This window comes from Pseudomonas benzopyrenica (genome assembly GCF_036884265.1).
Lineage (GTDB): Bacteria > Pseudomonadota > Gammaproteobacteria > Pseudomonadales > Pseudomonadaceae > Chryseomonas > Chryseomonas benzopyrenica.
In genome coordinates, this window is the sequence record NZ_CP145723.1 from 109,184 (window position 1) to 165,931 (window position 56,748).

The 56,748-nt window shown below is 61.4% G+C and carries 51 protein-coding genes and 1 tRNA gene (2 of these 52 only partly in view); 30 read left to right on the plus strand and 22 right to left on the minus strand.

From position 1 onward, the window contains the following. Positions 1-709, plus strand: partial view of a phosphatase PAP2 family protein gene (locus V6W80_RS00550; protein ID WP_338545598.1) — the 3' portion only. The gene continues 83 nt to the left of window position 1, outside the view; the window shows 709 of its 792 coding nt (coding positions 84-792); the start codon falls outside the window, past its left edge; the stop codon is at positions 707-709. Between the two features lie 6 nt (positions 710-715). Here V6W80_RS00550 and V6W80_RS00555 read toward each other — a convergent pair whose 3' ends face one another. The 6 genes from V6W80_RS00555 to choX form a co-directional block, all read right to left on the minus strand. Next, positions 716-967 carry a hypothetical protein gene (locus V6W80_RS00555; protein WP_017641580.1) on the minus strand — a complete coding sequence of 84 codons (252 nt, stop codon included), beginning with the start codon at positions 965-967 and terminating at the stop codon, positions 716-718. Between the two features lie 267 nt (positions 968-1,234). Beyond that, entirely contained in the window at positions 1,235-2,224 is a 990-nt protein-coding gene (locus tag V6W80_RS00560; protein WP_338545599.1) for an alpha/beta hydrolase, read from the minus strand. Further along, entirely contained in the window at positions 2,221-2,691 is a 471-nt protein-coding gene (locus V6W80_RS00565) for a thioesterase family protein (protein WP_187980676.1), read from the minus strand. The genes V6W80_RS00560 and V6W80_RS00565 overlap by 4 nt, the downstream gene beginning before the upstream one ends. A gap of 8 nt (positions 2,692-2,699) precedes the next feature. Further along, the gene (locus V6W80_RS00570; RefSeq protein WP_338545600.1) at positions 2,700-3,644 is read right to left on the minus strand and encodes an L-carnitine dehydrogenase; all 945 of its coding nucleotides are present in this window, start codon (positions 3,642-3,644) and stop codon (positions 2,700-2,702) included. Next, positions 3,641-4,528 (minus strand): 3-keto-5-aminohexanoate cleavage protein, encoded by an 888-nt coding sequence (locus V6W80_RS00575; protein WP_338545601.1) that lies wholly within the window; start codon positions 4,526-4,528, stop codon positions 3,641-3,643. Before V6W80_RS00575 ends, V6W80_RS00570 begins: the two co-directional genes overlap by 4 nt. A 19-nt stretch (positions 4,529-4,547) precedes the next feature. Further along, entirely contained in the window at positions 4,548-5,483 is a 936-nt protein-coding gene (choX, locus tag V6W80_RS00580) for a choline ABC transporter substrate-binding protein (protein WP_338545602.1), read from the minus strand. Positions 5,484-5,638: 155 nt separating this feature from the next. Here choX and V6W80_RS00585 point away from each other — a divergent pair, with 155 nt between their 5' ends. The 9 genes from V6W80_RS00585 to V6W80_RS00625 all read left to right on the plus strand — a co-directional run bounded on the left by V6W80_RS00585 (position 5,639) and on the right by V6W80_RS00625 (position 15,833). Continuing rightward, entirely contained in the window at positions 5,639-6,622 is a 984-nt protein-coding gene (locus tag V6W80_RS00585) for a GlxA family transcriptional regulator (RefSeq protein WP_338545603.1), read from the plus strand. 130 nt (positions 6,623-6,752) lie between these two features. Further along, complete coding sequence (locus V6W80_RS00590) at positions 6,753-7,730, plus strand: dipeptidase (protein WP_257704860.1); 978 nt, start codon at positions 6,753-6,755, stop codon at positions 7,728-7,730. A 188-nt stretch (positions 7,731-7,918) separates the two neighbouring features. Further along, positions 7,919-8,449 carry a DUF5943 domain-containing protein gene (locus tag V6W80_RS00595; protein ID WP_007160248.1) on the plus strand — a complete coding sequence of 177 codons (531 nt, stop codon included), beginning with the start codon at positions 7,919-7,921 and terminating at the stop codon, positions 8,447-8,449. Between the two features lie 105 nt (positions 8,450-8,554). After that, positions 8,555-10,615, plus strand: coding sequence for a dimethylglycine demethylation protein DgcA (gene dgcA, locus V6W80_RS00600; protein WP_208693424.1), 2,061 nt, complete (start codon positions 8,555-8,557; stop codon positions 10,613-10,615). Positions 10,616-10,780: 165 nt separating this feature from the next. Then, the gene (dgcB, locus tag V6W80_RS00605; RefSeq protein ID WP_338545604.1) at positions 10,781-12,772 is read left to right on the plus strand and encodes a dimethylglycine demethylation protein DgcB; all 1,992 of its coding nucleotides are present in this window, start codon (positions 10,781-10,783) and stop codon (positions 12,770-12,772) included. A 175-nt stretch (positions 12,773-12,947) separates the two neighbouring features. After that, positions 12,948-14,183 carry an FAD-binding protein gene (locus tag V6W80_RS00610; RefSeq protein ID WP_184289147.1) on the plus strand — a complete coding sequence of 412 codons (1,236 nt, stop codon included), beginning with the start codon at positions 12,948-12,950 and terminating at the stop codon, positions 14,181-14,183. Further along, positions 14,173-14,973, plus strand: coding sequence for an electron transfer flavoprotein subunit beta (locus V6W80_RS00615; RefSeq protein ID WP_414204670.1), 801 nt, complete (start codon positions 14,173-14,175; stop codon positions 14,971-14,973). Before V6W80_RS00610 ends, V6W80_RS00615 begins: the two co-directional genes overlap by 11 nt. Positions 14,974-15,162: 189 nt before the next feature. Beyond that, positions 15,163-15,417 (plus strand): FitA-like ribbon-helix-helix domain-containing protein, encoded by a 255-nt coding sequence (locus V6W80_RS00620; RefSeq protein WP_338545605.1) that lies wholly within the window; start codon positions 15,163-15,165, stop codon positions 15,415-15,417. After that, complete coding sequence (locus V6W80_RS00625) at positions 15,414-15,833, plus strand: type II toxin-antitoxin system VapC family toxin (protein ID WP_338545606.1); 420 nt, start codon at positions 15,414-15,416, stop codon at positions 15,831-15,833. Before V6W80_RS00620 ends, V6W80_RS00625 begins: the two co-directional genes overlap by 4 nt. A gap of 187 nt (positions 15,834-16,020) precedes the next feature. Here the strand turns inward: V6W80_RS00625 and polA are convergent, their stop codons facing one another. Beyond that, positions 16,021-18,768: a DNA polymerase I gene (gene polA, locus V6W80_RS00630; RefSeq protein WP_338545607.1), complete on the minus strand. Its 2,748-nt coding sequence runs from the start codon at positions 18,766-18,768 to the stop codon at positions 16,021-16,023. Between the two features lie 111 nt (positions 18,769-18,879). On the opposite strand from polA, the gene V6W80_RS00635 reads away from it, so the two are divergent. Both V6W80_RS00635 and V6W80_RS00640 read left to right on the plus strand, forming a co-directional pair. Further along, positions 18,880-19,170 (plus strand): DUF2782 domain-containing protein, encoded by a 291-nt coding sequence (locus V6W80_RS00635; protein ID WP_064309119.1) that lies wholly within the window; start codon positions 18,880-18,882, stop codon positions 19,168-19,170. Positions 19,171-19,232: 62 nt separating this feature from the next. Next, positions 19,233-20,186: a homoserine kinase gene (locus V6W80_RS00640; protein ID WP_338545608.1), complete on the plus strand. Its 954-nt coding sequence runs from the start codon at positions 19,233-19,235 to the stop codon at positions 20,184-20,186. A 31-nt stretch (positions 20,187-20,217) separates the two neighbouring features. Here V6W80_RS00640 and V6W80_RS00645 read toward each other — a convergent pair whose 3' ends face one another. The 10 genes from V6W80_RS00645 to V6W80_RS00690 all read right to left on the minus strand — a co-directional run bounded on the left by V6W80_RS00645 (position 20,218) and on the right by V6W80_RS00690 (position 28,968). Continuing rightward, a complete protein-coding gene (locus V6W80_RS00645; RefSeq protein ID WP_257704853.1) occupies positions 20,218-20,547 on the minus strand; it encodes a hypothetical protein in 330 nt (109 codons plus the stop codon). Then, complete coding sequence (locus tag V6W80_RS00650; protein WP_257704852.1) at positions 20,547-21,467, minus strand: hypothetical protein; 921 nt, start codon at positions 21,465-21,467, stop codon at positions 20,547-20,549. Before V6W80_RS00650 ends, V6W80_RS00645 begins: the two co-directional genes overlap by 1 nt. Before the next feature lie 23 nt (positions 21,468-21,490). Next, positions 21,491-21,937 carry a curli fiber surface-exposed nucleator CsgB gene (locus V6W80_RS00655; protein WP_338545609.1) on the minus strand — a complete coding sequence of 149 codons (447 nt, stop codon included), beginning with the start codon at positions 21,935-21,937 and terminating at the stop codon, positions 21,491-21,493. Positions 21,938-22,044: 107 nt separating this feature from the next. Next, positions 22,045-22,884 carry a CsgG/HfaB family protein gene (locus tag V6W80_RS00660; RefSeq protein WP_017641598.1) on the minus strand — a complete coding sequence of 280 codons (840 nt, stop codon included), beginning with the start codon at positions 22,882-22,884 and terminating at the stop codon, positions 22,045-22,047. A 15-nt stretch (positions 22,885-22,899) separates the two neighbouring features. Beyond that, the gene (locus tag V6W80_RS00665; RefSeq protein ID WP_017641599.1) at positions 22,900-23,307 is read right to left on the minus strand and encodes a curli assembly protein CsgF; all 408 of its coding nucleotides are present in this window, start codon (positions 23,305-23,307) and stop codon (positions 22,900-22,902) included. After that, positions 23,304-23,687, minus strand: a complete 384-nt coding sequence (gene csgE / locus V6W80_RS00670) for a curli production assembly/transport protein CsgE (protein ID WP_017641600.1) — start codon at positions 23,685-23,687, stop codon at positions 23,304-23,306. Before csgE ends, V6W80_RS00665 begins: the two co-directional genes overlap by 4 nt. Continuing rightward, positions 23,684-24,304, minus strand: coding sequence for a helix-turn-helix transcriptional regulator (locus V6W80_RS00675; protein WP_256204541.1), 621 nt, complete (start codon positions 24,302-24,304; stop codon positions 23,684-23,686). The genes csgE and V6W80_RS00675 overlap by 4 nt, the downstream gene beginning before the upstream one ends. A gap of 227 nt (positions 24,305-24,531) precedes the next feature. Beyond that, positions 24,532-25,542 (minus strand): SIS domain-containing protein, encoded by a 1,011-nt coding sequence (locus V6W80_RS00680; protein ID WP_257706608.1) that lies wholly within the window; start codon positions 25,540-25,542, stop codon positions 24,532-24,534. A 142-nt stretch (positions 25,543-25,684) separates the two neighbouring features. Then, a complete protein-coding gene (locus V6W80_RS00685) occupies positions 25,685-27,121 on the minus strand; it encodes a sigma 54-interacting transcriptional regulator (RefSeq protein ID WP_184289123.1) in 1,437 nt (478 codons plus the stop codon). A gap of 32 nt (positions 27,122-27,153) precedes the next feature. Continuing rightward, on the minus strand, positions 27,154-28,968 hold the full coding sequence (locus V6W80_RS00690) for a sensor histidine kinase (RefSeq protein ID WP_017641604.1): 1,815 nt from the start codon (positions 28,966-28,968) through the stop codon (positions 27,154-27,156). Between the two features lie 196 nt (positions 28,969-29,164). Here V6W80_RS00690 and V6W80_RS00695 point away from each other — a divergent pair, with 196 nt between their 5' ends. The 4 genes from V6W80_RS00695 to V6W80_RS00710 all read left to right on the plus strand — a co-directional run bounded on the left by V6W80_RS00695 (position 29,165) and on the right by V6W80_RS00710 (position 31,642). After that, positions 29,165-29,365 (plus strand): hypothetical protein, encoded by a 201-nt coding sequence (locus V6W80_RS00695; protein ID WP_017641605.1) that lies wholly within the window; start codon positions 29,165-29,167, stop codon positions 29,363-29,365. Between the two features lie 71 nt (positions 29,366-29,436). Next, positions 29,437-29,685: a hypothetical protein gene (locus V6W80_RS00700; RefSeq protein ID WP_160922213.1), complete on the plus strand. Its 249-nt coding sequence runs from the start codon at positions 29,437-29,439 to the stop codon at positions 29,683-29,685. A gap of 108 nt (positions 29,686-29,793) precedes the next feature. Then, positions 29,794-31,125 (plus strand): 2-oxoadipate dioxygenase/decarboxylase HglS, encoded by a 1,332-nt coding sequence (gene hglS, locus V6W80_RS00705; protein ID WP_338545610.1) that lies wholly within the window; start codon positions 29,794-29,796, stop codon positions 31,123-31,125. A 61-nt stretch (positions 31,126-31,186) separates the two neighbouring features. Further along, positions 31,187-31,642 carry an Lrp/AsnC family transcriptional regulator gene (locus tag V6W80_RS00710; RefSeq protein WP_338545611.1) on the plus strand — a complete coding sequence of 152 codons (456 nt, stop codon included), beginning with the start codon at positions 31,187-31,189 and terminating at the stop codon, positions 31,640-31,642. Here V6W80_RS00710 and V6W80_RS00715 read toward each other — a convergent pair. Next, entirely contained in the window at positions 31,631-33,376 is a 1,746-nt protein-coding gene (locus V6W80_RS00715) for a cellulase family glycosylhydrolase (RefSeq protein WP_338545612.1), read from the minus strand. The genes V6W80_RS00710 and V6W80_RS00715 overlap by 12 nt on opposite strands. A gap of 423 nt (positions 33,377-33,799) precedes the next feature. Here V6W80_RS00715 and V6W80_RS00720 point away from each other — a divergent pair, with 423 nt between their 5' ends. The 11 genes from V6W80_RS00720 (at position 33,800) to V6W80_RS00770 (ending at position 50,277) form a co-directional block, all read left to right on the plus strand. Continuing rightward, complete coding sequence (locus tag V6W80_RS00720) at positions 33,800-35,515, plus strand: type I secretion system permease/ATPase (protein WP_338545613.1); 1,716 nt, start codon at positions 33,800-33,802, stop codon at positions 35,513-35,515. Between the two features lie 10 nt (positions 35,516-35,525). Further along, entirely contained in the window at positions 35,526-36,887 is a 1,362-nt protein-coding gene (locus V6W80_RS00725; protein ID WP_338545614.1) for an HlyD family type I secretion periplasmic adaptor subunit, read from the plus strand. A gap of 3 nt (positions 36,888-36,890) precedes the next feature. Further along, positions 36,891-38,294 carry a TolC family outer membrane protein gene (locus tag V6W80_RS00730; RefSeq protein ID WP_338545615.1) on the plus strand — a complete coding sequence of 468 codons (1,404 nt, stop codon included), beginning with the start codon at positions 36,891-36,893 and terminating at the stop codon, positions 38,292-38,294. A 231-nt stretch (positions 38,295-38,525) separates the two neighbouring features. After that, a complete protein-coding gene (gene gmd, locus V6W80_RS00735) occupies positions 38,526-39,566 on the plus strand; it encodes a GDP-mannose 4,6-dehydratase (RefSeq protein ID WP_338545616.1) in 1,041 nt (346 codons plus the stop codon). Further along, positions 39,566-40,468: a GDP-mannose 4,6-dehydratase gene (locus tag V6W80_RS00740; protein ID WP_338545617.1), complete on the plus strand. Its 903-nt coding sequence runs from the start codon at positions 39,566-39,568 to the stop codon at positions 40,466-40,468. The genes gmd and V6W80_RS00740 overlap by 1 nt, the downstream gene beginning before the upstream one ends. Positions 40,469-40,473: 5 nt before the next feature. Then, positions 40,474-41,280, plus strand: coding sequence for an ABC transporter permease (locus V6W80_RS00745; RefSeq protein ID WP_338545618.1), 807 nt, complete (start codon positions 40,474-40,476; stop codon positions 41,278-41,280). Next, positions 41,277-42,506: an ABC transporter ATP-binding protein gene (locus V6W80_RS00750; RefSeq protein WP_338545619.1), complete on the plus strand. Its 1,230-nt coding sequence runs from the start codon at positions 41,277-41,279 to the stop codon at positions 42,504-42,506. The genes V6W80_RS00745 and V6W80_RS00750 overlap by 4 nt, the downstream gene beginning before the upstream one ends. A gap of 272 nt (positions 42,507-42,778) precedes the next feature. Then, the gene (locus tag V6W80_RS00755; RefSeq protein WP_338545620.1) at positions 42,779-45,754 is read left to right on the plus strand and encodes a glycosyltransferase; all 2,976 of its coding nucleotides are present in this window, start codon (positions 42,779-42,781) and stop codon (positions 45,752-45,754) included. Continuing rightward, positions 45,738-46,847 (plus strand): class I SAM-dependent methyltransferase, encoded by a 1,110-nt coding sequence (locus V6W80_RS00760; protein ID WP_338545621.1) that lies wholly within the window; start codon positions 45,738-45,740, stop codon positions 46,845-46,847. The genes V6W80_RS00755 and V6W80_RS00760 overlap by 17 nt, the downstream gene beginning before the upstream one ends. 1 nt (position 46,848) lies before the next feature. Continuing rightward, entirely contained in the window at positions 46,849-47,820 is a 972-nt protein-coding gene (locus V6W80_RS00765) for an acyltransferase family protein (protein ID WP_338545622.1), read from the plus strand. Positions 47,821-48,117: 297 nt separating this feature from the next. Then, positions 48,118-50,277 carry a DUF4214 domain-containing protein gene (locus tag V6W80_RS00770; protein ID WP_338545623.1) on the plus strand — a complete coding sequence of 720 codons (2,160 nt, stop codon included), beginning with the start codon at positions 48,118-48,120 and terminating at the stop codon, positions 50,275-50,277. A 124-nt stretch (positions 50,278-50,401) separates the two neighbouring features. On the opposite strand, the gene V6W80_RS00775 is transcribed toward V6W80_RS00770, so the two are convergent. Next, the gene (locus V6W80_RS00775; protein WP_338545624.1) at positions 50,402-51,943 is read right to left on the minus strand and encodes a DUF4214 domain-containing protein; all 1,542 of its coding nucleotides are present in this window, start codon (positions 51,941-51,943) and stop codon (positions 50,402-50,404) included. Positions 51,944-52,152: 209 nt separating this feature from the next. On the opposite strand from V6W80_RS00775, the gene V6W80_RS00780 reads away from it, so the two are divergent. Together V6W80_RS00780 and V6W80_RS00785 are read left to right on the plus strand one after the other, a co-directional pair. After that, entirely contained in the window at positions 52,153-53,274 is a 1,122-nt protein-coding gene (locus tag V6W80_RS00780; protein WP_338545625.1) for a glycosyltransferase, read from the plus strand. Between the two features lie 81 nt (positions 53,275-53,355). Further along, on the plus strand, positions 53,356-54,108 hold the full coding sequence (locus V6W80_RS00785) for a hypothetical protein (protein ID WP_338545626.1): 753 nt from the start codon (positions 53,356-53,358) through the stop codon (positions 54,106-54,108). A gap of 92 nt (positions 54,109-54,200) precedes the next feature. Here V6W80_RS00785 and V6W80_RS00790 read toward each other — a convergent pair. Continuing rightward, positions 54,201-54,276 (minus strand) — tRNA-Thr (locus tag V6W80_RS00790). Positions 54,277-54,394: 118 nt separating this feature from the next. On the opposite strand from V6W80_RS00790, the gene V6W80_RS00795 reads away from it, so the two are divergent. Further along, positions 54,395-54,742: a hypothetical protein gene (locus tag V6W80_RS00795; protein ID WP_257704828.1), complete on the plus strand. Its 348-nt coding sequence runs from the start codon at positions 54,395-54,397 to the stop codon at positions 54,740-54,742. A gap of 141 nt (positions 54,743-54,883) precedes the next feature. On the opposite strand, the gene betA is transcribed toward V6W80_RS00795, so the two are convergent. Together betA and betB are read right to left on the minus strand one after the other, a co-directional pair. Further along, positions 54,884-56,626 (minus strand): choline dehydrogenase, encoded by a 1,743-nt coding sequence (gene betA, locus V6W80_RS00800; RefSeq protein WP_338545627.1) that lies wholly within the window; start codon positions 56,624-56,626, stop codon positions 54,884-54,886. 90 nt (positions 56,627-56,716) lie between these two features. Further along, positions 56,717-56,748: the final stretch of a betaine-aldehyde dehydrogenase gene (betB, locus tag V6W80_RS00805; protein WP_338545628.1), read on the minus strand. The gene runs 1,441 nt beyond the window's last position; 32 of the gene's 1,473 nt are visible here — the last part of the coding sequence; its start codon lies off the right edge, out of view; its stop codon occupies positions 56,717-56,719.

The window sequence follows — 56,748 nt, forward strand, 5'->3', positions numbered from 1 at the left end:
CTGGCTCATTCCCACCGTTCGTACCCAGTTGCTGACTTTCGATGCCGGGCTGTTCCATGTTCTCAATACCCCTCTGGCGCATTCCACCGCCTGGCTCTATCTCTGGACCTTCTTCAGCCTGCGACCGGTGGATGCCCTGGTTGGCCTGGTGCTGCTGGCCTTGCTGGTTCGCGGCGGCTGGGCCTATCCGACCCATCAGGTACGGCCGGCGCTGGCGACCTTCATCGGCCTGCTGGTGATCCTGCTGATCGTGCGAACCCTGCTGACCAAGGGCATCGAAGCCTGGGGCCTGCAGCATTCCAGCCCGTCCGACGTGCTCCCGGGCGCCTATCTGCTCAGCGATCGCTTTCCCGGGCTGGAGCATGGTTGGGAATTGAAGGACAGGTCCGGCGCCAGCTTTCCCGGCGACCACGCCTCGGTGCTGCTGCTCTGGGCGCTGTTCATGGCGCACTTCACCCGCGGCGGACGCCGCCTGGTGGTGGCCGCGCTGGCGGTGCTGTTCATGCTGCCGCGCCTGGTGGCTGGCGCCCACTGGGGTTCGGATGACTACATCGGCGGCCTGGCGCTGGCCCTGGGCGTCATCAGCCTGGGCCTGCATACCCCGCTTGCAGCGGGGCTCGCCCACAGGGGTGAACGTCTGCTGACGCCACCCCTGCGTGGCCTGGGACGGCTACCGGTGCTGGGCCGCCTGAGTCTGCTGCGACCCTAGGATGCGTTAGGCGCGCGCCTGAGCCAGGGCCGGCAGCAATTGCTGGTCGATGGCCTGGCGTACCGCCGGCAGCAGCGCCGCGCTGCCGGACAGCAACTCCTGGATCAGTTGGCGCAGGGCCTGGGCGCGTTCCTGGTTGAGGCCCGTCACCGCCTGGCGGCAGGCCTCGTCCGCGGTTGCCGCGGGCGTCACGTTGAAACCCAGCGCACGCAGGCGGTCGCGGAAGTCGTCCTGGTCGATCAAGTCGGCGATCATCATGGCAGTGCCCTCTCAGGTGGAATGCCTGGATTCTCCCATTGGCGTCGCAGACGGCAAGCCAGGCTGGCGTCGCCGCATAGCCCGATGTCGTTTTTGGAAAGCGCCTCGCCGGCCAGCCAGGCAATGTAGGTTTATTACGACGCCCTGCCTGGACAATCTGCCGCAGGGTCAAAACCGACGTTCGCCGTTAGAATGCGCCCTATCCACGATATTTTGCGGTTGTTCGCCTCCAGAGCCGAGCAATCCACGGTTACACACTGAGGCCCATCAGGGCGTTTGAACCTCTTCCGTCTCCAGCGGTTGAGGTTTTTTTTTGTCTTTTGACAGGTTGGCCGCGGGTACCAAGCCCAGTTCGCCGCCGAGAAAGCGCTCCAGGGCACAGCGCAGGGCTTCGGCGCGCTTGCCCTGGGCGCGCAGTGCACCGTGCAGCAGGCCGGCGCCCTCCCATAGCCGACAGGAGTTACCCGCCGCGCGCAGGGCGGCAGCATAGGCGCGGCCGTGGTCAGCCAGAGGATCGCGCCGCGCCACGGCGACCAGGGCGGGCGCCAGCCCGCTGAAATCGCCAGCCTGCAGCGGCAAGGCGAGGGGATCCCGGCGATCTTCCGGGCGGGGCAGATAGGCATCCAGACAAGCCCGCCAGTCGGTCGCGCTCAGCAGCGGTGCCTGGGCCTGATGGCGCTCGCTGGGCAGCCCCCGATCCGTCAGCGCGGGATAGATCAGTGCCTGGGCCCGCGGCTGGGCGCGACACTGTTGGCGCAGCGCCAGGCACAGGGCCGCGGCGAGAGTGCCGCCAGCACTGTCGCCGGCCACCGCCAGCCGGCGCTCGTCCAACCCCAGTGCCGGGGCCTGGCGTTGCAGCCAGTCCCAGGCCTGCCGGGCATCGTCCAGGGCGGCAGGATAGGGATGCTCCGGCGCCAGGCGATAGTCCACCAGCAGCACCGCCAGCCCCAGTCGCCGCGCCAGGCGCGCCGCGAGAAAGCCGTGGGAATCCAGATCGCCGAGCATCCAGCCGCCGCCGTGCAGATAGAGCAGGGCGGGGTGGTTGGCGTGGGTGCCTGGCGGTGCCACCAGCCGCAGCGGTACCCCACCGGCGCGGTGATCGCTGACCGCCAAGCCCTGGTAATCCGCCGGTGCCAGGGTGGCGCAAAGTCGCGCATAGGCTTGGCGCTGTGCGGTGATGTCCGCATCCTGGGTGGCGAAGGTCTGGCTGGCCGAGACGAAGGCGGCCATGTCCGCCGACAGCGGCGGCGCCTTCATGGGCGGGGCGGGGGCAGGCCGATGACCCGTCCGACATGCTCCGGCCAGGGCTCGTCCCGCTGCGCCGCCAGCCGGGTCGCCAGCCAGTCGTGCACCCGTGGCGCGAAGGGCGCGGAGCGGGGCCCGTCCAGATGAACGTGCAGCAGCAGTTGCTCGGAGGCGGCCAGCAGGTCGGCCTGGCCCTGGTGATGGAGGCCGAAGTGCAGGTGCAGCCGCTTAGCGTCCAGCGCCAGGAATCTCACCCGCACCTCCAGCTGGGCGTCCGCCTTCACCTCATGGAGAAAGTTGAGGTGGCATTCCAGGGTGAACAGCGAGTGCCCGCTGGCGGCGCGGCCGGCGGCGTCCAGGCCCATGGCGTCCATCAGGGCGTCGCTGGCGTGGCTGAAGATCAGCAGGTAGTAGGCGTCGCGCAGGTGGCCGTTGTAGTCGACCCACTCGGGTGCGACCGCGGTGCGATGGATGATCATGGCCGCTCCTAGTCCCGAATCCCGTGGCGCGTCTTGCAGTCGGCGATGGCCGCCTGCACCGCCAGCAGGCAGTCGTCGCGATAGCGCTCCAGCGCCGCCAGTTCCAGGTCGCCCTGCTGGGCCTGGGTACCCTCGACCACGGCGTCGATCAGGCCGTCGGTCAGCTCAGGGGCTTCCAGATAGGTCCAGGGCAGCTTCAGCGCCGGGCCGAATTGCTGCATGAAGTGGCGCATGCCCGCTGGGCCGCCGGCCAGGGTGTAGGTCAGGAAGGTGCCCATGAACGACCAGCGCAGCCCGGCGCCGTAGCGAATGGCGTCGTCGATCTCGCCGGTGCTGGCGACCCCGTCGTTGACCAGGTGCAGGGCCTCGCGCCACAGGGCTTCGAGCAGGCGATCGGCGATGAAACCGGGCACCTCCTTGCGCACCCGCAACGGTCGCATGCCCAACTCGCGATAGAAGGCCTCGGCGCGCGCCAGGTTGGCCGCCGAGGTATGGCTGCCACCCACCACCTCCACCAGTGGCAGGAGATAGACCGGATTGAACGGATGGCCTACCAGGCAGCGCTCGGGGTGCAGCGCCTCGGCATAGAAGTCGCTGGGCAGCAGGCCCGAGGTGCTGGAGCAGATCAGGGCGTCGGGCCGTGCCGCGCGACTGACCTGGGCATGCAGTTCGCGCTTGAGTTCCAGGCGTTCGGGGGCGCTTTCCTGGATGACGTCGGCGCTGGCGACCGCGGCGTCCAGATCGGTATGGAAACTCAGGCGCTCCAGGCTGGCGCCGGCTGCCAGGCCCTGGGCCTCCAGCGCCGGCCAGGCATTGGCCAGGCGGGTGCGCAGGGCGGCCTCGGCGCCGGGCGCCGGGTCCCAGGCGCGCACCGTAAGGCCGCGGGCCAGGGCGCGGGCGATCCAGCCGGCACCGATCACGCCGGTGCCGAGGGCGGCGAAGACGGCGCTCATCGGGCACCTCCCAGCTGCATCCGGTCCCGCCCTTCGGCGGGGCTCAGGGCGCGCCCGCCCAGCCGTTCAATGATCTGGATGACCCGCTCCACCAGGCTGCCGTTGGTGGCGTGGACGCCCCGGTCCAGCCAGAGATTGTCTTCCAGGCCGACACGGACGTTGCCGCCCAGCAGCATGGCCTGGGCGGCCATGGGCATCTGCATCCGGCCGATGCCGAAGCCGGCCCAGCAGGCGCCCGCCGGCAGGTTGTCGACCATGGCCTTCATGGTGGTGGTGTCGGCCGGGGCGCCCCAGGGAATGCCCAGGCACAGCTGGAACAGCGGATCCTTCAGCAGCCCCTCCTTGAGCAGCTGCTTGGCGAACCAGAGGTGACCGGTGTCGAAGATCTCCAGCTCGGCCTTCACCCCCAGTTCGGTGATGCGCCTGGCCCCGGCGCGCAGTTGCGCGGGGGTGGAGACATAGATGAAGTCGCCATCGCCGAAGTTGAGGGTGCCGCAATCCAGGGTGCAGATGTCCGGACGCAATTCCTCGACATGCAACAGGCGGGTGAGGGGACCGACCAGGTCCGAGCCGGGCCCGAAGTCGGTGGGCGTCTCGCCCGGCCCGATCTCCAGGTCGCCGCCCATGCCGGCGGTGAGGTTGATGACGATCTCGCCGTCCGCCTCGCGGATGCGCTCGACCACCTCGCGATAGAGGGCCACGTCGCGGCTGGGCTTGCCGGTGGCGGGGTCGCGCACATGGGCGTGCACCACGGTGGCGCCGGCGCGAGCCGCTTCCAGGGCAGCCGCGGCGATCTCCGCCGGGGTAACGGGGACATGGGGATTGCGGCCTACGGTATCACCGGCCCCGGTCAGGGCGCAGGTGACGATGACATCGGTGTTCATGGGGTCTGTCCTTGGGCGATCAGAGCTGGAGAGCAGCGGCGGGCTGGCCAGCGCGGGTGGTCACGCCCTGGAGGAAGGCGTCGAGGCGTTGCGGGTTGTTCTTGAGCCAGGCACGCGCAGCGTCCTTGGGTGCGGTGCGTTCCAGGATGGGGGCCATCACGGCGCTGACCTCGGCACTGTCCATGTGCAGATTGGCGAGCAGGCGCTGGACGTTGGGGCAGCGCTGTGGATAGTCGGCGGTGGTCACCACCGAGACCGTGGCCTGGCCTTCGTTGGGGCCGAAGACGTCTTCGCTGCCGGTCAGGTAGCGCATCTTGATCTGCAGATTCATGGGGTGCGGCTTCCAGCCGAAGAACACGATCCACTCCTTGCGCTTCTCGGCCCGGCGCACGGCGGTGAGCATGCCCGCCTCACTGGACTCCACCAGCTGGAAGTCCTTGAGGCCGAAGCGGTCGGTCTTGATCATCTCGGCGGTGCCACGGTTGGCGCCGCTGCCCGGCTCGATGCCGTAGATCTTGCCGCCGAGCCTGTCCTTGAAGCGGGCGATGTCGGCAAAGGTCTTCAGGCCCCCCTCGTAGACGTATTCAGGTACCGCGAAGGTGGACTGGGCATCGGCCAGCAGCGGCGGGGTCAGCACCTTGACCTGGCCCTTGTCGACGAAGGGCTGCACCACCGGCTGCATGGTCGGCTGCCAGTAGCCGAGGAACACGTCCAGATTCTTGTCGCCCATGGCCGCCATGATGATCTGCTGGGAGGCGGTGGTCGGCTTCACGCCGTAGCCGAGGCCTTCGAGCATGACCTCGGCCAGGGCACTGGTGGCGACCACGTCGGTCCAGCCGACGATGCCCATCCGTACGGTCTGGCAGCTGTCGGGATCGGCGGCGCGGGCGCTGCCGAGGGTGGCGGCCAGCAGGCCGCAGGCGAGGAGGGTGGCGCGAAAGGTCTTGTTGGGCATGACGAACTCCCTGGGGCGGCGGGCGGGGATGACTGCCGGTTGCCTTCTACCCTAGGCGCCTCGCCTGCCAGGCATGCGCAGCCCGACGACCGGAATTTGCACCCTGGCGACCTTCTTGCTTGCACAAGCCAATCGTTACCGGGGACGCCCCACCCATGCCGCAGTCCTTTGCCTTTCTCCTGCTGCCCGGCTTTTCCGCCCTGGGCTTCATCGCCACCCTGGAGCCCCTGCGGGTGGCCAATCGCTTCCGTCCGGGCAGCTATGACTGGCGCATCCTCGGACGTGACGGGGCGGCGGTGACTGCCAGCAACGGCATGTCGGTCAATGTCGACGGCGGCCCGGACGCCTTGGAAGCGGGCACCACCCTGTTCGTGGTGGCCGGTTTCGAGCCCCTGGCCCATTACGACGAAGGCCTCACCCGCTGGCTGCGCCAGGTCGCCCGCCACGGCCATCCCCTGGGCGGCATCGACACCGGTGCCATGGTGCTGGCCCGCGCTGGGCTGCTGGAAGGCCACCGGGTCACCCTGCACTGGGAGGCGGTGGCGGCCTTTCGCGAAGCCTGGCCGCAGCTTGAGGTAACCGGCGAGCTGTTCGAGATCGACCGCGGCCGCATCACCTGCGCCGGCGGCACGGCCAGCCTCGATCTGCTGCTAGAGCTGATCGGCCGCAGCCACGGCAGCGAGCTGGCGGTGCAGGTCTCCGAGCAATTCGTGCTCGGGCGCATCCGCCCGCCGCGCGAGCACCAGCGGCTGCAGGTGGCGCAGCGCTACGGCATCGCCAATCGCAAGCTGATCCGGGTGGTGGAGCGGATGGAGCGCCACACCGAGACGCCCCTGGGCACCCTGGAGCTGGCCGCCGGCATCCAGGTGACCCGCCGCCAGCTGGAGCGGCTGTTCCGCCTCCATCTGCAGACGACGCCCTCCACCTTCTATCTGCAGCTGCGCCTGGACCAGGCGCGCCAGCTGCTGCAGCAGGGCGAGGCCAGCGTGCTGGACGTGGCCCTGGCCTGCGGTTTCGAATCCGCGTCCTATTTCTCCCGCTGCTACCGCCAGCGCTTCGGCCTGAGTCCACGGGAGGATCGGCCTCGCCGCGAGGGCCGGCTGTCGGCGGGCGAGCTCGCCGCGGTCGCTGACCGGTAGCGCGACCCTGGCCTGACGCTTCTGGTGATACCCCTGTCGTTTTTGCATCCGGTCGGCCAGGACCCCGGGGCTATGCTGGCCTCGAATCGCCGGCACCCGTTCCGGCGCGAGACCAACGCCGGAGCCTGTCATGAATGCCACCGAACTCCACGCCGACAGCATCGTCATCGACGGGCTGATCATCGCCAAGTGGAACCGCGAACTCTTCGAAGACATGCGCAAGGGTGGCCTGACCGCCGCCAACTGCACCGTCTCGGTATGGGAGGGCTTCCAGGCGACGGTCAACAACATCGCGGCGAGCCAGAAGCTGATCCGCGAGTGCAGCGACCTGGTGGTCCAGGTGCGCACCACCGCCGAGATCCGCCAGGCCAAGGCCCAAGGCAAGACCGGCATCCTGTTCGGCTTCCAGAACGCCCATGCCTTCGAAGACCAGCTCGGCTACGTCGAGATCTTCAAGCAGCTCGGCGTGGGCATCGTGCAGATGTGCTACAACACCCAGAACCTGGTGGGCACCGGTTGCTACGAGCGTGACGGCGGCCTGTCCGGCTTCGGTCGCGAGATCGTCGCCGAGATGAACCGCGTCGGCATCATGTGCGACCTCTCCCACGTCGGCTCCAAGACCAGCGAGGAAGTCATCCTCGAATCCAAGAAGCCGGTCTGCTACTCCCACTGCCTGCCGTCGGGTCTGAAAGAGCATCCGCGCAACAAGTCGGACGCGGAACTCAAGTTCATCGCCGACCACGGCGGCTTCGTCGGTGTGACCATGTTCGCCCCCTTCCTGGCCAAGGGCATCGACTCGACCATCGACGACTACGCCGAAGCCATCGAGTACGTGATGAACCTGGTGGGCGAAGACGCCATCGGCATCGGCACCGACTTCACCCAGGGTCACGGCCATGACTTCTTCGAGTGGCTGACCCACGACAAGGGCTATGCCCGTCGCCTGACCAACTTCGGCAAGATCGTCAACCCGCTGGGCATCCGCACCGTGGGCGAATTCCCCAACCTGACCGAGACCCTGCTCAAGCGCGGCATGCCCGAGCGCACCGTGCGCAAGGTCATGGGCGAGAACTGGATGCGCATCCTCGGCGAAGTCTGGGGCGAGTAGTGAATACCTCTGGAGCCTACTGCGCACACCGCTAGCGGCGTCGCGTCCTCGCGCCAGGTTCGCCGTACCTCGGTACTGCTCTCACCTGGCGCTGCGGGGCTCCTTGCCAGCGGCGCGTTCGCTACGGCTCCACGGGCATTCACCCACACCTTTTTTTAGATACGTATTAGCGAATCGGAGCTCCACACATGGCCAGCCACGCCCCCGAAATGCCCATCCAGGTCGACGACGAAACCGGCGTCTGGACCACCGACGCCCTGCCGATGCTGTACGTACCTCGGCACTTCTTCGTCAACAACCACATGGGTATCGAAGAAGTCCTGGGCGCCGACAAGTACGCCGAAATCCTCTACAAGGCCGGCTACAAGTCGGCCTGGCACTGGTGTGAAAAGGAAGCCGAGTGCCATGGCATCCACGGCGCCGCGGTGTTCGAGCACTACATGAAGCGCCTGTCGCAGCGCGGCTGGGGCCTGTTCGAGACCCAGAAGCTCGACCTGGACACCGGCTACGCCGAGGTCAAGCTCAAGCACTCCGCCTTCGTCTACGTCTACGGCAAGGTCAATCGCAAGGTGGACTACATGTTCACCGGCTGGTTCTCCGGCGCCATCGACCAGATCCTGGCCGCCAAGGGCAGTGCCATCCGCACCGTCACCGTCCAGGAATACAGCGGCTCCGAAGAAGGTCACGACGACGGCCTGTTCGTCACCCGGCCGAAATAACGTCCCGCCCCCGGGTGGCCAGCGACCCGCTCGCCGCCGCCCCAGCGACACCCAAGAGCAAGAGCGCGGCTCAAGACCGCGCACCAGCCGATCGAGGAGAAGGTCATGGCCTTCGAAGCAATGTTCCAGCCGATCCAGATCGGCAAGCTCACCATCCGCAACCGCGTACTCTCCACGGCCCATGCCGAGGTCTACGCCACCGACGGCGGCATGACCACCGAGCGCTACGTCAAGTATTACGAAGAGAAGGCCAAGGGCGGCATCGGCCTGGCCATCTGCGGGGGTTCCTCGGTGGTCGCCATCGACAGCCCGCAGCACTGGTGGAGTTCGGTCAACCTCTCCACCGACCGCATCATTCCGCACTTCCAGAATCTGGCCGACGCCATGCACAAGCACGGCGCCAAGATCATGATCCAGATCACCCACATGGGGCGTCGTTCGCGCTGGGACGGCGGCCACTGGCCGACCCTGATGTCGCCGTCGGGCATCCGCGAGCCAGTGCACCGCGCCACCTGCAAGACCATCGAGCCGGAAGAGATCTGGCGGGTGATCGGCAACTTCGCCCAGGCCGCGCGCCGGGCCAAGGCCGGTGGCCTGGACGGCGTCGAGCTGTCCGCCGTGCACCAGCACATGATCGACCAGTTCTGGTCGCCGCGGGTCAACAAGCGCACCGACGAATGGGGTGGCAGCTTCGAGAACCGCATGAGATTCGGCATGGAAGTGCTGAAAGCCGTGCGCGCCGAGGTCGGTGACGACTTCTGCGTCGGCATGCGCATCACCGGCGACGAATTCCACCCGGACGGTCTGTCCCACGACGACATGAAGCAGATCGCCAAGTACTACAGCGACACCGGCATGCTCGACTTCATCGGTGTGGTCGGCTCGGGTTGCGACACCCACAACACCCTGGCCAACGTCATTCCCAACATGACCTATCCGCCGGAGCCCTTCCTGCACCTGGCGGCGGGCATCAAGGAAGTGGTCAACGTGCCGGTGCTGCACGCCCAGAACATCAAGGACCCGAACCAGGCCACCCGCATCCTGGAGGGCGGCTACGTCGACATGGTCGGCATGACCCGCGCCCACATCGCCGATCCGCACCTGATCACCAAGATCAAGATGGGCCAGATCGACCAGATCCGTCAGTGCGTCGGCGCCAACTACTGCATCGACCGCCAGTACAACGGCCTGGACGTGCTGTGCATCCAGAACGCCGCCACCAGCCGCGAATACATGGGCCTGCCTCACATCATCGAGAAGTCCACCGGACCCAAGCGCAAGGTGGTCATCGTCGGCGGCGGTCCGGCCGGCATGGAGGCCGCGCGCGTCTCCGCCGAGCGCGGCCATGACGTCACCCTGTTCGAGAAGCAGGAGCAGCTCGGCGGCCAGATCACCCTGGCCTCGCGCGCCCCGCAACGCGACCAGATCGCCGGCATCACCCGCTGGTACCAGCTGGAGCTGACGCGCCTGGGCATCGACCTGCGCCTGGGCACCGCTGCCGATCCGGCGACCATCCTCGACCTGCGGCCGGACATCGTCATCCTGGCCAACGGCGGTCACCCCTTCCTGGAGCAGGTCGATCACTGGCATGCCGCCGAGGGCCTGGTCGTCAGCAGCTGGGACATCCTCTCGGGCAAGGTCGAGCCGGGCAAGAACGTGCTGGTGTACGACACCATCTGCGAATTCACCGGCATGTCGGTGGCCGACTACCTGGCCGACAAGGGCGCCCAGGTGGAAATCGTCACCGACGACATCAAGCCGGGCGTGGCCATTGGCGGGACCACCTTCCCGACCTACTACCGCAGCCTCTATCCCAAGGAAGTGATCATGACCGGCGACCTGATGCTGGAAAAGGTCTACGCCGAGGGCGACAAGAAGATCGCGGTACTGGAGAACGAATACACCGGCGCCCGCGAGGAGCGCGTGGTCGACCAGGTCGTCATCGAGAACGGCGTACGGCCGGACGAGGGGCTCTACTACGCCCTCAAGGAAGACTCGCGCAACAAGGGCCAGATGGACATCGAGGCGCTGTTCGCCATCGAGCCGCAGCCTGCGCTCGGCGAGACCGGCAACGGCTACCTGCTCTACCGGATCGGCGACTGCGTGGCCCAGCGCAACACCCACGCCGCCATCTACGACGCCCTACGCCTGTGCAAGGACTTCTAAGACGGCCTAATCGCTGCTCGGAAATTCGCGGCCATGGGCCGCTCCTACAGGCTCCGAACGTCCCTCGTAGGAGCGGCCCATGGCCGCGATAGCTCACCTTCTGCGGCCCCCGGCGCTTCGCTACCCCGGCCGCGCCTGCGGGGCCCGCCCTGTGAGGATAGATCGATGTTAAACACCATCCTCCCCATCCTGCTCTTCGCCGCCCTGGCCCTCACCGTGATCGGCGCCGTGCGGCGTTTTAGTCTCTGGCGGCAAGGGCGTCCGGCCGAGGTCGACTGGCTCGGCGGGCTGTTGAAGATGCCGCGGCGCTACCTGGTGGATCTGCACCACGTGGTCGACCGCGACAAGTACATCTCCAAGACCCACGTGGCCACCGCGGGCGGCTTCGTCCTGGCGGCGCTGCTGGCCATCCTGGTGCACGGCTTCGGCCTGCACAGCCGCATCCTCGGCTGGGCGCTGCTGGCGGCCACCGCCTGCATGTTCACTGGCGCCCTGTTCGTCGCCAAGCGCCGTCGCGATCCGCCGGCGCGGCTGTCCAAGGGCCCCTGGATGCGTCTGCCCAAGAGCCTGCTGGCCTTTGCCGCAAGCTTCTTCATCGCCACCCTGCCGGTCGCCGGTATCCTGCCGGAAGGCTTTGGCGGCTGGATTCTGGCCGCGGTCCTGGCGGTCGGCGTGGCCTGGGGCGTATCCGAGCTGTTCCTCGGCATGACCTGGGGCGGCCCCATCAAGCACGCCTTCGCCGGTGCCCTGCACCTGGCCTGGCACCGCCGCGCCGAACGCTTCAGCACCCCGCACAACGCCAGCGCCGCGCGCTCCAGCGGCCTCAAGGCCCTGAACCTGCACGATCCCAAGGCGCCGCTGGGTGTGGAAAAGCCCGCCGACTTCACCTGGAACCAGCTGCTCGGCTTCGACGCCTGCGTCCAGTGCGGCCGTTGCGAATCCATGTGCCCGGCCTTCGCCGCTGGCCAGCCGCTCAACCCCAAGAAGCTGATCCAGGACATGGTGGTCGGCCTCAAGGGTGGCAGCGATGCCCATTACTTCGGCTCGCCCTATCCGGGCAAGCCGGTTGGCGAACACGCGGGTGGTCCGCACCTGCCCATCGTCGCGCGTCAGGGCAAGGCCCTGGTGGATGCCGAGACCCTCTGGTCCTGCACCACCTGCCGTGCCTGCGTCGAGGAATGCCCGATGATGATCGAGCACGTCGATGCCATCGTCGACATGCGCCGGCACCTGACCCTGGAGCGCGGCGAGACGCCGAACAAGGGCGCCGAGGTGCTGGAGAATCTCATCGCCACCGACAACCCCGGCGGCTTCGCCCCCGGTGGTCGCCTGAACTGGGCCGCCGACCTGGACCTGCCGCTGATGAAGGACAAGGGCCAGGCCGAGGTGCTGTTCTGGGTCGGCGACGGCGCCTTCGACATGCGCAACCAGCGCACCCTGCGCGCCTTCGTCAAGGTGCTCAAGGCGGCCAAGGTGGACTTCGCCGTGCTCGGCCTGGAAGAACGCGACAGCGGCGACGTGGCCCGCCGTCTGGGTGACGAGGCCACCTTCCAGCAACTGGCCAAGCGCAACATCGAGACCCTGAGCCAGTATCGCTTCCAGACCATCGTCTCCTGCGATCCCCACAGCTTCCACATGCTCAAGAACGAATACGGCGATCTGGGTGGCCACTACCAGGTGCAGCACCACAGCACCTTCATCGAGACCCTGCTCAGCCGTGGCTCCCTGCATCTCGGGCAGCATGCCCTGGCCGAGCAGGGCGCCACCATCACCTATCACGATCCCTGCTACCTGGGCCGCTACAACGGCGAGTACGAGGCGCCGCGCGCGGTGCTCAAAGCGCTGGGCATCGCGGTCAAGGAGATGGAGCGTTCCGGCTTCCGTTCGCGTTGCTGCGGCGGCGGCGGCGGCGCGCCCATCACCGACATCCCCGGCAAGCAGCGGATTCCCGACATGCGCATGGCCGACATCAAGGAAACCGGCGCCGAGTTGGTGGCCGTGGGCTGTCCTCAGTGCACCCTGATGCTGGAAGGCGTGGTCGCCCCGCGTCCGGAGATCAAGGACATCGCCGAGCTGGTGGCCGAAGCCATCGTCGAGGCACCGGTGGACAGCAAGCCGGCCGCCGCGCGGCGGCCGGTGGCGGAGGCCTTGTCGTGAGTGCGGTGTGTGGCCCCCTCACCCTAGCCCTCTCCCCGTGGGGAGAGGGGATGATCAGGTGTGCCAGACAAGTCCCGGTGTTCACCGCTTTTACCCCCTCTCCCTTCAGGGGAGAGGGCTGGGGTGAGGGGCCCACCGCGCACCTAACCTGCCATTTTCAAACGGAGCGCCCAGCATGAGCATCATCCGTCGCGATCCGCGCCGCGAGTGGATCGCGCGCAACCGTCTGCATCCCCTGCACGCGAGCATCGCCAGCAGCGCCGATGCCGAAGCCCGCTGGATGGGCCCCAACGGCCTGGTCCGCAAGAATCCCCACGCCGCTGCCGCTGGCTTCGTTGGTCCCCAGGGCGTCAAGCGCATCGACCGCAGTGGCGCCCAGCAGGGCGGCGGCCGTCGTGGCGCCGCCCAGGCCGTGGAAGAACAGCTGCCCCTGCACCGGATCGCCGAGCCGGCCTTCTACATCGCCGTGGTGCCGGATCTGGTCAGTGGTCGCCTGACCGCCCACGACCGCGACCTGCTGGGCCTGGCCCGGCAGCTGGCCGGCGCCGAGGGCGCGGTGCTGGCGGTGGTCTTTGGTGAGGTCAAGGAAACCGCCTTCGACACCGCCGGGGTGGATCGCCTGCTGCATCTGGAAGGCGAGCAATTCCAGGGCTATGCCCCCGAACAGCGGGTACTCGCGCTGCGCGCGGTCAACAACGAACTGCAGCCGCGCCACTGGCTGCTGCCCGACAGCCGCAGTGGTGGCGGTGAATTGGGTCGGCGCCTCGGCGCTGCCCTGCACGAACGCCCCGCCACCCGTGTCTGGCAGGTCAAGGACGGCTTGGTCACCGGCCGCGCCGGTGCCGGTCGCCAGGATCTGCAGCAGCCGCTGCCGCGCCTGGTCCTGGCCCTGCCGGAGTGTGCGGAGCCGGTCGGCGAGACCCGCCACGAAGTACTGCCCGTGCAGCTGGAAGGCAATATTGCCCGCCACCTGCCACGCATCGAGGATCTCGGCCCGGTCGCCGTGGATCCCATGCAGATTCCCCTGGGCGAAGCCGAATTCATTCTTTCCGGTGGTAACGGCATCCGCGACTGGGAGCTGTTCCATAGCACCGCCGCGCTGCTGGGTGCCACCGAAGGCGCCTCGCGGGTGGCGGTGGACGACGGCCACATGCCGCGCAACCGCCAGGTGGGTGCCACCGGCACCTGGGTCACCGCGCGGGTCTATCTGGCCGTGGGCATCTCCGGCGCCGTGCAGCACCTGCAGGGCATCGCCAGTTGCGACAAGGTCATCGCCATCAATACCAATCCGGGCTGCGACATGGTCAAGCGTGCCGATCTGTCGGTGATCGGCAACGGTGACGCCATCCTGGCCGCCCTGGCGCGGCTGGTCGAACAACAGCGGGCAGGGGAGTTGCAGGATGTCGCCTGAGCAGAAGCTGCCGTCGCTGGACGGCGTCAAGGTCGTGGCCCTGGTGTCCGTTGGCGCCCATCCCACCTCCGGGCGGGCCCGGCGGGCGGAACAGGATGCCCGCGCAGTGGAACTCGGCCTGCGCCTGGTGGGTGACAAGCTGCGCGTGCTGCACGCCGGCGATCCCGCCGAAGAGGCCCTGCGCGGCTATCTGGGCATGGGCGTGCCGGCCCTGCACGTACTGGAACAACCGGCGGGTGCCGATGCCCTGCCAGCCCTCGGTGAGACCCTACGCGAGGTCGGTGCCGGCCTGGTACTGACCGGTAGCCAGGCGGAGACGGGCGAGGGCTCGGGTTTGCTTCCCTATCTGCTGGCCGAGACCCTCGGCTGGCCGCTGGTGGTCGGCCTCGCTGCGGTGGAAGCCGTGGAAGGTGGCCAGGCCACGGTGCTCCAGGCCCTGCCACGGGGTCAGCGGCGGCGGCTGCGGGTACGGCTGCCCTTTGTCGCCAGCGTCGACAGCGCCGCTCCCGCGCCGCGACAAAGCGCCTTCGGCCCGGCCCGGCGTGGCGAGCTGCAGGTGGAAACCACCGAGGTGGTGCAGGACAGTCTGTTCGAAAACGGCGAATTGCAACCGGCCAAGGCGCGCCCCAAGCGCCTCAAGGTGATCAAGGCCAAGACCGCCGCCGACCGCTTCAAGGCCGCCACGGCCAAGGCCTCCGGCGATGGCGGCCAGGTCCTCAAGGACCTGACCCCGGAAGCGGCAGCGGCCGCCATCTTCAAGGTATTGCGCGAAGAAGGCGTGGTGCGCTAAGGCTTCAGCACACTCCGAAACCACCCCCTCTCCCTCCGGGAGAGGGCTGGGGTGAGGGCACTCTTGGCGACCAGTTTCCCGGTAGAAAAGGCTAGGTCGTTTGGCACGCTAAGCTGCTGACGACCTTGCCCTCGGGCAGACGGCGAGCTAGCATGAGTGCTATGCAGGCAAATTCTTGGAGTGCATGCAATGGCTCAATTGACCATCCGCGGACTACCGGAAGAAGTCGATCGCGCGCTTCGCGCTCAGGCGGCTCGGCACGGGCGGAGCATGGAGGCCGAGGTCAGACTCATCCTTCGCCAAGCCTTGATTTTGCCAACCGAGACGCCAATGGGAGAGGCCATGGCCGCTATCTGGCGCCAATCCGGGATCACTGACGAAGAGCAGGCTTTCCTCGAGGGTACGCGTGATCGTCGCGCCCATGAGCCGATGTCATTCGAATGATTCTGCTCGATACCAACGTCGTCTCCGAGACGATGAGGCCAACTCCGTCGCCCCAGGTCATCGCGTGGTTGGATCGCCAGGCGCCAGCGACGCTGTACCTGTCGACGATCACCGTTGCCGAATTGCAATATGGTATCGCCTGCCTGCCCGATAGCCGTCGGCGCGACCTGTTGCAGCAAGGGATAGACGTCTTGATCCAGCTCTATGAGGGCCGGATTCTGAGTTTCGATCTGGCTGCTGCCCGCCTCTATGCCAACTTGGCCGCGCAAGCTCGCCAGCGTGGTCTTGACTTTCCCTTGCCTGATTCCTACATAGGCGCGATTGCAGCGGTCAGCAAATTCAAGGTCGCCACTCGCGACGAAGCGCCTTACCTCGCCGCGGGTCTCAGCATCGTCAATCCCTGGAACGCGGCATAACGCCTCGCTGTTGAAGGCAAGTGACAGTAAGCCATAAGCGTCTCGCAGCGAGACCCAGGGCGTCGAGGCTCAGGAGTCCAGTCGGACAGTGGAAAAGGCTACGCCGTTTTCCACGCGACCGAGGATGGCAGAACCCGTAGGTTGGGCTGAGCCTGCGAAGCCCAACGATCCCAACCTCCGGCGCCCGTCAGTGTGCCTCGTCCCAGTTACCACCCACCCCCGACTCCACCAGCAGCGGCACGTCCAGCTCGCCGGCGCCGCTCATCAGCGGTAGCAGGCCTTCGCGCAGACGCTCCACCTGGTCCTCACGCACCTCCAGCACCAATTCGTCGTGTACCTGCAGGATCACCCGGGCATCCAGCTCCGGGGTCGACTGCAGCCAGCCATCCACGGCGATCATGGCGCGTTTGATGATGTCCGCCGCGGTGCCCTGCATGGGCGCGTTGATCGCCGCCCGTTCGGCCGCGCGACGCAGGCCCTGGTTCTTGGAATGGATGTCCGGCAGGTACAGCCGGCGCCCATAGAGGGTCTCCACGTAGCCCTGGTCCACCACCTGGGCGCGGGTGCGCTCCATGTAGGCCAGCACGCCCGGATAGCGCTGGAAATAGCGATCGATATAGGCCTGGGCCTCGGCGCGGCCGACGCCGATCTGCTTGGCCAGGCCGAAGGCGCTCATGCCGTAGATCAGGCCGAAGTTGATGGCCTTGGCGCGGCGACGATCCTCGTTGCTGACCTCTTCCAGGGGCACGCCCATCACCTCGGCGGCGGTGGCGCGGTGCACGTCCAGGTCGTTCTGGAAGGCGTGCAGCAGCCCTTCGTCCTGGGCCAGGTGGGCCATGATGCGCAGCTCGATCTGCGAATAGTCCGCTGCCAGCAGGCGATAGCCCTGGGGCGCGATGAAGGCCTGGCGGATGCGCCGGCCCTCGGCGGTGCGGATCGGAATGTTCTGCAGATTCGGATCGCTGGAAGACAGCCGCCCGGTCGCCGTCACCGCCTGGTGATAACTGGTGTGAATGCGCCCGGTGCGCGGATTGATCTGCTGCGGCAGCTTGTCGGTGTAGGTGCTCTTGAGCTTGCTCATCTGCCGGTACTGCATCAGCACCTTGGGCAGCGGAAAGTCCTGGTCGGCCAGTTCCTGCAACACTGCCTCGGCGGTAGAAGGTTGGCCGGAGGCGGTCTTGCTGACCACCGGCAGGCCCAGCTTGACGAAGAGGATCTCGCCCAGCTGCTTGGGCGAACCCAGGTTGAATTCCTGGCCGGCCAGCTCATAGGCTTCCTTTTCCAGGGCGATCATCTTCTCGCCCAGCTCGCGGCTCTGCACCCCGAGCAGCGCCGAATCCACCAGGGCGCCGTTGCGCTCGATGCGCGCCAGTGCCGGCACCAGCGGCATCTCGATGTCGCGCAGGACCCCAGCCAGGCCCGGTACGGCTTCCAGCTTGGGCCAGAGCGTCTCGTGCAGGCGCAGGGTGACGTCGGCATCCTCGGCGGCATAGGGCCCGGCCTGCTCGATGGCGATCTGGTCGAAGGTCAGCTGCTTGGCGCCCTTGCCGGCGATGTCCTCGAAGCGGATGGTGCTGTGGCCCAGGTACTTGAGTGCCAGGCTGTCCATGTCGTGGCGGGTGGCGGTGGCATCCAGCACATAGGATTCGAGCATGGTGTCGAAGGCGATGCCCTGGATGCCGATGTCGTAGCGCGTCAGCACATTGAGGTCGTACTTGCCGTGCTGCATGACCTTGAGCTTCTTGGGGTCCTCCAGCAGCGGCTTGAGCGCCGCCAGCACCGGCTCCAGCGCGAGCTGGGTCGGCGCGCCCATGTAGCTGTGGGCCAGGGGCACATAGGCGGCCTGGCCCGGTGCCACGGCGAAGGACAGCCCTACCAGCTCGGCGCGCTGGGCGTCGATGCTGGTGGTCTCGGTGTCGAAGGCGAAGCAATCGGCGGCCTGCAGACGCGCCAGCCAGGCGTCGAAGTCGGCCTGCTCCAGCACGGTGTCGTACTGGGTTTCCACCTGGGTGGTGGCGGCATCCTCGGCCAGCGGCAGGGGCGCGCCCTGGCGCTTGGTGTCGCGGATCAGCTCATCCAGCCAGGACTTGAATTCTAGCTCCTGGTAGAGCGCCATCAAGGCTTCCACATGGGGCTCGCCCACTTTGAGCTCGTCGAAGGTCAGCTCCAGCGGCACGTCCAGCTTGATGGTGGCCAGCTGGTAGGACAGGTAGGCCTGCTCGCGATGCTGGTCCAACTTGGCGGCCAGCGACTTGGCGCCGCGCAGGGGCAGGGCGGCCACGGCGTCTAGGTTGGCGTAGAGGGTATCCAGGCCACCACCGATGCCATTGAGCAGGCCAGCGGCGGTCTTTTCGCCCACCCCCGGCACCCCGGGGATGTTGTCGATCTTGTCGCCCATCAGCGCCAGGTAGTCGATGATCAGCTCGGGTCCCACGCCGAACTTGGTCCTGACCCCTTCCACGTCCAGCACGCTGCCGCTCATGGTGTTGACCAGGGTGACGTAGGGGCAGACCAGCTGGGCCATGTCCTTGTCGCCGGTGGAGATCACCACCGGGCGCTCGGCGCTGGCGCAATGACGGGCGAGGGTGCCGATGACGTCGTCGGCTTCCACCCCTTCGATGGCCAGCAGCGGCAGGCCCAGGGCGCGGATGCAGGCGTGCAGCGGCTCGACCTGGCCGCGCAGGTCGTCGGGCATGGCCGGGCGCTGGGCCTTGTAGTCGGCGAAGAGTTCGTCGCGGAAGGTCGGCCCCTTGGCGTCGAAGACCACCGCGAAGAGGCTGTCCGGATACTGGCGGCGCAACGAGAGCAGCATGTTGAGCACGCCCTTCACCGCGCCGGTCGGCTTGCCGGTGGACGTCATCAGCGGCGGCAGGGCGTGGAAGGCGCGATAGAGATAGGAGGAACCGTCCACCAGGACGAGAGGGGCGTGGCTCATGGTCTGGACCTTTGTCGTGGCGTGTGCGGCGTCTGTCCGGCCAGTCTCGACGACAACTGGGCCGGGTTCTAGAATCGACCACTCGCTCCGTTCAAAAGGTCAAAGGTTACCATGGGTGCTCGTCGCTTCCTCTTCGCCGCGTTGCTGCTGGCCCCGCTGGTGCAGGCTGCGGAACCACTGCCGCCGGGGGAAAAGCCCCTGCCTGACGAGATCAAGGTGATCCGCTACCAGGCCGGCGACCAGACCATCGAGGAGACGAGCATCCGCGGCGTACTGCAGTCCACCCGGGTCATCCCCAAGCACGGCGCACCCTACGAGCTGGTGCCCGCCGATGGCAGCAGCACCGCCGCCAACGACAAGCCGACCCTGCACGTCCCCAGCTGGCGACTGTTCAGCTGGTAGGCGCAGGGCGCCTGGACCGGTAAACTGCGCGCCGCTCGCACATTCCTCCGCCAGGCCCCGTCATGTCCGTCTTCACGCCCCTCGATCGTCCTACCCTCGAAGCCTTTCTCGCGCCCTATGGCCTGGGCCGACTGCGGGATTTCCGGGGCATCGCCGAGGGCTCGGAAAACACTAATTACTTCATCAGCCTGGAAGGCGGCGAATTCGTCCTGACCCTGGTGGAGCGCGGTCCGGTGGCGGAGATGCCGTTCTTCATCGAGCTGCTCGACGTCCTCCACGACGCCGACCTGCCGGTGCCCTATGCGGTGCGCACCCAGGATGGCCAGGCCCTGCGCCAGCTGGCCGGCAAGCCGGCGCTGCTGCAGCCGCGCCTGGCCGGTCGCCACGAGCGTGCGCCCAATCCCCATCACTGCAGCGAAGTCGGCCATTTGCTGGGGCATCTGCACCGGGCAACTGCCGGCGAGCGGTGTATCGAGCGTGCCAGTGATCGTGGCCTGACTTGGATGCTGGCCGAAGGCGAGCGCCTGGCGCCAAGCCTGGACGCCACGGCCCGGCCGCTGCTGGAGCGCACCCTGGCGGAGATCCGCGAGCTGCTGGCCGAGCAGCCGCCGTTGCCCGAGGCCAACCTGCACGGCGATCTGTTCCGCGACAACGTGATGTTCGATGGTCCGCAGCTGTCTGGCGTCATCGACTTCTACAACGCCAGTTCCGGCTGGATGCTCTATGACCTCGCCATCACGGTAAACGATTGGTGCTCCACCGAAGAAGGTGCGCTGGACCTGCCGCGCGCCTGGGCGCTGCTGGCGGCCTATGCCGCTGACCGCCATTTCACGCCGCGTGAAGCCGAATTGTGGCCGGTTCTTCTGCGCGTCGCCTGCGTGCGCTTCTGGCTGTCACGACTGATCGCCGCCCAGGCCTTCGCCGGGCAAGACGTGCTGATTCATGACCCGGCCGAATTCCAGCAGCGCCTGGCGGCGCGCCAGCAGACCCCGCTGGAATTGCCGCTGACCCTGTAGCCACGGTTCCACGTGGAACCTCTGCGCTGAGCTACAGCTGCAACCGCCGCTCGATGGCGGGCTGCGGCTGTCCCTGCCGCTGCCAGCTCAGCCTTGCTTCGATCAGACTGCCGGGCGCGGCGCCCAGGCGCGTGGTGACCGGGCAGCCGTCACCCCTGGCCTCGCCGGCCTGACGGGTGCGGGCGACACCACCCGGCCCATGCAATTCGATGATGAGTTCGTAGCTCAGAGACGTGTCTTCGCTGGTAAAGCACAGCTGTACCTGAGCGCCCGCCGGTTGCGGCTGCACCTCCAGGCGGGCGCTGGCCGCGGCGCCGCCCGCCAGGGGCAGGAGGGCCGCGAGCAGCCAGGCGGCACGCATCACCGCTGGTTGATGGTGGCGCTGTTGCCGAAGCCGCTCTGCGAGATCTGCGCGCTGTCGTTGAAGCCGTTGAAGTTGGCCGAGGTCTGCAGGATGCTCGCGCGGTTGCTGTCGCCGACCTGGCTGACGCTGGCCGTGCTGATGGCGCTGGTGACGTCGAGCCGCGCCTCGTTGCCATTGCCGCTCTGGACGATGCTGGTCTGGTTGCTGTCACCCTGGACGGTGACGCTGGCCAGGTTGTCGTCGCCGGTGGAGCTACCGCTGAAGCGATTGCCGCGACCGGCCTGGTCGACGTTCAGGGTGTTGCGATTGCCGTCCTGGGTGAAGCTCAATTCGTTGAACTTGCCGGAGGAGAGCACCGTGGCGACATTGGCTTGGCCACGCTGGGTCAGCTCCACGGTGTCGACCGAGTAGCCCTGCTGGGTCAGCTCGATGCGGTTATCGGTGCCGGACTGATTGAGGGTAGCGGTAACGGCATCGCCGCTCTGGTCGACCCGCACCTGGTTGTTGTCACCGTTCTGCTCCAGGGTCAGTTGGGCGCTGGAGGCCGACTGGACCAGGGTGCCGCTGTTGCTGCCCACGGAGGTGAGGGTGGCCTGGTTGCCGAAGCCGTCCTGGGCCAGGCTATGGACGCTGCTGCCGCCTTCCTGGCGCAGGCTCGCCACGTTGCCCTGGGCGTAGCCGTAGATGTCGCCGCCCTGGGTGATGGTGGCGCTGCTGGCGCCGGTCTGGACCACGCTGATCGCGTTGCCTTCGCCCTGCAGCTGATAGAGCGCCGCGCTGTTGCCGGCGCCGCTCTGGTCCAGGGTGATGGTACCGCTGTTGCCATTCTGCTGGACGGTGGCGATGCTGTTCTGGGCAAGGGCGTTGGCGGCCACGAGGGCCAGCGTCAGGGCGGCCAGGGGCCTGAGTAGAAACATCTGTCTGATCTCCATGAGTGCCATCAGCGGTACTGACGTACCACCGTGTTCTGGTTGCTTCCGTACTGGACGATGCGGCTGGACAGGCCCGAGCCGTGCTGTTCGATGCGGGCGTTGCCCTGGACGCCGAGTTGCAGGATGTCGGCCTGGTTGCCGCTGCCGACCTGCTCGATGCGCGCGACGTTGCCGTAGCCACCTTGGAGGATGACTGCGCTCAGCTCCGTGCCATCCTGGAGGATGCTGGCTTCCTGGGTGGCGCCACTCTGGGCGATTTGAGCGCGCAGTGCGGTGCCGCGCTGGTCGATGAGCGCCTGGTTGTCTATGCCGACCTGGCGGATGGCGGCATCCCGCTGGGCCGCCGGTGCCTGACCCAGATCGCCGGTTTCCATGAGATCGGCGGCCGAGGCCGTAGCCGTCAGGCCGAGTGCCAGGGTGAGGATCACGGCCAGGCCGCGGGGTAGGCTGCGCATCTCTATCACCGTCATTGCCTGAGTTCTTCGTCCGGCATTGTCCGGAGCCGCCTGGCCCATCGCTATCGCTCCAGGGAGCGAATCCCGCGGGCCTTGCGGCTTAATCCCTAGCGCCGGGTCGGCTCCAGGTACTTGGTCAGCGCCGGATCCCGTGGATCACGACCGTCGGCCACCAGCCACAGCCGGCGCTCCACCCCCTGGGCGACCAGATGGGCGACCGCCGCCTCGATGGCGGAGAGCACGCACAGCTGCGCCGGCTCGTTGGTGGTGTAGCCGGATTCGGCTTCGAGCAGCTTCTTGAATTCGATGAACTTGAAGACGCCGGCCTGGCGCCCGATGGAATAGATGGTCTTGGAAGTCATGACATTGGCCAGCACCCGGCCGCTGCGGGTGTCGATGGCACGCAGATTGACCGTGACCTGATCCACCCGGTACTCCTCGGACAGGCCGATGCCCAGGTAGCGCGCCCCTTCGCCGCCGCTGCGGACGTTGGTGTCATAGGCCACCACGCCGCCTTCCAGCAGCAGGTTGGCCGCCTGCAGCGACGGCAGCGCCTGCTGCAGATTCTCCGGCAGGTCCGGCTTGTTCTGGGTGGCGCGGATGATCTTGCGTTCGGTCAGCAGATTTTGCAGACCCTCGCGTTCGAGCACCACGAACCAGCCACTGGCCTGCAGGGCGTCCACCAGCATGCTGCCGGCGCCCTGGGTCACAGCGGTGGAAAAGGAACTGGCCGGATTGGGCTTGTACTGCCCGGTCTGGTCGCGGAAGCCGTAGACGGCGGCCACCAGCGGTCCCTTGGGTGGCGGCAGCGCCAGCAGGTCGTAGTAGGTGGAGGCGCGCGGCGTCAGGGTCGGAGCGGCGTTCTGTTCGGCGGGCATGGGGTCGCGCACGCAGCCGGTCAGGACGAGGGCGGCGGTCAGGGCCGCCGCCAGGGAAAAGGCGTTCATGGCAGGCATCCGTGCTCAGGGTTGGTTGAAGCCGTTGACGGAGATTTCCGAAATCTCCCCGGTCCCGCGGTCGGTGATCTGCACGGTCAGGTTGCCGGAGTCGTCGACGATGTTGACGATGAACTGGTCGGTGGACAGGGTGCCCGAGTTGCCGTCCTTGATGTCGGTCAGCACCTGGGACAGCAGCCGCGATTCCAGCTGGCTGGTGAAGCGCTCCAGGGGCGACTGGCTGCTGGCGCTGCTGCGCAGGTCGGGATCCTTGTGACGATCCTGGGCGGTGGCGTTGTTCAGCAGGTAGGTGCCATTGAGCGGATTGCCGCCAAAGGACGGATTCACCGGCGAGTAGACCAGCTCGGTCGCCAGGGCCGGGGCGACGCCCAGGGTGCAGAGCAGGGGCAGGGCCTTCCAGGCGTGCGCATTCATAACTCGTCCTTTTCCATGTCGAAAGTGTCCTGCAGCAGGTTTTCCAGGCGTCGGCGGGTGATGCCCTCGTGGACCTGGTCCGCGGCGGCGTAGGCGGCATCCTTGAGTTCGCTGTTGTTGGGCGGAATGAACTGCCGATAGAGCAGCCGCTGTTCGTACTCCACCCAGACCAGGCTGCCCCAGCGCGCCGAGGGCCGTTCGCGCACCACCAGGTTGAAGTCCAGGTCGGTGGTGTCGGTGAGGCGGTCGGCGAAGTGGCGATAGAAGTCGTGGCCGAAGCGGGAGATGGTGTTGTCCACCAGCAGTCCCTGAATGATGTCGCCCTCGGCCCGCAGCGGGCCGGCCAGCAACAGCCCGAGCAGCAGCCAGGCGGCTTTCATCCCGGCAGATCCTGCCCGGCATGGAAGCGCAACGCCGCCTCGGCGCGGTTGGCGGCGCCGGTCTTGCGCAACAGGTTGTGCATGTGGCTTTTGACCGTGTGGGTGCTCAGGCACAGCGCCTCGCCGATGGCGGCGTTGGACAGCCCGCGGCCGACCAGCCGGAGGATCTCCCGCTCGCGGCGGGTCAGGCCGTCGGCGGCGATGCTGGGGCGCTCGCGGGAGCGGCGCAGCAGATGGGCCAGGATGGCGCGGGGCAGCCAGTCCTCGCCGGCCAACAGCGCGCCGAGCCCTTGCAGCAACTGGTCGCGGCTGGCCTGGGGGGCGAACACGCCCTGGATGGCGGGAAAGCGCTCGACCCAGGGCAGGGCCTGTTCGACGCTGGCATTGAGAAAGGCCACGGTGACCGCCGGCGCCAGGCCTTCCAGCCAGCGTTCCAGTGGCGCCTCGGGCACGCTGCCGAGATCGACCAGCACCAGGCTGGTCTCGCCGGCCGCTTCCAGCTCGCGAGCGCAGCTCAGCTCGATGCCGTGGCGTTCTTCCAGAAAGGGTTTGAGCAATTCTGCCAGGAGGACGTTTCTCGTCGTCAGGCAGACCTTGCTCGCAGGTATCGCGCGCATGTCCATATGGGCTGTCTCATCATCCGTTGCGCGCACGCTGAGACAAATCGCCGGGAGCGACAAGAAAAAATTGACCGATTTCCAGCGACTTACCGGCTCTGTGGACCGCTTGGCAGATTGCCCGTCGATCAGCCGACGGCAGCTAGCTCCAAAGACTTAGCTCTCTGGATGGAGCGGGAAATCCAGGCGCTCCGAAGGCGGCAGCGCCTGGGTGCTCGAGCGCGGCCTCAGCGGGTGAGGGTGACCTTGCGCAGATGGCGCGGCTGGTCTGGATCCTGCCCGCGGGCTTCGGCCAGCAGCGCAGCCATGCGATAGAAACTCTGGATCGCCAGCAGGCCGTCCAGGTCCGGATGGCCGGCGACGGCGAGGGGCAGATCGCGCTCGGCAACCTCGTCCGGGGCGGCCAGCAGCACCCGGGCGCCGCGGCCGCGCAAGTCCCGCGCCAGTTGCAGCAGGCCGGCCTGCTCGGGGCCACGCAGGGCAAAGATCAGCAGCGGATAGCCGCGCTCCACCAGCGCCAGGGGACCGTGCTGCAATTCGGCGCCGCTGAAGGCCTCGCCCTGCAGCGCCGAGGTTTCCTTGAGCTTGAGCGCGGCTTCCTGGGCGATGGCGAATCCGGGTCCGCGACCGACCACCATGCAGCGTTCGGCGTCGCGCAGTACCGGCAGCGCCGGCGCCCAGCTCAGCTCGGCCGCGCGATCCAGCGCCGCGGGCAAGGCGGCGCCGGCGGCGAGCAGGGTTTCGTCCTGCTGCCAGTGGGCGATCAGCCGGGCGGCGGCGGCCAGGGTAGCGATGAAACTCTTGGTGGCGGCGACGCTGTGTTCGGGACCGGCCTGCACGCCGATGGCGTGGCGGCAGGCCAGGGCCAGGGGCGAGTCGATCTCGTTGACCAGGGCCGCGGTGCGGGCGCCGTAGCGATCCAGCGCCGAAAGGGTCTCGATCAGATCGGGACTGCGTCCGGATTGGGAAAAGCCCAGGGCGAGCTGCCCTTCGACGCGCAGCGGCGCCTGGCGCAGGGTCACCAGCGACGGCGGCAGCGACAGCACCGGCAGCCCCAGGTGGGCCATGGCCAGGTAGGCGAAATAGCTGGCCGCATGGTCCGAACTGCCACGCGCCACGGTCAGCGCCAGCTGCGGCGGCTGGGCTCTGAGGTCGTCGGCCAGAGCCGCCAGGGCCTGGTCGATGGTCGCCAGTTGGCGAGCGACCGCCGCACCGCTAGCGGCGGCTTCTGCGAGCATGAGCGAGGTCAAGAGGGTCTCCTTGCGCGAACGCCTGTTGCATGACGCCTGTTACACGACGTCTGTTGCATGACGCCTGTTGCACGACGCCTGAGTCCCTTACTCTGCCACTCCCGGTCAGGCGCGACCAGCCGACCTTGGCCTAGTCGCCTTCGTCCGCCGCACCGCCGGTGAATTGCAGGTCATGCTTGCGCAGCTTGTCGGACAGCGTCTTGCGCGGCAGGCCCAGGGCTTCGGCCAGGCTGCGCAGGGAGGCGTGGGGCCGGGCCAGTTCGCGCTGAATGAGTTCGCGCTCGAAGGCCTCGACCTGCTCGCCCAGCCCGGCGGCCAGGGCGGCCGTAGCGGGCGCTGCCGCGACGGTGGCAGCGGCCACGGGCGGCGCCGCCATGGGCGCCAGGGGCGCATAGGCGCTGTTGTCCAGGGCCAGCTCCAGGCCCAGGGCGAAGCGCTCGGCGGCGTTCTGCAGTTCGCGTACGTTGCCCGGCCAGCTGTGGGCGATCAGCGCCGCGCGCTGCTCGGCATCGGCCTCGCGCACCGGCGTGCCATGGCGCTCGGCGGCGGCCAGGGCGAAGTGGCGGAACAGGGGCAGAATGTCCTCGCTGCGCTCGCGCAGGGCGGGGATGCGCAGGGTGGCGACATTGAGCCGGTAGTAGAGGTCGGCACGGAAGCGGCCCTGGTCGGCAGCCTGGCGCAGGTCTTCCTTGGTGGCGGCGACCACCCGGATATCTAGCGGGATCTGCTGGTTGGAACCGAGGCGCTCGACCTTGCGCTCCTGCAACAGGCGCAGCAGCTTGACCTGCACATCCAGGCTCATGCTCTCGATCTCGTCGAGAAAGAGGGTACCACCGCTGGCGTATTCGAACTTGCCGATGCGTCTCTTCTGGGCGCCGGTGAAGGCGCCCTGTTCATGGCCGAAGAGTTCGCTTTCCACCACGGATTCGGCGAGGGCACCGGCGTTGATGGCGACGAAGGGGCCATCACGGCGATTCGACAGGTCGTGCAGGGCACGGGCCACCACCTCCTTGCCGGCACCGGTCTCGCCATGAATGAGCACATCGGCCTGGGTCGCGGCGAGGGCGCCGATCTGGTCACGCAGCCGGGCCATGCCTGGGGTCTGGCCGATCAGCCGGGTCTGCAGTTCATGGCGCTCGGCCAGGGCCAGGCGCAGGCTGCGGTTCTCCAGCACCAGATGGCGGGCGCCCAAGGCACGGCGCACGCTGTCGATCAGGGCGTCGTTGGCGAAGGGCTTTTCCAGGAAGTCGTAGGCCCCGGCGCGCATGGCCTGCACCGCCAGGGGCACGTCGCCATGGCCGGTGATCAGCACCACCGGCAATTCGGCGTCGCGCTGGTGCAACTGGGCCAGCAGCTCCAAGCCATCGATGCCGGGCATGCGGATATCGCTGACCACCACCCCGGGCCAATCGCGCACGGCCGCCAGCTCCAGGTCCCGGGCATCGGCCAGGGTCGTCACCTTGAAGCCGGCCAGGTCCAGGGTCTGGCTCAGTGCCAGGCGCAGGTGGGCGTCGTCGTCGATCAGCAGGATCTGGCTGGCGGGATCGAAGGGGGGCAGGGCGTTCATGACTAGGACCTAAGGTAGAGGGGCTAAGGTGTTCAACCGCGGACTTCTTCCTGGGGCACCGAGGCGACCCCCGGCTTGCCATGCAACAGGTAAAGGCGCACCTCGGCACCGCCATCGCCATGGTTGGACAGGTGCAGATGGCCACCCAGGGTACGCAACAGGTTATCGCAGATCGCCAGGCCCAGGCCGAGGCCCTGGGCGGTGGCCTTGGTGGTGAAGAAGGGTTCGTGGGCGCGGGCCAGGGCCTCGCTGGAAAAGCCCGGACCGTTGTCCCTCAGGATCAGCGTCACGCCGCGCTCGTCGATGCTGGTCGTCAGCCACAGCCGGCGGGTGCTGGTCTTTTCCGCCAGGGCGTCGAGGGCATTGCTCAGCAGATTGCTGATGATCTGCCGCAGGCGGGTTTCGCCGGCCTGCACCCACAGCGGCGCATCGGGCAGGTCGCGGATCAGCTCCACCTGCATGGCCCGGCGCCGCGCGGCGACCAGCGCCAGGGCGTCTTCCAGGGCGCCCTGCAGGACCACGCTCTCCGGCGCGCGGCGGGCGCCGCGGGCATAGGCCTTGAGGTGGGCGATGATGTTGGCCATCCGCGTGGTCAGCTCGCCGATCAGCTTGAGATTGCCGCGGGCATCGTCCAGCCGATCGTGGTCGAGCAATACGACGGCGTTTTCCGTGTAGCTGCGAATGGCCGCCAGCGGCTGGTTGAGTTCGTGGCTGATGCTGGCTGACATGGTCCCCAACGCCGACAGCTTGCCCGCCTGCACGGCTTCGTCCTGGGCGCGCATGAGTTCGCGCTGGGCCTGTTCGCGGTCGTGGACCTCCTGTTGTAGCCGGGCGTTGAGCGTCTGCAGGTCGCGGGTGCGTTCCTCCACGCTCAGCTCCAGGTCGCGCTTGGCGCGGGCATCCAGTGCCAGGCGCTCGATGAAGTGGCGCCGCCGCAGGGTCATGACCACCAGCAACAGCAGCAGCGCCAGCAGGGTTGCCGCGCCGACGTAGAGCGCACTGCGCACCTGGCGCTCGACCATCTCCCGTGGTGCCAGGATCCGGGCGGTCCAGCCCACCTCGTCGAGGTTGCGGGTCTGGGTCAGCCAGTCGCCAGGCACCAGGGTCAGGGGAGCGGGATTGGTGGTGGGGTAGGGCCGGTTGGCATTGACCTGCTCGCGCTGGCGCTCGTCCAGCGGATGGGTGGCGCGAAAGCGCCAGGCATCGTGTGAGGTAAGGATGACCACGCCCAGGTCATCGGTCACCAGCAGTTGCTCGGGGGCGTTGCCCCAAAGCCGTTCCGCGCTGTCCAGATCGACCTTGACCACCACCACGCCAATGGCCCGCGCGCCGTCGCGCACGGCGGCGGCGAAATAGTAGCCGCGCTTGCTGGAGGTGGTGCCGAGACCGAAGAAGCGCCCCGGCTGGCCTTGCATGGCCGCCTTGTAATAGGGCCGGAAGGAAAAGTCGCGACCGACGAAGCTGTCTGGCTGGCGATAGTTGGAACTGGACAGGCAGGTGCCGTCATCCTGCATCAGGTAGATGACATCGGCCCCGGTCCGCTGGCGGATGTCTTCCAGCATCTGGCTGGCGGCGTCCTGGGCGCTGCCGTCGCCTTGTCCTTCCAGGGCATGGCGCAGCACCGGCAGATCGCCCAACAGGTCCGGCAGCACCTCGTAGCGCCGCAGGGTGCCCAGCAGGTTGGCGACATAGAGGTCCAGCGTCTGGCCGTTCTGCTCGGCCAGTTGCGCCTCGTAATAGTGCTGGGCCGCATAGCGCAGCGGAATCAGCAGCAGCGTCAGACCCAGGGCCAAGAGCAGCAGACTGCTCCAGCGGGGGCGCTTGGGAAGGTGAGGACTCTTGGGCATGCGCGGCTACTGTAGGGGGCGTCCCGGCATTATGCCCAAGCCGGCCCCTGGCGAAGAGCTCGCCAGACTGTTAACGCCTTGGCAGTCGACTGAAATATCTTGTTACCGATGGCCCTGGCTGTGGAAAGGGACACGGTTTTGCCGGGCGAAAGGCGGCTAACTGAGGCTGCAATCAGCCACCGAAGGAGTGACTTCCATGAAAAGCACCACCCTCTGCCTGACCCTCGCCGGCCTGCTGGCCACCTCTGCCGCCTTCGCCCAGACGGCGCCCACCGACTCGGCCACGCCGCCTGCCGCGACCAGCAGCAGCCCGGCCAAGACCGGCAAACAGGCCACCACCCACCACAAGAAGGTGGCCCACAAGAAGGCCCACAAGGCCAGCACCAGCGGCAGCTGATCCACGGCGCGGCACCTCCCCGCGGGGGAGGTGCCTAAAGAGGAGTGAATCCGTCCAGAGGAGTCCTCCCCATGCGCAAGTCCCTGTTGCTTCCCACTTTGATCCTGGGTCTTGGCCTGTCCAGTGCCGTCCTGGCCCAGACCAGTCCGACCAATCCCCCGGCCACTCCCGCGCGGCCCGATCCCACCAGCAGCCATGGCATGGAAAAGGCGCCCAGCACCGGTGTCGGTGCGGCCGATAATGGCTCCAGCAGCGGTTCGGGCAGTGATACCGGCACTGACCACGTGAAGAAGCCCAAGACCCAGCACAAGGATCATTAAGACATCCCGCCCATTCCCCCGGGGAATGATCCAATGAGCAAAGATCGCTTGAGCAGCCCGTGCGGGCATGTCGAAATCGGCTTCTAGCCTGAGCCAGGAGCCGCTCCCATGACCGCCGCGTCGCTGCTTTCCCCGGATCTGATCCGCACCCGCTTTTCCCAGGCCATGTCGGCGATGTACCGCCAGGAGGTGCCCCAGTACGGCACCCTGCTGGAACTGGTCGCCGAGGTGAACGCCGGACAACCGGGTTTCTCCCGGGATTCCGCGGAGCGCCTGGACCTGGAGCGCCACGGTGCCATCCGCGTCGGCACCGCGGCCGAACTGGCCACCCTGCACCGTCTGTTCGCCGTGATGGGCATGCAGCCGGTCGGCTACTACGACCTCAGCGTGGCCGGGGTGCCGGTGCATTCCACCGCCTTCCGTCCGGTAGCGCCGGCCGCCCTGCAGATCAATCCGTTTCGCGTCTTCACCTCGCTGCTGCGCCTGGAGCTGATCGAAGACGCCGAGCTGCGCCAGTTGGCCGAAAAGGTCCTGCACGAGCGCCGCATCTTCACCCCGGGCGCGCTGGAGCTGATCGAGCGCGCCGAGGCGCAGGGTGGTCTCACCGACGCGGAAGCCGCTGCCTTCGTCCAGGAAGCCCTGGAGACCTTTCGCTGGCACCGCGAGGCCAATGTCGACGCCAACCTCTATCAGCGCCTGCACGATGCCCATCGGCTGATCGCCGACGTGGTCTGCTTCAAGGGTCCGCACATCAACCACCTGACCCCGCGCACCCTCGACATCGACGCCGTCCAGGCCCGGATGCCCGCCCGGGGCATCGCGCCCAAGGAGACCATCGAGGGGCCGCCCCGCCGCCAGTGCCCCATCCTGCTGCGGCAGACCAGCTTCAAGGCGCTGGAAGAACCCATCCTCTTCAAGGGCGAGGTCCAGGGCTCGCACACGGCGCGCTTCGGCGAGATCGAGCAGCGCGGCATCGCCCTCACGCCGGCCGGTCGCCAGCGCTACGACGAACTGCTGCAGGAGGTCCGCCAGCGCAGCAAGGCGGCCGGCAGTGACTACGCAACGGTATTGGCCGAGGTGTTCCAGGCGCTGCCCGACAACTGGGACGAGCTGCGCCGCCAGGGCCTGGCCTGGTTCCGTTATCGCGCCGTGGCCGGCAGCCAAGCGGCTAGCGATAGCCGCGATCCCGACGCCCTGATCGCCGCCGGCCAGCTCCTCGCAGACCCCATCACCTACGAAGACTTCCTGCCCGTGAGCGCCGCGGGCATCTTCCAGTCCAACCTGGGTGCCGGCAGCCAGCAGGAGTACCAGAGCGGCGGCAATCGCGCCGCCTTCGAAGCCGCCCTGGGTGCGCCGGTCCTCGACGAGATGGCGCTGTACGAACGCCAGCAGCAGGAATCCCTGGACACCGCCCTGGCTGCCCTCGGCCGCCCCGCCTAGAATGTCGGCTCCCGCGTCGGCGGCCCCCGGCCCCGACGCCCGCCCCCGGCAGGCAGCCACGATGTTCACCAAACTCGATCCGACCGACTGGCAGCTCATCCACCTGCTGCAACAGAACGCCCGCGCCTCCAACGCCACCCTGGCCCGCCAACTGGGCCTGGCGCGCACCACCGTGGTCACCCGCTTGGCGCGCCTGGAGCGCGACGGCATCATCCAAGGCTACGGCCTGCGCCTGGGCTCAGAACTGGAACAGGCCGCCGTACGCGCCTACTGCGCCATCAGCGTCCTGCCGCGCAGCACCGCCGGCGTCATCCGCGCCCTGGAAAAGATGGTCGAGGTCGAGGAAGTCTCCTCGGTCAGCGGCCAGTTCGACTACCTGGCCTTCCTGCGCTGCACCACCCACGAAAAGCTCGACGACCTGCTCGACCGCATCGGCAACCTCGACGGGGTCAAGCAGACCCAGACCTCGATCATCCTGAATCGGAAGATCGATAGAAGGCAGACATCAGTCAAATAAGTGTTTTATTTTATACTCTAGACTGTTTTTCATCGCGATGTTTACTGAGTTTAATGTCATGGATCCTTCGATAAGTCCTTTCGTGTAGTACTCCATTCCTTCACCATCAGCATCGCGATTTAAGTTTTTCCGATAAAGAGCGGAAACTTGATCAGCTACTTTCCAGCGATACTCTTGGCTATGCATCATGGCATATCTAGTGGATTCCAAAGACATTTTTCCAAGTGCAATATTTTGCATATAGAATTTTAAGCCCTCGGTATCTGCATTTCTGCCTAGTACTTGCGTATACAGGTCTTTGATAGACTGTCTCAGTAGAAACTCATAGCTTGCCCTCATGGATTGGGCAATTTCTGCATAGCTAGCAGACTTGTTCAGTATTTTTCGAGTGTAATAATCCAGGCCTTCAGTGTCTGCATCGCGCTCCAACTGCTGTGCATAGAGATCTTTAATCTTTGAGTTTATCGCAGCCACTCGTTCAGGGCTATGACTTATCGCGGTTTCCACCGATGCCAACGTCATATCGCCAGCCGCCATTTTCTGCAGATAGAATTGTAGGCCTTCTGCATCGGCTGATCGGTTTAAATAAGTTGTGTAGAAGCCTTGTACTGCCTCTGTAACAGAGTCGGGACGATTTGGAACCGCTTGCTGAGGAGCGCTCGCTTCAGTAGGAATAACTATATTGCCAGCTGAGGTCGGCAGAGGACCGACAGCTGCACAACTGGTATCGTCTATATAATTTTTCAACACCGACCATTGTGGCCGCTCTATGCCATTGATAGGTTCTATTGCTAGATTATAGTTTGCCCAGCCAGGACCAGCAGCCCAATAGGTAGCAGGGATACAGTTCTGTTTAAGGTAGGCTAGCATATTACCCATAATGACTCCCCAGCGAGGATTATCATCGGGTATACCGAATTCGCCAATCATTCCGCGCTTACCATTTTTTTTCAGCCACTCAACAAATGGCCTCACGCGTGCTACACCATGATTGACATCCAAAGTAGATACGTTGGTATTGGTGTATGTACCTCCTCCTCCGTCACCGTCAAAATAAGCGTGAGCTTGAAATATGAGGTTATTTGCTGGGTCACGCAATTTTAGAAGTGAGTCGTTCCACTGCGCCCAGCGCGTGGCCTCAGCCCACCCGTTACCTTCGATCATGATAGGGCGAAAAGAGTCTATAGTGCGAATTCCATCGATTCCAGCTTGAGCTGCTATGGGCCACTGCTCCATAGCATCATGGGGCTCATTCATGATGTCGTACGCATACAATGCACTAGAGGAGCTCCAACGTTGCGAGATTCGAGTTAAGACGTCTCTATAGTGATCGAAGGATACCGCACCTGTGCCAATAATCGTTCCTCGATATCGCATGTAGTTATGCAGGTCTAATATTATTTTGATGCCGTATTTCTGTGCAAAATTAAAAGTTTGATCAATCAGTTGGGCGTAGTCTTTGTCCAGTGGTGCCCCCAGCTGGGGCTGGAGTCTCTCCCAAATAATTGGAAAGCGTACGAGTTTGACACCGCGGGCATTCCATTGGCTGAAGTAGCTCTCCGTAGGGAATATGTAGTTTCTTCCATTTACGCCCGGCAATATGTGAGAAGCGAAGCCAGCTCCAGAAAGGTTTATCCCTACCAGATCGACGGGTGCTCCATGAGATTTTGCTGCCAACAGCGTGGCTGAGAATAACGTGGCGGCTAACAGCTTTAAGCCAAAGCGTCTTTTCATATAAGCTTGTCGCTCAAACATTTAGAGTGTCTAACGGAGCAAATACCGCTGACGCAGACACCCGTGGCCTTCGAATACAGGGGTATCCGAAGCGCCAAGCGTTTCTTGAGAAAATTTCGATAAGCGGTCTTGATTGGGCCGCCTGAATGTGTCGCTTTGGACGGCGCTAAGGAAGCCTTCCTACGCCAGAAGCAGCCTCACGCCTGGCTAGCGCTTCGCGTCGAAGCCGCTATCATGGCCGCAGAAGCGCCTAATGATAGCCAAGTGGTATCACGCCTCGGCGGTTCCCCTATGACGGCTTATCGCGTGAAACCTGTGTGGTAGATCACAGCTGCCATAAGATGGCGTATGATGCGCTGCTTTGAGCGGGCAGATCGGACTACTCGCTTCTTCGAAAATGTCTTCAGAATTCATTGAATATTTATGAACGATAAAGCAAAGCTGAATATAGCAACAGCCTTAAAGATATGTCGTCAAAGCTTTATTGCTGTAGGCGTCTTTAGTTTCTTTGTAAACCTGTTAATGCTTGTCCCATCTTTCTATATGCTACAGGTTTATCAGCGTGCCGTTACAAGTGGAAGTTTGACCACGCTTGGTATGCTGACCCTGATAATGATTTTTCTTATGTGTACGATGGGTGCTTTGGAGTGGGCGAGATCCCGCGTTTTGGTCCAGGTCAGCTCAAGAATCGATGTGATATTGAGCTCCCCGATCTACCGCGAGAGCTTCAAACAAGCTGTCAGTAGCGGTGGAGTGAATGCCACTGCTAGCCCTTTAAATGATCTAACAGCGCTTCGCCAGTTTATTACAGGGCCAGGGCTGCTTGCTTTTTTTGACGCTCCTTGGCTGCCTATTTATTTGGCAGTAATGTTTTCGTTTCACTATCAATTTGGCCTCATGGCCTTATTTAGTTCGCTGGTATTGATAGCCCTAACCCTTGTCAACGAAAAATTTATTAGCCCATCTTTGGATGAGGCCAATAAAGAAAACATGGCAGCCACTAACTTGACGACAAAGAATCTGCGTAATGCGGAAGTCATCGAAGCTATGGGTATGCTAGACAACCTCAAGGCTATCTGGCGCCGAAGAGCTGATCGGGTAATAAATCTGCAAGCTTCAGCCAGTGATCGTTCTAGCATGATCACTTCATTTTCGAAAACGTTCAGACAGATAGTCCAGTCACTCATATTGGGTCTGGGCGCCTATCTAGCAATCCAACGAGAGCTGAATCCTGCGTTTATGATTGCAGGTTCGATATTGCTAGGACGAACCTTGGCGCCAATTGACGGAATACTTGCTTCGTGGAAAGGCTTTATTAGCGCAAGAGGTCAATACCGGCGGCTGAATGGCATTCTTGGTTCTGCCGAAAGCGGGCCAGACCGTATGAAGCTACCTGAGCCCCAAGGTCAGGTGAAGGCGGAAAATATAAGTGTAGTTCCACCCAACGCAAAACTGCCGACAGTCAAGGAGGTCAGCTTTTCAGCAGAGCCAGGAACGGTAATAGGTATTGTCGGGCCCAGCGCTGCAGGAAAGTCCACTTTGGTCCGGGCTATTTTAGGCGTCTGGCCTGTAAGTAGCGGAACAATGCGGATAGACGGCGCAGATATAAGCAACTGGGTGAAAGAAGATCTTGGTCCATACATCGGTTACCTTCCTCAAGATATAGAATTGTTCGAGGGTACTATTGCGCAGAATATCGCCAGATTCGGCAATTTGGATCCTATCAAGGTAGTCGACGCTGCTCGAATGGCTGGCGTACACGACATGATCCTCGCCTTGAGCGATGGTTATGACACCTTTATTACTGGCAATGGGGTGCTTTCCGGTGGCCAACGGCAACGCATTGGCTTAGCGCGCGCGCTATATGGCCTGCCGAGGCTGCTAGTACTCGATGAGCCTAACTCCAATCTAGACGAGCGAGGCGAGCAGGCGCTGGCAAGCGCCATATCGCAGATGCGCTCAATAGGTTCGACCGTTTTCATCGTTACACACAAGACCAGTATCCTTGCCTATGTCCAAAAATTGCTGGTGATGCAAAACGGTAACTTGACTCATTATGGTGATAGAGATGAGGTGCTCGGCGCTTTGCAGCTGGCGCAACGTCAAGCCACCGAGGCAGCTTTAGCTGCCCAGCAGTAGGAAGGTTTAGATGGGTATTCCTGAACAAACGCCATTTGCTCAGCCTGTTAAAGAAGAAAACGAGCAGCTTGAGAAGATCGCTAATTCGCCTGTGAGTGTGTCAGATAAAAGATTTCGGTTATTTGGCTATGCGACAATTTTTGTGACGTTCGGCTTGTTTGGCGGTTGGGCAGCGTTTGCTCCACTGGATAGTGCAGCGAGCGCTCAAGGTGTAGTGACTGTAAAGTCAAGTAGAAAATCGGTTCAACACCTTGAGGGTGGCATCGTAAAAGAATTGCTAGTGAGAGATGGAGATCATGTTCAGCGTGGTCAGCCACTCCTGGTGTTAGACACGACCCAAATTCAATCTGAGTACGAGATTGTCAAGAGCCAGATTATTGCTATCCAAGCAGCCATTTCCCGTTTGCAGGCTGAGCGAGACTCTCTCGACAATGTGACATACAAGGATGTGATTGAACCAGGTAGCGAGCGTACCTTAGCAGTCGAAGCCAATGAGTTAGGGCTTTTCCGAGCGAGAAAGGCATCTCGTCTTGGGCAGGTAAGCGTTCTTTCCGAAAAAAATAGCCAATTACAACAACAAATCATTGGCTTGCGTAAGGTCATTCAAACAAAACAGCTTCTGGTAAGTTCCTATTCTAAAGAAATTGGAGAGCTGCAGGAGCTGCTAAAACAAGGCTATGTTGATAAGCAGCGTCTGACTGAGCTACAGAGGGATAGGGACAGTTTACTCTCGCAATTGGCAGAGCATCAGTCAGATATTACAAGAACCGAGCTTCAGATTAGCGAAAACAAGCTGCAAATCTTGCAGGTTCAAAAGGATTTCAGCTCTGATGTGGTTAGGCAGCTCTCGGAAAACTTACCGAAAATGCTGGACCTGAAGGCGCGACTTACCGCTCTAGAAGATAGGTCGGAGCGAACTGTCATCAGATCCCCTGATGATGGCATCGTCATGGATATGACAGTCCATACCATAGGCGGCGTGGTCCGGCCGGCTACTCCCATCATGGAGATTGTCCCGGACAACTCTGACTTGGTGATCGAGGCTCGCCTCAAGCCTAATGATATCGATAGAGTACGTCCGGGTAAGTATGCGGAAGTAAGGTTCAATACTTTCCACAATCCCCATACCTTGGTAGTCGACGGTGAAGTCGCAAAGGTATCAGCTGACAGACTGAGTGATGAGCGTACTGGTGAGCCGTATTACAAGGCACAGGTAGTTCTAACTGAGGAAGGACGTAAGCAAATGGGGCCTAACAAGATGGTCCCAGGGATGCCGGCTGATGTGCTGATAAACACAGGTTCACGCACAATGCTTCAATATCTGCTGCAGCCCGCTACTGACGCCATAGCGCATTCTTTGATCGAGGAATAGCGCATGTCATACAAGCTAAAGTTACTACCTATCATTCTGGTAGGATGGATGACAGCTGCTAGTAGCGCTGTAAATATCGATAATCGAGACGTGCTTTCAGGATATTCCAGCCTATTAAGTCTTTTTCGCGAGGTTTCTATTGAGGCCCCACGCTTGCAGGCGATTCGTGCTAGAACGAGTTCAGCGCAGGAGAAACAGTCAGAGGCATTCGGCGCGCTATTACCCCAGATTTCGGCCCAGGGCTCTTACAACAAAAATAGACAGCATGCAGAGAATTTTCCGTCTCAGGCCTATGATGGGCAAAGCTATATACTGAGTCTGAATCAGGTAATTTATAATCGAAGTACTTGGCAGAACTATCAAAAATACAAGCTCTTGGCCAGGCAGAAGATATTTGAGGCGCAAGACGCAGAAAGCGAGATTGCCGCAGACCTGGCTGAGCGGTACTTCAAGGCGTTAGCCAGTGAGGATCAGCTCGCCTTAGTGCAAGCGGAATGGCGAGCTACAAATAAGAACTATGACAGAGTCAAGGCTCTCTACAGTCGACAGTTAGCCACTATCACAGATCGTTTAGAGATAGAGGCTAGGCTCGACACCTTAGTAGCTGCTGAGATAGATGCGAAAAATCAGATAAAAGTTACGAGAGAAAATCTGTCCGAGCTTGTTGGGCGTAGTGTGTTGGAGCCGCTTGAGCGGATCAATCAAAAAGATCCTTTTATATTTGATCTTAGATCCATTAGCTATTGGGCTGATAAAGCTATGGTTTCAAGCCCCGCACTCGCTGCAAAGCAGAAAGCCCAGGAGTCGGTAGAAGCGGCTATCCGCGAGGCACAGGGAGGGCATCTTCCTACTGTTAGCCTCAGCCTCAACGCACAGAATACCAACCTAGGTTATCAAAATACCCAGTCACCCAAAACAGATACCCTTTATGCGGGAGTAAACGTCCAGATACCTATCTTTAGTGGGGGATCTACCTCCGCGCGTGTTCGAGGTTTGATGGACGAGCTTGATGCCAGTGAATATGAAACGGACGAGATTCGTAAAAGAATAAAAAAAGAAGTGTCAACCGCTGTCTTGAATGCTGACTCAGGACTAGGAAAGATTAAAGCTACTCGTCAGGCTCTCTATTCTTCGCATAAAGCGCGTTTAGCAACAGAAAAATCGTTTGAATACCAAACGAAGAATACGGTCGATGTACTTGACAGTATTAGGGAAGAGTATAGCGCTAGGAGGGATTACCTGCAGGCGCAATATAATTATTTCATGAGCATAGTTACCTTGTATCGGTGGTCTGGACGGCTAAGCGATGCTGAACTCTCGCAGCTCAGTGCCTGGCTTACCGCAGATGAGCGATCGCTCAACGTAGAGCTGGACGACCGTGTACCTACCCGAACCGACAGCGAATAACCGGCTAGTGGTCGACTAGCGATCTCCGGTTGAGTGGGCAGTCCTAGCCGCTGCAGGGTGTGAAACCAGGGCCTCCGGTGCTGACAGTGTGAGCGCCGTCGCCCGTGTGGCTAGCTACTGAGCATGGATCCCCATACGGTTCTTACGTGACTTGACGCATTGAGGTAGGATGCGCGTTTTTATCGGGTGCCATCGGGTGCTCGCCGCCTAGCCCTTGGAAGCTGAGAGAAAATGAGCGACAAGATTGCAATCGTTACAGGTATTACAGGTCAAGATGGCGCCTACCTCGCAGAATTATTGTTGGGCAAAGGATATGTAGTATACGGTACCTACCGCCGTACCAGTTCAGTGAACTTCTGGCGAATTGAGCACGTAGGTATCGAGAATCATCCTAATCTGCGTTTGGTCGAACATGATCTTACCGATTTGAGTGCGAGCATTCGTCTATTGCAGTCCACTCGAGCGCGAGAAGTCTACAATCTGGCTGCTCAAAGCTTTGTAGGTGTTTCTTTTGACCAGCCTATTACTACGGCAGAAATAACTGGCATTGGTCCCGTGAATTTGCTCGAAGCAATTCGTATCGTCGACGCCAGTATCAAATATTATCAGGCGTCTACTTCTGAAATGTTCGGGCTTGTTCAAGCCGTTCCTCAGTCCGAGGATACTCCTTTCTATCCAAGAAGCCCTTATGGGGTGGCAAAGCTTTACGCGCACTGGATGACAGTCAACTATCGCGAGTCCTATGGTCTTTTCGCGAGCAGCGGTATTCTTTTCAATCACGAATCGCCGCTGCGCGGAAAAGAGTTCGTGACTCGTAAGATTACCGATGCTGTGGCCAGAATCCATATTGGCGTCCAGGATGTACTGGAGCTGGGAAATCTCGACGCGAAAAGAGACTGGGGCTTTGCCAAGGAATATGTCGAGGGCATGTGGCTTATGCTCCAAGCGAAAGAGCCTGACACCTTCGTGCTTGCGACGAATAGAACAGAAACTGTACGAGATTTCGTAAGCATGGCCTTTAAGGCGGTGGATATGAAAATCGAGTGGCGCGGTAAGGAAGAGCAAGAACAAGGTTTTGATGCCAAGACTGGCAAGCTTCTGGTCAAGGTGAATCCTAAGTTTTACAGACCTGCCGAAGTGGATCTGCTCATAGGTGATGCTACACGCGCGCACCAGATGCTGGGTTGGAAAGCTGATACGACTCTTGAGCAGCTCTGCCAGTTAATGGTTGAAGCAGATCTGGAACGAGTTAAGTCAGGTAAATCATATTGATGGCCAAGGCCGGAAAAATTCTCGTCACAGGTGCTACCGGTTTTACCGGTCAAGCCCTGTGTCGGGCGTTATCTAACAGTGGTTGGATGGTCCATGGATTAACGCAGTCAGGGCGTCAGTCCATGGAGGCCTGTACTCTACATCAAGCCGATCTAACCGATTCTCATAGCCTAACCCGAGTGCTAGAAGCGATCCGCCCTGATCAGGTTGTCCATCTTGCCGCTAAGGCCTTTGTAGGGAGCTCGGACAACACAGCTTTTTACACCACCAATGTTATAGGGACATGCAACCTGCTCGATGCCTCTCGCAGCGTTGGTATCAAACGAGCGATTGTAGTTAGCAGTGCTAATGTTTACGGCGTCCCAAAAGACAACAGCGCTATTACGGAAGAAGTATGGCCAGCGCCAGTGAATCATTATGCGGCTAGCAAGCTGGCAATGGAGCATCTTGCTAGGACCTATACGTCATCTTTTCCTGTCGTGATTACCAGGCCATTTAACTATACCGGTCCTGGGCAGGATATCAGTTTTCTTGTGCCGAAACTGGTTAAGCATTTTCTTGATAGGGCACCATCTATTGAGCTGGGAAATCTAGATGTTTTTAGAGATTTTACCAGTATTGAAGATGTTGTTAGTGCCTATGTGTCACTCATCGCAAGTGATGTCGACTCAACTACGTTGAATATCTGCTCAGGCACGGCAGTCAGCTTGGGTGAGTTGATTGCGTGTCTTGAGCGCTTATCAGGTCATCGAATAGATGTTAAAAGCGTAGAGAAGTTTTCACGTCAGAACGAGATACCTGTGTTGCTGGGAAGTAACGAGAAAATAAAGTCGTTGCTAAGTTGGGATATAACCAAAAGCATAGAAGATATCCTTGCCGATATGCTAGCAAAAGGCCGATAGTCAGCATGATTTTATTTGCAAAAAGACGTTTGGCGAAAATTTGGAATTACAGGGACTTTATCAAGAGTTCGATTCTGAACGATGTGCGGATGCGCTTTTCCAGAAGTAGCATCGGTGGACTATGGGTATTGATTCAGCCGCTGGCCCAGTCTGCGATTTTTGCGCTTGTTCTAGCTGTTATCATGAAGGCGCGCCTTCCTGGTATTGATAACACTCATGCCTATGCAGCCTATTTGTTGAGCGGGATGCTATGTTGGTCTCTGTTTCAGGAAAGCCTTTTCAAAGGCTTAGGGCTTTTCACAGACAATGCAGGGCTTATAAAGAAGGTTAATTTTCCGCTGCTGACTCTTCCTTTGATCGGTGCGGGAATATGCCTTCTAAATAATACATTTCTATTCATAGCTACGGCGTTGATATTGGTGTTGCTGGGTTTTTTTCCTACGGAAAAAATAATATTTCTACCTTTGCTAATGATATTGACCCTTCTGATTGGCTTCTCTATTGGTTTGGTTTTGGGCGTATTCAATGCATTCGTAAGAGATGTCGGTGTTGTTGTACCCATAATCATGCAGTTCCTATTTTGGTTTTGCCCTATAGTGTACAGCCCTGCCAGCCTGCCCCCTGTGTTTTGGGACATCGTTGTTAGAAATCCGATGTCTGGGCTTGTTCAGTCTTATCAAGCCATTCTTGTATTCGACAGTGCACCCCATCTTAATTGGTTGCTTCCTGCTTTGGTGATAGGTGCTCTTTCACTTATTTTGTTCCGCTTCCTGTTGCGGCGGACCTTTGCTCAGCTGGTTGATATTCTATGAGCGCCCCTGGTAGCTTTCACGTTAGTCATCTGAGTAAGAAGTTTGCTAAGTTCAGGAGTGATGGCCACCGTTTGGCTCATTGCTTGAGTAGACGAGTGGCGCCATTGAGCGAAGTCGCGGTGCTGAATGATCTTAGCTTCAGTATCGCGCCTGGTGAAGCGTTAGGTATCGTTGGGCACAACGGTGCGGGCAAAAGTACCTTGCTCAAGATTATTACGGGCACCCTGGCACCTACTACAGGCCAAGTGATACTGAATGGTCGAGTGTTTGCCATTCTTGAGCTTGGCATGGGTTTCAATCCCGATTTGACGGCGAGGGAAAACGTTCGTCACGTCGCAGGGCTGATGGGCATTTCCAGCGCTGAGCTGGAAGAGGTGCTGCCGGATCTGGAAGCTTTTGCCGAAATCGGGCCTTACTTTGATCAACCCATGCGGCACTATTCTAGTGGCATGCACATGCGTGTGGCCTTTGCGCTTGCGACGGCTATTCGTCCTGACATCCTTATAGTCGACGAAGCCTTGAGTGTGGGGGATGCTTACTTTCAACATAAAAGCTTTGATCGAATTCGTTCTTTCCGCGAGCAGGGGACGACTCTCTTATTTGTCTCTCATGATAAGTCTGCAATTTTAGCACTCTGTGACAGGTGTATATTGCTTGATCACGGCAGACTGCTCATGGATGGTCCACCTACTGCAGTAATGGACTACTACAATGCACTAGTGGCGGAAAAGGAAAGTGCCACTCTTGTCCAGACGGTGAATACCGACGGTTTGACCACAACTCGCTCCGGTACTGGCGAAGTCACCATCAGCGATATTCGCCTTGTCTGCAAAGGCGATACGGTAGACCTGATTGAGGTCGGTGAGGACATCACCCTGCGCCTTGAGGCGAGCTGCCATGCACCTGTTGCCCGGCTGGTCGTTGGCTACATGATAAAGGACCGGTTAGGGCAAGCTGTCTTTGGCACCAATACCCATCATACCAAGCAGCCTCTGGTTGATCTGAGAGAAGGAGACTTTGTTAACTTTGAATTTAATTTTCCAGCGAATCTTGGACCTGGAAGTTATTCGATTTCAATCTCTCTTTCGAGCACGGAAAACCATTTGCAAAACAACTACGAATGGCGTGACTTGGCGTTGGTGTTCACGGTAGTTAATACCCGCCATCATCACTTCGCCGGTAGTGCCTGGATTCCTCCCGTTATTAAAATATCAAGAAAATCATGACCGCTTCTTTCTCCCACGCAAAACTGTATGTCAAGCATCGGGCCAAGCTGGCGTTGGTAGACGCGATTCGCTTTGTTATTTCCAGGCCCCGACTGTTGTCTGCCGGTATGCGAATAGTAAATCGAGTTCCCGCACTCAAATGGCGTCTTTGGCGGGTGCATGCTTCCATGCGTAGTAGCCAAGCCGATCCTACTGTGAGACTACCTGATACGCCGCCGCCAGCAGCGCAGTCTGTCTATTTACAGCTAATCGAGCCTGGGATGAAAGTATAAATGCGTATCGTGATTGATCTGCAGGCTTGTCAGACGCCTGCCACTCGGAATCGTGGGATAGGCAGATATACGCTGTCTCATATTCAAACGTTCGTGAAGTATGCAGGTAATCACGAAGTTTTTATCGTTTTGAGCAATAACTTCAGCGAAACCATCGCTCCGCTTAAAGCGATGTTTTCCGATCTTCTGCCTGAAGATAACATTAAGGTTTTTTGCAGCCTTACTCAGTTGGTCGATATTGGCTCGGCCAACAGTTGGCGACATCTCGCTATGCAGGAAGTCTATCAGGACTTCATTGCCATGCTGAAGCCTGATGTTTTTCTGCATACCAGCATCTTCGATGCGCTGAGTGAAGGTGTAACCGGTATCCTGAATGGGAATCCGGGCCTCAATGCCATTACGCTCTACGATCTCATCCCCTATCGCTATGCCAGTCATTATCTGGCAGATGAATCGATGCGTAACTGGTATCTGAAGAAACTTCAGTTATTGAAAAATGCGGATATCCTGTTGGCGATATCTGAAGCCTCCCGGCTCGAAGCCATTGAGCTTTTGAACATCGCGCCAGAAAGGATCGTGAATATAAGTTCCGCGATTGGCGATCACTTCAAAGTTTGTGAGCTCAGTGAGTCGAGAAAGGCCGCCTTGCGCGAGCAATATGGTCTCAGTGAGCGCTTTGTGCTCTACACGGGAGGCATTGAGTTCCGCAAAAACAATGAGCGGCTCATCGAAGCCTACGGACAACTCCCCAAATCGATCCGCCAAACGTGTCAGTTAGTCATCGTCTGTAATGTCGATCCGGCAGCCCGCGAGCGGGTATTGCGGATTGCCAAGGGTGCCGGACTGTCACCGCGTGAACTCGTTTTGACCGGATTCGTACCTGAAGACGACTTGGTAGACCTGTACAACCTGGCAACCCTGTTCGTCTTCCCGGCCTTCCATGAAGGTTTCGGCTTACCAGCCCTTGAGGCCATGGCCTGTGGCGTGCCTACTCTGGTCTCCAACCGTTCGAGTTTGCCTGAGGTAGTAGGGCGGGCGGACGCTCAGTTTGACCCCTTCGATCCGGCGTCCATTGCTGAGGCTATCGCCACTACGCTGGAAAATCCCGAGCGTCTGGCCGAGCTGAGTCGTCATGGACTAGAGCAGGCCAAGCGTTTTTCCTGGGAGCGAACAGCTAAGCTCACGCTGGAGGCTTTTGAAAACGCTCACCGCGCTCATATTGAGGAACGGACCGGTCAGTTGAACGGTGTGAAGGCTGTGCCGGAATGGCCCCTACCCAAGCTGGCCTTTGTTTCGCCGCTTCCTCCTAGTGAATCGGGAATCGCCGACTATAGTGCCGAGCTGCTGCCTGAGCTAGCGAGATACTACGATATCGATGTGATCACGCCTCAGGAATCCCTTAGCCAGCATTGGCTACAGGCGAATTATCCCTGTCATACGCCGGAGTGGTTCGCTGAGCACCACCAACAATACGATCGTGTGCTGTACCAATTCGGCAATAGCCATTTTCACAGTCACATGTTCGGGCTACTGGAAAAGCGCCCCGGCACGGTCGTTCTGCACGATTTTTATCTATCAGGCATCCTCAATTACCTGCAGCAGTCCGGTGTAGCGCCTGGGAGCTTTGATGAGGCGCTTTACCTAGCCCACGGCTATCCAGGAATTTCGGTCGTTGCCCGAGAAGGCTATAACGAAGCCCATCAGCGCTTTCCGGTCAATCTGGCGGTAATTGATCACGCGCAAGGTCTGATCGTTCATAGTGAGCACAGCCGTGAGCTTGCCACTCGCTTCTATGGCCCCGGCTATGGTGATGACTGGGCTTCGCTGCCCCTGCTTCGCGCACCAAAGCAGCTCATGGATGCCCAGGAGGCGAGACAGCAGTTGGGTCTGCCGCCAGACAGTCAGATCGTTGCAAGCTTTGGATTCGTCGCCGCCACGAAGCTCAATAACGAACTGCTCGATGCCTGGTTGGCCACTCAGGAGAACAATCCTCGGGCCTACTTGATCTTTGTCGGCCGCAACAGCCTTGATGCCAGTGGTCAACGCCTGGTTCAGCGCATTCAGGGATCCAGTGCCCGCCAGCGTATCCGTATTACCGGCTTTGCCAGCGTCGAAGACTACAATCGTTGGCTGGCCGCCGCTGATGTAACCGTCCAGTTGAGAGGTGGCTCGCGTGGCGAAACCTCTGCAGCTGTGCTCGATTGCCTGGTTGCTGGCAAGCCTCTCATTTATAACGCTCATGGCAGCGCTGCCGAATTGCCCGAAGGGGTCGCTTGTCGGCTGCCCGATATCTTCACCATCGAGCAATTGAGTGCGGCTATCGAACAGTTGCTGGGCAATCCTCAAGAACTCGCAGATCTAGGTGCCGCAGCTATTGCCTATCGCGAGCGTCACGCGCCGGCCGAGATCGCGCGACGTTATGCCGAGATGATCGAACACTATGCGCGCGAGCACGGGCGAGCCAATCGACGGCGGCTTATCCAGCGCTTGCGGGCGCTGCCAGGCCATGCCGAGCAGGTTCCTACCGCGCTGACCGAACTGGCCTGCGTGATCACTCAGAACACCGATCAGCTGCATGTGCCCGTCTGCTATCTGGATATTTCCGGTCTCTCCGCTGAACTATCCGTCGCGGAGCGTCAGGCGATCGCCCGTCTGCTGCTCGAAAAGACCAGTCACTGGCGGATCGAACTCATAGAGCGTGACGAAAACGGCGACTATTTCCTGGCGTGCGTAAAGGCCTGTGAAATATTGGATATCCCTGCGCGCGCTGACCTGCCGCTGCTTACTCGTGCCGGAGATGCCTGGCTGCATCTTGAGCAGGCGGTAGCGCCGGCCAGACAGTATGCGCGGCTACGGCGGACGGGAACGCTGCGTCGTGCAGACCTTTCCCTGATCACGCCAGCAGCGCTGAGCGAATGGCTCATGGGGAACACCGTCGCCGTCGTGCAGGAGGACTCGCTTGAGCTCTCTGCGTAATTGGCTCAATCAGCATCCGCTCGGTCTGCCCTATCGTTGGACGCGGGATTTGCTGCGCCTTTCAGCCAACCGGCGTGAAACAGCGGCTCAGGTAGATGAGCTGCGCAGCCGGCTGGAGCGTGAAGCGGCAGCCAACGCCCTGTTACGGGAACAGCTGCTGACCGTGCAGCGCAGTCAAATGCTAAGCGGTGATCGCTTCGTCGCCTTGGAGCGTCGGGGCGACTCGCTGGAGGAGCGGGCTGCAGGGCTGGAAGTCGTGGTGCGTGAGCAGGCTACCAAACTCAGGGATCAGGCAGCGGGTCAGGATGCGTTAGGCGGTCGGTTGAATGGCCATGAAGCCGAGTTGAGTTGGCTTGCGCCTATCTACCGCCATCGAGAGTTGCCGTTCAGTCACGCGATACCTGCGCCGGACTGGATTGCCAATGCCGAGGCGGTCATAGGTCAGCGCCTGGCAGATATCCCGCTCACGGAGCGCGAGCACTGGTTCTATAGCTTCTATAGCGAGATGGCTGGTGGCGTGGGCCATATCCTGCGCCGTCAGTACGAGCACTATCTCGCCTACCTGCCACAACTGGCAGGATTACGTGTGCTGGACATCGGCTGCGGCGCAGGGGAATTCCTCAAATTTCTGCAGGAGCATGATCGCTCGGCGCTGGGGCTGGATCTCGATGCCAGTGAGATCGAGCGAGCCGGTGCCGCAGGATTGGAAGCCATCCAGGGAGATGCCGTTGAATTCCTGCCAGCGAGCAGCGAGCGCTTTGCTGCCATCACGTTGTTCCAGGTCATCGAGCATATCCCGCCAGCGCAGCTTCGTCCCTTGGTGGCGGCCTGTGTCGATGCCCTGGCTCCGGGAGGCGCACTGCTCATGGAAACCGTCAATTTGCGGCATCCTGGGGCGCTCAACGGCTTCTATACCGACCCCACCCATCAGATACCCATCTCCGATACCTACCTGAGCTTTCTGTTCCGCTGGTATGGCCTGGAACGTGTCGAACTGGTCTATACCTTGCCGGAATGGCAGCTGGGTCTGAATCAGGATGATGCTCCGCGCTGCTATGCGAATTACACCGTGATCGGCTACAAAGCGCCCTGACATGGGTTTCCTACGCCTCGTATTGGCTTGCCTGGTACTGGTCAGCCACCTCGGCATAAGCATTGCCGGCTACAACCCGGGCGTGGTCGCGGTCATCGTTTTCTATCTGCTGGCGGGGCAGGTGGTAGGCAAGCTCTGGAGCCGTCGCCCACAGCATGAGGGTGCTTGGGGCGCCTGCTGTTGGTTCTACCAGGATCGCCTGTGGCGCATTCTGCCGCTGTACCTGCTGACGCTGGCGCTGGCAGCCCTGCTATGGTGGAGCGGAGCGGCTTCGCCTTTCTTACGTAAGGCGCCGGTACTGGGCGACTGGCTCGCCAATCTGAGCATCCTGCCGCTCAACTATTATATGTATAGCGGCCAGGACGCCTTCACCCTCATCCCTCCCGCATGGTCGCTGGCGGTCGAGCTGCAGGTCTATCTGCTCATGCCGCTGCTGCTGGGGTGGCGCTGGTTGGGCATTGCCGCTTCGGTGATCAGTGTTCTGGTGTTTATCGCTGCCCAGTGGGGTTGGTTGAATACCGACATCTTCGGCTACCGATTGCTGCTCGGAGTGCTCTTCGTGTTCCTCGCCGGCGATCTGTTCAACCGCAATGTGGCCTGGGCAAAAGGGCTGTTAGCACTGCTCTGGACGCTGGCGCTGGCCTATGCGTTGTTTCTACTCTCCTCCGGTATACATCGCCCATATGACGTTGAGGTTGCACTGGGTCTGACGCTTGGCATCCCGTTGATCGCCTGGCTCCTGGCGTATCCACCCAGAGGTATCTGGCATCTCTGGCAGCAGCGACTAGGCAGCCTGACCTATGGTGTCTTCCTTTTGCACTTTCCTGCGCTGTGGTTTCTGCAGCTTTTGCTGCATGACCACCCATCGGCATGGATGGTGATGGGAATTTCTCTGCTTTGGGCCGCCCTGGCTCATCGCTTCTTCGAACAGCCGCTTTGGCAGCGCTTCCGCCCAATAGCCACGCGGCTTTGAGCCCTGAATACTGGCGCTATGCCAGGTTTAGACACTGTGAGTACGTTCACCCTTCTAGCGTGACCGCTCCTCGGCCTATCGAAAAAAATCCTTGTAAAGCGTGATCGGTTTCGGCATTTTTCGGCCCAGATACCAATTGGTCCATGTGTGAACCAGGTATCAACCAGCAGGAGCCAAGCAGGGAAGTGTCACGAGACCGGATTAGGCTTGCCAGTTTTGTGAACTGGTCGTCATAATCTCGGCGCCCGAGTCGCCCTCAGGCCCGCGAAACGCGTGTTTATCCTTAAGGAGTTTCAAATGGCAACTGTTGCAAACAACGCCCAGGTTTCCGCTCTTTACGCTGCCGTTTTCGGCCGCGCGCCTGACAAGGCTGGTCTGGACTTCTGGACTGCTCAGCTGGATGGCGGCGCTACCCTGGCCACTACCGCTGCTGGTTTCGTGGGTCACCCGGTCTTCACCCAGACCTACGGCAGCCTGACCAACATCCAGTTCGTCAACCAGGTGTACCAGAACGTACTGGGCAGCTCGGGCGACGCCAAGGGCGTGCAGTTCTGGGTCAACAAGCTGGCCAACGAAGGCTACTCCAAGGCTCAGTTCATCGCTGAATTCGTACAGGGCGCTCTGACCATCGACCTGGCTGCCCAACTGGCCGCCGGTGCCCTGACCCAGGCTGAATACGATGCCGCCGTTACCCGTCAGAACACCCTGACCAACAAGGCCGACGTAGGCGTTTCCTTCGCCAACACCTTCGCTGCCAAGTCCAACCTGTCCGCCAGCACTGACGCTTCCAGCGCCAACGTTGTCAACGACGCTGCCTACAAGGCCGGCGCTGCTGCCATCGCCAGCGTTACCGCTGACAAATCCACCGCCGATGCTGCCAAGGCCGCCATCGCTGATGCTGCCAAGACCACTGATCCGGTCTCGTCGCTGTCGGGTAGCCTGGCTAACGCTGGTACCGGCCTGAAACTGGCCGCCTTCCAGGCTGCTACCAAGTCGCAGGCTGATCTGGCCACTAGCATTGTTACTTCCGTCAAGGACATCGCTGGCTCTCCGATCACCGCTGCTAACCAAGTAAACGATGCTAACCTCCAAAGCCTCGTAAACTCGAGCAACTCTGCCTACCAGCAGTCTCAAATCAACCTCAATACTGCAAACAAAGCTCTGGCTGACGCTCGCGTTACTAAGTCGGACGCTGATGTTGCAAAAGCTGCTGCTACTGCGCAGGCCAACGTTGACACTATTGGCAAGGCTTTGATTGATGCTAGCAATGCACCTGTTCAAAATGCTGCAGTAAAATTTACTGCAGCCGCAGGGAATAATGCTGCTAAATCTGAAGTTAATACCGACTTCTTTAGCTCTTTCTCCGCTACCAAGCTGGCTGCTGTGAACTCTCTGCTGGCTGCCGTAGGTGAAAAAACGCTGGCCGATGGTACTAGCTCTACTGATGCACAAGCGGCTCTGAGCTCCTCTGTTCTTACCAAGGTTACTGCTGCTGCAGTTGTTGCTCAGGCTCAAAATGCTAACGTAATTGCCCAGAAAAACTTGGCAAACGATGTAGCAGCTAACGGTACCGATAAGTCGCTCGCGGACAAAATTGCTGCAGATATTAAGTCCCTTACTACCGAAACTGGTAATAAGCTGCAGCTGAAAGCTGATGGTACTCTAGTAACCAATAATACAGAAGCTCAGAACGTTATCGATGGCTACAATGCCTATGTAAAAGGCACCGTAACTGCGACTAAGTTCCTTGATACTGTTGATACCAATGTTGCTGCAATCGACAGCTCCAACAGCAGTCTGAAGGCTCAACTCGCTAGCCTCAAGTCCTTGATTGATACTCGCGATGGTCTGAATGACACAGCTGCTACTGCTCAAAGCAATAGCGATGCTGCTGCCAAAACTGTTGTCGAAATTGCTGCTCAACAACAGCGTGATGCTCAAGTGAAGGCAATCACTACTAGCACCGATGCAGTTACCAAGGCGAAAGCTCAACTGGACCTGGTTACTAAGGCTCAGACTGATTACACTGCTGCTGAAAAAGTAACTGCCGATGCCAAAGCTGCGCTGGGCACTGACGTAACTGTCGATACTCTGGATGCTACTGATACTGGTACCATTTCTGGCCAGGCCGCTAAATCTGACATCTATGTCTTCGATGCTAGCAATGCTACAAAAACTGGTGCATTCACTCTGACGCTGGAAAACTCCATCGACAAACTGTTCTTGGGTAACAGTTATGTTCAGGGCGCAGACATTACTAAGGGCAACAACAGCGCTCTTGAGTTTTTTGTCAAGGATAATGCTCAAGGTGTTGCGCAAGTCAGCATTGAAACTACTGCTTTTGGTTCCAGTGCTGCTACCCCTGAAGTTGTGACCATCACCCTGACCGGCCACAGCGCTGCCGACGTCCACTTCGCCAGCGGCTTCATCACCACCAGCGCTCCGGCTACCGCCTAAGTGCTCCTGACTACTTCGGTAGTCTAAGAAAACCCCGGCCTTGGCCGGGGTTTTTTATGGGCTGTACCTTTTGCAGCCAATAAAAAAGCCGCTCTGGTGAGCGGCTTTTTGCTGTGAAGTCATGTTAGACGATATCGTGGATCGCGGGATCGATCCCGATCAGTTTCAGGGCCTCCACGGTGCTGGTAGGCGTCACCGCTTCGGCGATGGCCTTGCCCTTGGTGATGGATTCGGCCGCCGTGTTCCAGCCCAGCGCCATGTCCAAGGAAAAGGCCCGGCTGACCGCCAGCTTGTTGTCCGCGGCATCGGCGACCCAGCCCCAGGTGGCATCACCCTTGTAGACATGGGCGGCCTGGGTGACGTTCTGGATAAAGGAGGCGCGAGTCTCTTCACCGGTAGCGAGCTTGTTTTGCCAGTAGGCCATGCCGCCGGCATCCACACTGTCGCGCTCGAGCACGTTCTTGTACACGGTGCGGATAAAGGCGTCGGGGCTCATATCCCGCGCATAGCCGGTGTAGTCGGCGTAGACCAGAGCGGCGTTGAAAAAGGCATCGCCCATCTGCCTGAGGCTCATGCCGGTATCCTGCTGACCAAGCCAGTAGGCCAGGCCCGAGGCATCAGGAATACGGTTGAAGAAGCCGTGGTACAGCTCAATGACGTTGTTGACCTGAGCGGTGGTATGGCGTGCGGCGATATCCTGTACCGTGAGGTCGACGGTGTAGTCGGAGAAGCGCAGCAGCTCCACATCCTGCAGGAGATTGTTGCCATCCATGCCGTCCTTGAGCGCGCCCACGGCAAACTGGGTGCCGCTCTCGTGCTGGATATGATAATCGGCGCGAGCACCCAGGAAGGTCACTTCATCATGGCCAGCGCCACCGTCGAAGCGCTCGTCGACGCGACCGGTCTTCCAGCTGTCGTTGCCAGCCGTACCCGTGAGCGACACCATGCTGCTGCCCAGGAGATTGCCATTGCTGGCAATGAGCCGTTCGAGCATCGGGCTTTGCCAGCCGATGTCGGCCCAGTGACTTTCGGTGGTGCTGCCACTGCTCTTGACGCCGATGATCTGCGCCTTGCCATTGGCGTCATAGACGAACAGCGGGCCACCCGAGCTGCCAGGGCCAAGAATGTCGCTACCACTGCCGGAATTGGCGCTGTAGACCTCGTAGCCATTTTCCTTGGTGACATAGGCCCGGCCCTCGATCATGCCGGTCGAGCCCTCGGGGTAGCCCAGCTGATAGGCCCACTGGGGCGTATCGTGACCGGCATCTATCCCGAACCAGCCGAGGCGGGCGCCGATCGCCTTGCTCAGGCCGATGATCGCCATGTCGTACTGGCTTTCGCCGTAGGTGACGGTGAGGTTGGAGCCTACCGAAAAGACCTGGTCTGGATAGCCGTAGGCATCCCACTGGAAGCGTCCCATCTGCACCAGTGGCTGGCTTTCGAAGCGCCCGGTGGCGGAGTTGTAGTCCACCCCGGCATAGACCTCGAGCTGGGTTGCCCAGCCGCCGTGATCGGGCGCATAGACCACGTGAGTGGCGGTCAGCAGGTCATTGCTGCCTACCAGGGCGGCGGTACCCACGGCGCGATAGCCATCGGCATAAGTCGTGATAACCAGCGTCGTGGCGCTGTAGGGGTACTTGTTGAGTGTCTGAACTTCGGATGCCATGGGGCGCGCTCCTGAACGACTACGAGCGAAGCGCCGGCTGCAATAGCGGGGCGCACAACGGAGGGGAGAAGGGAGGTTAGCATGCCCTTGCGATCCTCTCTGACGTGCCGGGATAATCGGTACTTTTGCCTGATCGCTGGCTGGCTTACCGCAACGGTATGGGCTCGAGCGTGGCATCTACTGCCCATTCAACAGAACAGAGTACTGCCATGCGCGTGTTGCACTTCTTCAAAACCTATTTCCCCGACACGGTAGGTGGCATCGAGCAGGTCATTGCGCAACTCTGTGATGGAAGTACAGCGCGGGGTGTAGAGGCGCGAGTGCTGACATTAAGTCGCGATCCTCATCCTTCAAGGATCGAACACGGTCTACATCCGGTCCGTCGGGTGCGCGAGCAGCTCAATGTGGCATCAACGGGTTTTGGTCTTGGTGCCTTGAGTGCTTTCAGGGAAGAGGCTGCCGCGGCAGATCTGGTTCACTACCATTTTCCATGGCCATTCATGGATCTGCTGCAGCTTGCCGGGCTATCCGACAAGCCTTATCTCGTGAGCTACCACTCGGATGTCGTCAAGCAGCAGCGTCTATTGCAGCTCTATCAGCCGGTGATGCATCGATTCCTGGGCGGGGCGCAGCATATTCTGGTGTCGTCACCCAACTATCTACAGTCGAGCGCCGTGCTGCAAAAGCACCAGTCACGTTGTCGCCTGGTGCCCTATGGTCTGGATGACAGAAGTTATCCCACGGCGTCCGCAGACGTGCTGGCGAAGTGGCGTGCTCGTCTGCCGGAGCGCTTCTTTCTGTTTGTGGGTGTATTGCGATACTACAAGGGTTTGACCTTTCTGCTGGACGCCCTGGCTGGTCAGCCCTGGCCGCTGGTAATCGCCGGCGCCGGTCCGGAGGAGTCTGCACTCAAGGCGCAAGTGGAGCGTCTTGGTTTGACCGCCCAGGTGCATTTCGTGGGTCGCATCGATGAATTGGACAAAGCCGCTCTGTTCGAGCTCTGCTATGCCTTCGTGTTTCCCTCTCATCTGCGCTCCGAATCCTTTGGCATCTCGCTGCTGGAGGCGGCCATGTATGGCAAGGCCTTGGTTAGTTGTGAAATAGGCACTGGCACCAGCTATATCAATGAGGATGGCGAAACAGGTCTGCTAGTAGAGCCTGCATCGGCTCTCTCGTTGCGCAAGGCCTTGGGTACCTTGATGGAGAACGATGCAACCACCGCGAGAATGGGGCAAGCGGCGCGGCAGCGTTATGAGGCGTTGTTTACCCAAGAGAAAATGGTAGAGCGTGTTGTGGAGCTGTACGAAGAAACTTTGGGGTGTGACAGCTGAAGCTGGTGACGCGGTTTAAATCGTAAAACAGGTTTTCATTCAGGGCCTGCTATCATGATGCCTCTTTTATCGGGAGGCAATATGACTGAAGAAGATCGAGAAATCGCCAATGTGGCCAGTGACGTCAAAGAAGAGAAAAGTGTCTGGCGTAAACTGGTGGACTTGGCCGCCATATCGACTGTGCTACTTTTAGTCTCATCTTGGATTTTTCTCTTAAATGGCCGTTCTTATCACGATGGCTATATAAGTTATTTGAAACATGAAACAAGCATGTTTCCAATCACCAATGCTGACTCTGCATTTTATGGGGCAATCGCTTGGTTCAAGCTGATTACCGGTATTCTGGACCGTATTTCCAAAGGTCCTGCTTGGGTTGTCATTGTTTTGTTAGTCGTACTAATTCTTGCCGTATTGGTCTGCATAGAGTTGGGTGAATATTTCAATCAGAGGATAGTCATCAAGCGTAAAAAACCGTCAATATTGAAAAAATTTCCGCTGGTGGAATCTTGCTGCTTGACTGGTATCTGGGTTTTCATAACTGTTTATGCTGTGGCTGGATTATTTATCTTTATTGTTTTGGCAATAGCTCTAATGATTAATCCATTCCGTAGCGTAGGCGAGGACGCGGCCAAACTCGATCTGAGTAAAGAGTACACGGATGCACCCTGGATACAGCTGCAGGCGCCAGGAAGTAGTTCGCCAGAGCGTTTTCGTGTCGTGGAGTGTTCCGCACAGTTCTGTGCGCTGTACAGGAAGCCAAGCGTAGTGGCGGTTCCGGTTGGCAAGGTCGAGTGGGTAGAGGCCTTGCCGCCAGGGCAAAAGGCGAGTCGCTAGATCAGCTTCAAGGTATGGCAGGGTCGGTAACAGGACCTTGCCAGCCAAGGGCAGGTGTCACACGACGAGACACTGAAAAGAGAGGGGGGAGATGGTGCCGGCACCAGGAGTCGAACCCGGGACCTACTGATTACAAGTCAGTTGCTCTACCAGCTGAGCTATACCGGCAAGGGGGAGGCCATTATAGCCATGGAAAAGCCCTTGTAAACCAAGGATGTGCGACGGTTAAGGCTGGCGTAAGCCAGCTGCGGCTAAAATGGCGCAAAGAGCTTGCGAGGAGCCGCTGATGAGAACCAAAACCCTGGCCGTCCTGGCCGCTGCCCTGGCCGGTTGCACCAGCCAGGCGAATCTTGAACGCAATCCGCCCATGGAGCTGCGCACGGGCAAGAGTGCTGAGGACTATCGCACCTGTCTGGTGGCCGGCCTGGAGAAGGATGGTCGGCACGTGCTGGTCCAGCCGCAGGGCAGCAGTGGGCAGCGCCTGCTGGTGGACAGCAAGGTGCCTGGGGCGACCGCGGCGATCATCGACATCGGTTCGGCGTCGCGCGGCACGCGTATCCAGCTGCGTGAGCAGATGGCCAACAATCCGCTGCGGCCGCGGACCATTCTGACGGCGGTCAAGGATTGTCTGTGAGGTGAGCGGCTAGGCAGGCTGCCCTCACCCTGGCCCTCTCCCCGAGGGAGAGGGGGAAGAGCGGACTGCCCGTCGTCACCTGGAAAGGCATATACAAGAAGGGCGCCCGAGGGCGCCCTTCTTGCGTTCCGCTGCCTGGGATCAGGCGGCCGGTTGGTCACGACGCTGCGGGACGGGCTCGGCGGCGCGCTGGCCGTTGACGTCACGCATGGGAGTACCCCGTACCGGGGCGCCGTTGGCGACGTAGTAGGCGGCATTGCTGCGCGGCAGCGGGGCGCGACCACGGATTTTGTCGGCGATCTTCTCGGCGAGCATGATGGTCGGGGCGTTGAGGTTGCCCGTCGCGATGATCGGCATGATGGAGGCGTCCACCACGCGCAGGCCTTCCAGGCCGTGCACGCGACCGGCGCCGTCGACCACCGCCATGTCGTCGGTACCCATCTTGTTGGAGCAGGACGGGTGATAGGCGGTCTCGGCATGGGAGCGCACGAAGGCGTCCAGCTGGGCATCGGTCACGCAATCGCGGCCCGGGTTGATCTCTTCGCCACGATAGGGATCCAGCGCCGGCTGCTGCATGATTTCGCGGGTCAGGCGAATGCCGTCGCGGAATTCGCGCCAGTCCTGCTCGGTGCTCATGTAGTTGAACAGGATGCTCGGATGCTGGCGCGGATCGCGCGAGGTCAGTTCGATGCGGCCGCGGCTGGGCGAGCGCATGGAGCCGACGTGGGCCTGGAAGCCATGGGCTTCGATGGCGTTGGTGCCGTTGTAATTGATGGCGATCGGCAGGAAGTGGTACTGGATGTTGGGCCAGTCGAATTCCTCGCTGGAGCGGATGAAACCGCCCGCCTCGAAGTGGTTGCTGGCGCCGAGGCCGGTGCCCTTGAGCATCCATTCCAGGCCGATCTGCGGCTGGTTGTACCACTTCAGCGCCGGATACAGCGAGACCGGCTGCTTGCACTCGTACTGCAGGTACATCTCCAGGTGGTCCTGCAGATTCTGGCCGACGCCGGGCAGGTCGTGGACGACCGGGATGTCGAAGCGACGCAGCAGCGGCGCGGGGCCGACGCCGGAGCGCTGCAGGATCTGCGGCGAGGCGATGGCGCCGGCGCAGAGCAGGACTTCACGACGGGCGCGCACGGTGATGGCTTCCAGCGAATCGCCCTTCATGTAGGCCACGCCATTGGCGCGCTTGCCTTCGAAGAGGATGCGATCGGTGGTGGCGTGGGTGACGATGGTCAGGTTCGGGCGACCCTTGGCCTGGTCCAGATAGCCGCGCGCGGTGCTGGAGCGACGGCCGTTCGGAGTGACGAAGCGGTCCATCGGGCCGAAGCCTTCCTGCTGATAGCCGTTGAGGTCTTCGGTGCGTGGATAGCCCGCCTGGACACCGGCTTCGACCATGGCTTCGAACAGGGGATTGGTATTCGGCTTGGCGGTGGTCACCGAGACCGGGCCGTCGCCGCCGTGCCAGTCGTTGGCCCCGGCGTCGCGCTTCTCGGCCTTGCGGAAGTAGGGCAGGCAGTCGAGGTAGGTCCAGTCGTCCAGGCCATCGAGTTGCGCCCAGTTGTCGTAGTCCAGGGCGTTGCCGCGGATGTAGCACATGCCGTTGATCAGCGAAGAGCCGCCCAGGCCCTTGCCGCGACCGCATTCCATCCGGCGGTTGTCCATGTGCGGCTCGGGCTCGGTCTGGTAGGCCCAGTTGTACTGCTTGCCCTGCAACGGATAGGCGAGGGCGGCCGGCATCTGGGTACGGAAGTCCAGACGATAGTCGGGGCCGCCGGCTTCCAGCAGCAGGACGGTCACGTCCTGGTCTTCGGTCAGCCGGGTGGCCAGGACATTGCCGGCCGAGCCGGCGCCTATGACGATGTAGTCGAATTCGTGTGCCATGAAAAAGTCTCCTCCTGACGGCGGGTGGGGTCTGGCCCCAGCCCCGGACCCTCTCCAGCGGAGAGGGAAGAAAAGCGCTGCCTGAGCGGCTTAGAAGATCGAGGCGTAGTCGCCCAGCTCGA

Bases quoted from the DNA above. Each gene is read 5' to 3' on its own strand.
- V6W80_RS00675 (WP_256204541.1), bottom strand. From the start codon at position 24,304: ATGCGCGCGATACCTGCGAGCAAGGTCTGCCTGACGACGAGAAACGTC.
- V6W80_RS00625 (WP_338545606.1), top strand. From the start codon at position 15,414: ATGATTCTGCTCGATACCAACGTCGTCTCCGAGACGATGAGGCCAACT.
- V6W80_RS00560 (WP_338545599.1), bottom strand. From the start codon at position 2,224: ATGAAGGCGCCGCCGCTGTCGGCGGACATGGCCGCCTTCGTCTCGGCC.
- V6W80_RS00745 (WP_338545618.1), top strand. From the start codon at position 40,474: ATGATTTTATTTGCAAAAAGACGTTTGGCGAAAATTTGGAATTACAGG.
- V6W80_RS00780 (WP_338545625.1), top strand. From the start codon at position 52,153: ATGCGCGTGTTGCACTTCTTCAAAACCTATTTCCCCGACACGGTAGGT.
- V6W80_RS00755 (WP_338545620.1), top strand. From the start codon at position 42,779: ATGCGTATCGTGATTGATCTGCAGGCTTGTCAGACGCCTGCCACTCGG.
- V6W80_RS00795 (WP_257704828.1), top strand. From the start codon at position 54,395: ATGAGAACCAAAACCCTGGCCGTCCTGGCCGCTGCCCTGGCCGGTTGC.
- V6W80_RS00785 (WP_338545626.1), top strand. From the start codon at position 53,356: ATGACTGAAGAAGATCGAGAAATCGCCAATGTGGCCAGTGACGTCAAA.
- gmd (WP_338545616.1), top strand. From the start codon at position 38,526: ATGAGCGACAAGATTGCAATCGTTACAGGTATTACAGGTCAAGATGGC.
- V6W80_RS00700 (WP_160922213.1), top strand. From the start codon at position 29,437: ATGCGCAAGTCCCTGTTGCTTCCCACTTTGATCCTGGGTCTTGGCCTG.
- V6W80_RS00575 (WP_338545601.1), bottom strand. From the start codon at position 4,528: ATGAACACCGATGTCATCGTCACCTGCGCCCTGACCGGGGCCGGTGAT.
- V6W80_RS00660 (WP_017641598.1), bottom strand. From the start codon at position 22,884: ATGAACGCCTTTTCCCTGGCGGCGGCCCTGACCGCCGCCCTCGTCCTG.
- hglS (WP_338545610.1), top strand. From the start codon at position 29,794: ATGACCGCCGCGTCGCTGCTTTCCCCGGATCTGATCCGCACCCGCTTT.
- V6W80_RS00590 (WP_257704860.1), top strand. From the start codon at position 6,753: ATGAATGCCACCGAACTCCACGCCGACAGCATCGTCATCGACGGGCTG.
- V6W80_RS00655 (WP_338545609.1), bottom strand. From the start codon at position 21,937: ATGCGCAGCCTACCCCGCGGCCTGGCCGTGATCCTCACCCTGGCACTC.
- V6W80_RS00615 (WP_414204670.1), top strand. From the start codon at position 14,173: ATGTCGCCTGAGCAGAAGCTGCCGTCGCTGGACGGCGTCAAGGTCGTG.
- V6W80_RS00645 (WP_257704853.1), bottom strand. From the start codon at position 20,547: ATGCGTGCCGCCTGGCTGCTCGCGGCCCTCCTGCCCCTGGCGGGCGGC.
- V6W80_RS00620 (WP_338545605.1), top strand. From the start codon at position 15,163: ATGGCTCAATTGACCATCCGCGGACTACCGGAAGAAGTCGATCGCGCG.
- V6W80_RS00650 (WP_257704852.1), bottom strand. From the start codon at position 21,467: ATGTTTCTACTCAGGCCCCTGGCCGCCCTGACGCTGGCCCTCGTGGCC.
- choX (WP_338545602.1), bottom strand. From the start codon at position 5,483: ATGCCCAACAAGACCTTTCGCGCCACCCTCCTCGCCTGCGGCCTGCTG.
- V6W80_RS00610 (WP_184289147.1), top strand. From the start codon at position 12,948: ATGAGCATCATCCGTCGCGATCCGCGCCGCGAGTGGATCGCGCGCAAC.
- V6W80_RS00570 (WP_338545600.1), bottom strand. From the start codon at position 3,644: ATGAGCGCCGTCTTCGCCGCCCTCGGCACCGGCGTGATCGGTGCCGGC.
- V6W80_RS00750 (WP_338545619.1), top strand. From the start codon at position 41,277: ATGAGCGCCCCTGGTAGCTTTCACGTTAGTCATCTGAGTAAGAAGTTT.
- V6W80_RS00555 (WP_017641580.1), bottom strand. From the start codon at position 967: ATGATGATCGCCGACTTGATCGACCAGGACGACTTCCGCGACCGCCTG.
- V6W80_RS00710 (WP_338545611.1), top strand. From the start codon at position 31,187: ATGTTCACCAAACTCGATCCGACCGACTGGCAGCTCATCCACCTGCTG.
- V6W80_RS00680 (WP_257706608.1), bottom strand. From the start codon at position 25,542: ATGCTCGCAGAAGCCGCCGCTAGCGGTGCGGCGGTCGCTCGCCAACTG.
- V6W80_RS00725 (WP_338545614.1), top strand. From the start codon at position 35,526: ATGGGTATTCCTGAACAAACGCCATTTGCTCAGCCTGTTAAAGAAGAA.
- V6W80_RS00765 (WP_338545622.1), top strand. From the start codon at position 46,849: ATGGGTTTCCTACGCCTCGTATTGGCTTGCCTGGTACTGGTCAGCCAC.
- V6W80_RS00740 (WP_338545617.1), top strand. From the start codon at position 39,566: ATGGCCAAGGCCGGAAAAATTCTCGTCACAGGTGCTACCGGTTTTACC.
- dgcB (WP_338545604.1), top strand. From the start codon at position 10,781: ATGTTAAACACCATCCTCCCCATCCTGCTCTTCGCCGCCCTGGCCCTC.
- V6W80_RS00770 (WP_338545623.1), top strand. From the start codon at position 48,118: ATGGCAACTGTTGCAAACAACGCCCAGGTTTCCGCTCTTTACGCTGCC.
- V6W80_RS00695 (WP_017641605.1), top strand. From the start codon at position 29,165: ATGAAAAGCACCACCCTCTGCCTGACCCTCGCCGGCCTGCTGGCCACC.
- V6W80_RS00565 (WP_187980676.1), bottom strand. From the start codon at position 2,691: ATGATCATCCATCGCACCGCGGTCGCACCCGAGTGGGTCGACTACAAC.
- V6W80_RS00665 (WP_017641599.1), bottom strand. From the start codon at position 23,307: ATGAATGCGCACGCCTGGAAGGCCCTGCCCCTGCTCTGCACCCTGGGC.
- V6W80_RS00715 (WP_338545612.1), bottom strand. From the start codon at position 33,376: ATGAAAAGACGCTTTGGCTTAAAGCTGTTAGCCGCCACGTTATTCTCA.
- polA (WP_338545607.1), bottom strand. From the start codon at position 18,768: ATGAGCCACGCCCCTCTCGTCCTGGTGGACGGTTCCTCCTATCTCTAT.
- V6W80_RS00690 (WP_017641604.1), bottom strand. From the start codon at position 28,968: ATGCCCAAGAGTCCTCACCTTCCCAAGCGCCCCCGCTGGAGCAGTCTG.
- V6W80_RS00730 (WP_338545615.1), top strand. From the start codon at position 36,891: ATGTCATACAAGCTAAAGTTACTACCTATCATTCTGGTAGGATGGATG.
- betA (WP_338545627.1), bottom strand. From the start codon at position 56,626: ATGGCACACGAATTCGACTACATCGTCATAGGCGCCGGCTCGGCCGGC.
- dgcA (WP_208693424.1), top strand. From the start codon at position 8,555: ATGGCCTTCGAAGCAATGTTCCAGCCGATCCAGATCGGCAAGCTCACC.
- V6W80_RS00595 (WP_007160248.1), top strand. From the start codon at position 7,919: ATGGCCAGCCACGCCCCCGAAATGCCCATCCAGGTCGACGACGAAACC.
- csgE (WP_017641600.1), bottom strand. From the start codon at position 23,687: ATGAAAGCCGCCTGGCTGCTGCTCGGGCTGTTGCTGGCCGGCCCGCTG.
- V6W80_RS00685 (WP_184289123.1), bottom strand. From the start codon at position 27,121: ATGAACGCCCTGCCCCCCTTCGATCCCGCCAGCCAGATCCTGCTGATC.
- V6W80_RS00635 (WP_064309119.1), top strand. From the start codon at position 18,880: ATGGGTGCTCGTCGCTTCCTCTTCGCCGCGTTGCTGCTGGCCCCGCTG.
- V6W80_RS00775 (WP_338545624.1), bottom strand. From the start codon at position 51,943: ATGGCATCCGAAGTTCAGACACTCAACAAGTACCCCTACAGCGCCACG.
- V6W80_RS00640 (WP_338545608.1), top strand. From the start codon at position 19,233: ATGTCCGTCTTCACGCCCCTCGATCGTCCTACCCTCGAAGCCTTTCTC.
- V6W80_RS00720 (WP_338545613.1), top strand. From the start codon at position 33,800: ATGAACGATAAAGCAAAGCTGAATATAGCAACAGCCTTAAAGATATGT.
- V6W80_RS00585 (WP_338545603.1), top strand. From the start codon at position 5,639: ATGCCGCAGTCCTTTGCCTTTCTCCTGCTGCCCGGCTTTTCCGCCCTG.